This window comes from Gordonia sp. LMA484, from assembly GCF_058129505.1.
The window spans coordinates 5349955-5407625 of the sequence record NZ_CM176700.1; the positions used below are offsets into that span (position 1 = coordinate 5349955).

Below are 57671 nucleotides of genomic sequence, written 5' to 3' on the forward strand. Positions count from 1 at the left end.
ATTGGACACCTGCAGTTTCTGCAGGATGGCCGTGACGTGGAACTTGACGGTGCTCTCGCTGACACCCAGCTCGGTGGCGATGGTCTTGTTCCGCCGCCCGAGCGCGAGATGGCCGAGCACCTCGAGTTCCCGCGGGTTGAGCGTCGACAGAACGTCCTCGTCGGGGCGCTCGCCGGGTGTCTCGAGTGGGATACGGGCCGTCACCCGGCTGCCCCAGGCGGGGAGGGTCTCCACCTCGAGCCGGCCGCCGAGTGTCTGCAGCCGACCGGTCAGCTGCCGGGACAGCGCCTCCCCGTCGAGGTCGCCCGCACCCTGGTCACGGACGTCGACGACGAGATCGTTCCCGACGCACTCCCATGCGATCCGCAGTCGCGCGACACCGCGCTGGGAACCGAAGGCCACCGCGACCACCCGGACGATCGCTCGCGCCGCGTGGGCGATCTCGCCGGGCAGGGTGCGTCCGCTGCCCGACGGTCGGACGTACTCGACGTCGACGTGGAGCTGATCCGCGGCCGGCTCGAGCTCCAGCTGTAACCGCCCGAATGCGGCGGTGAGCTCCTCGGTGGCCAATTTGCGGTCGCTGTCGCCCACCGCCCGCAGCGCGATGAGCGCCGACGACGCGGTCTCGGCGGCAGCGGCCCGTGCCGTGCGATCGTCGAGGTCGCGGGACCGCAGCGTGCCCAGGATCGAGACGAGGGCATCCTCGTGGGTCTGGGTGAGCTGCGCGATCGTCCGTGCCCGCTCGCTGGATGCCGCGCGCGATTCGGCGAGGTAGTCCGGGCTCGCCTGCGCGACCTGCTGTCGGATCGATGTCGCCACGATCGCGAACCAGGCGCGGAGCAGATCACCGGACGGCTCCGCGGGCGCGGTCCGCGACGGCTTGGGGATGACCACGAGCAGCGTGTCGGACTCGTCGCGCACCGCGTGGACGGGACGCAGCACCCCACCGACGACCGCGGTGGTGGGCTCGAGTCGGCCGGGCAGAACCGATTCCTTGATCGCATCGAGCTCGTCGATGGTGACCCGGTCGACGATCTCCGGATCGCCGGCGACCTTGCGCGGGCGTCCGGTGCATTCGCGGGTGAAGATGATCAACGCCTGATGCGGCCGGTCGGCAGCGAGGAAGCGGGAGAAGCGGAGCGCAATCTCGGGGAGCGGGCCGTCGATCACGTCGCGCAGCTGCTGCCACCTGCCGACGAGGGAGTCGCCCCCACCGCCGTCGCGGGGCTCGGCTGCGACCTGCGTTGATCTCTGCACGCCCACCGTCCAAGCCTATCCACCCTGCTCACGGCCCGGTGTGGGTGGCCTCAGCCGAGCGCGTCGAGCAGTTGGGCCTTGGTCATCGTGGAGTAGCCCTTGATGCCCTTGCTCTTGGCCTCGGTCCGCAGTTGCGCCACGGTCGGGCCTCCGGAAGCCGCCGATTTCGCGGGCTTCTTCTGTGCCGGGGCACGCGTGCGAGTCGCCCGTTCCGGTGCGTCCGGCACCTTCGTCGGGGTCACCGCGGGTGCCTCGACGGCGGGTGACGCGGGCGTCTCCTCGACGATTGCGGTGTCGGGTTTGTCGGGCGCGGCGCCGGCCTTCTCGTCGGCGGCCGTCTTGCCTCCCGACCTGGCCTGGCCGATCAGTCTCAGCACTTCGTCGCGCAGCGCGGCCGCGTCCTTCTCCGCCTTCTTGATCCGCTTCTTCGCTTCCTTGTCGACACGGTCGAGTTCGCCGCGGAGACGCTCGATCTCCTTCTCGAGCCGACCGATCATCTTCTTCTTCTTGCTCATCGATGCTCCTGCGCTGTCCGGGGATCCTGGTCACGCTGCCTCAACCTCACACTATCGACCAGGACCGGATCTCGGTGCTGTTCGAGCGGCGTATCGTCGAAAGCGGTGACTGAACCGAGACATTGGGACAACCAACGAGGAGGACACCGATGCCAGAACGCGATCCGGGCCCGTCGGTCAAGGACGACGAACTGTACGAGAAGCTCCGTGACGAGGGCAATTCAAAAGAGAAGTCGGCGCGCATCGCGAATGCCGCGGCCAACGAATCCCGATCCTCCGTCGGCGCGAAGGGCGGTCACTCGCCATCGTATGAGGACTGGACCGTCGACGAATTGCGTGACCGTGCAAAGGAACTCGACATCACCGGCTACTCCGACATGCGTAAGGACGAGCTGATCGAGACCCTGCGCAACCACTGAGCGACGCTCTGCCGCGCACCGGGCCACGTCCGGTCAGCGCGGCAGCAGTCCTGCCCGCCGCGCAGCGATGACCGCCTCGAGCCGGGTGGCGGCGCCGAGCTTTCCCATGGCGTCCTTCATGTAGCCCTTGGCCGTCTGCACCCCGATGCCGAGTTCCTCCGCGATGCGCCTATTGCTGTGGCCGAGCGCGGCCAGCGCGAGGACGTCGGACTCACGTCGTGTGAGGGTGACGGTCGGGTCGGCTTCGGTGGCGCTGTCGAGGAGCGCGTCGGTGATGCGGGCGATCTCCTCGGCCACCAACTGATCGTCGAGGCTGCGGCCCAGCGTTCGCAGCCGTCCGTAGGCCTCGGTGAGTCGATCACGAAGTTCCGCGACATCCGCCGGGTCCGACACCGAATCCGTGGCGACCCGGCTCACGACGATCTGCTGTTCGAGCGCACGTGCCTCGGCGGCCAGGACGTCGAAGGTGCGGTTGCCGATCGGGTCGGTGCTGTGCAGGGCGCCGTAGAGCACCGCCACCGGCTGCCGGTCGACGATCACGGGGACCGCGGCCATCGCCCGGAGACCCTCGGTCGCGATGATCGTGTTGTATCGGTGGGTGATCCTCGGGGTGCGGAGATAGTCGTCGACCGCCACGGGTCGCTGGACGCTGATGACCTTGCCACCGAGTCCGTGCCCGATGTCGACGGACACCCCGGCGAGCGCTCCCCGGGTGGGGCCGACGAAATGTTCGAGGCGCACGGACTGACCTTGTCGATTCGACTCTCCGGACACCATGCCGGCGAACGCGAGCGAGACACCGCTGGCCCGGCGCACCCGGTGCAGCGCGTCTATCACCAACGACGCCTCGCTCATGTCACCTCCGGATGATTCACGCTGTCCCCCTCTTCGGGGGGTGTACCCGCGTCGTCAGGACGCGCAGAATGTGACCCACATTACCGCCTCGGCGTGGTCCGGCCCGGGCCGCGCGTTCCGCCGACAGCACTGAAGGTCCCTCACGATGACGCAGACCGCTCCCACCCCTGCCGACCACACCCCCGCCGACCACACCCCCGCCGACCACACCCCCGCCGACGACACCCCCGTCACCGAGACGCTCGCCGAGTGGCTCGCGATCTACGGCGACGACCAGGCGAACGCCGCCAAGCTCTTGGTGGACCGGCACGATCCGGCTGCGGTCGCCTTCACCACGATCGACGTCGACGGCGACGATCTGGTGACCGTCGACCTGACCTACGGGGAGTTGGCCGACGCCTCGAAGCGGTTCGCGTCCGCGTTGGCCGAGATGGGTGTCGGTAGCGGCGACACGGTCGGCGTGCTGATGGGCAAGCGCGCCGAACTGGTCGTGTCGCTGCTCGCGATCGCGCGACTCGGTGCGGTGTACATCCCGTTGTTCACCGCGTTCGCGACACCCGCCATCGAGATGCGCGTGACCGCCGGGAAGGCGCGGGTGGTGATCACCGAGCCGAGTCAGGCCGCCAAACTGGAGGGCATCGACGACATCACGACCGTCGTGGCCGGTGAGCAGTTCGATGCGCTGGTCGCCGACCACGAGCCCCTCGTCGAGTCGTCGAGCGTCGGGGGCGACGGCGCGCTCATCCTGCTGTTCACGAGTGGGACCACCGGCGCCCCGAAAGGCGTGCCGGTGCCGGTGCGGGCACTGGCCGCCTTCCACTGCTACATGCATTACGGCCTCGACGTCTCCGCCGACGACGTCTTCTGGAATGCGGCCGATCCGGGCTGGGCGTACGGCCTGTACTACGGCATCCTCGGCCCGCTGGCGATCGGACGTCGAAACCTGTTGCTGCACTCCGGTTTCTCGCCCGAGCTGACCGCGCGGATCATGCGCGAGCTCGGGGTCACGAACTTCGCCGCCGCACCGACGGTCTACCGGTCGTTGTCCAAGGACCCGTCGTTCACCGGACTGTCTCTGCGCCGGGCGTCGTCGGCGGGCGAGCCGCTCACACCCGATGTCATCGAGTGGGCGCGCGCCACTCTCGGCACCGAGGTCCGCGACCACTACGGCCAGACCGAGCACGGCATGTTCATCAACAACCACTGGCATCCCGATGTGGCCGAGCCCCTGGTCCCCGGATCGATGGGCAAGCCGATGCCCGGTTTCGCGACCGGGATCGTCGACGGTCAGATCGCCATCGACGTCGCGAAGAGCCCGCTGATGTTCTTCGACGGCTACCTCGACGCCCCGGACAAGACCGCGGCGCGGTTCACCGAGGATCGTGCCTGGTACCTGACCGGCGACACCGGGCGCATGGACTCCGACGGCCGCTTCTACTTCTCGGCCCGCGACGACGACGTGATCATCATGGCCGGCTATCGCATCGGGCCGTTCGACGTGGAGAGCGTACTGATCACCCATCCGTCCGTGGTCGATGTGGCGGTTGTCGGCCGGCCCGACCAGCTGCGCGGCGAGGTGCTCGAGGCGTTCGTGGTGCTCGCCGACGGCGTCGACGGCACCGACGACCTCGAGCGTGAGCTTCAGCAGCTGGTCAAGACCGGCTTTGCCGCCCACGCCTATCCGCGAACTGTGCACTTCGTCGACGCACTGCCCAAGACCCCGAGCGGCAAGATCCAGCGGTTCATCCTGCGCAAACAGGACTGACGCCCCTCGCCGCTCGGGCAGGAGGTGACGGGCTCGAGCGTCACAACCGGGTCCTTGGGGAGCGAGTCGCGCAATACCAATGCCACCACCACACCGGTCCTTGAGGCGCCGCCCTGAGGAGCGAGCCTGCGAGCGTCACGAACGGAACGAGCGATGCGTCACCTCCCGCTCCCTGAGGAGCCTCGCGAGGCGTCGCCCTGAGGAGCGAGCCTGCGAGCGTCACGAAGGGCACGAGCGATGCGTCACGAAGGGCCGACCCTTCGTGACGGCCCTTCGCTAGCGCTCCGGGCCTCCTCAGGGATCGGGAGGAGGGTAAGAGCCCTGCGCCGTCACGAAGCCCTTCGTGACGGCCCTTCGCTAGCGCTCCGGGCCTCCTCAGGGATCGGGAAGAAGCGCGGCCAACCCTGTCGCGAGGCGCCGACGCGCGGCCACCTCGTTGCCAATGCATGGCTACGTCGTCGCCGGCGCGGCAGCCGCTTCGTACACGGCGGAGACGGGCAGGATCTCGACGCGATCGGGTCCCTTCAACAGCGCGGGGTCCTCGTCCGGCAGCGGGTCGGTCGCCATGATCGCCTTGGTGGCCTCGAGCAGCGCCTCCTCGCTGTCGGCCATCGAGACCACGACCTCGGTGCCGTCGGCGCCGCGGCACACGTAGGCCGAGCGCACGCCCGGTACCGCCATCGCCGCAGGCGCGATCCGATGCTGCTCGGCGAACTCTGAAGCGGCGACCTGTTCGGGTGTACGCGGGCCGTCGAAGTAGGTCAGTTGGATGTACATGATGTCGCTCCTCGGTGGTCCGGCGCACCGCTCCGGCGGGGTCAGGTGATGGTGCGCGTCAAGTCTGTGTCCGAACGGGGCCGCGACGAATCAGTGCCAGCACGTAGTCGAGTACGCATTCGGCGGTCCATACTCGCTACGTGGAGGCACCGTTCGTCGGTCGTGCGCACGAGGTGGCGCAGCTGCGTGGTGCCGTCCTCGCCGCCGGACAGGGGCGCGGGCGCATCGCGGTGATCTCCGGACCCGCCGGGATCGGGAAGACCCGGCTGACCGATGTGGTCACCGACATCGTGTCCGACCTCGCGATCCCGATCGCCCGGGGACGCGCGGTCGACGACGACGGGATGCCGGCGCTGTGGCCCTGGCGGCGGGTGGCCCGCGACGTCGACGGGTTGCGTGCCGTTCTGGACGGGCAGACCGATCGGGCGTCGACCGGCGCTTCTCGGTTCGAGTTCCTCGAGACGGCCGCTGATGTGGTGCGCGTCGAGGCAGCACCCCGCGGGCTGGTCATCGTCCTGGAGGATCTGCACTGGGCAGACCGCACCTCGCTGCTGCTGTTGCGCCATCTCGTCGCCGATCTGACGGGCACCCGACTACTCGTGCTCGTAACTGTCCGGGATCCCGCCGGAGCCGCCGGGGATCGAGCGGCCGAGGTGCTGTCGGAGCTGCAACGGGCGCCGAGCGCGCTGTCGATTCCGCTGGCCGGGCTCGCTCGGGCCGAGGTGCGTCGATGGCTGAGCGAGGCGATCGGATCCGCCGACATCTCCGACCGACTCGTCGCCCATGTCCACGACGGGACCGATGGCAACCCCCTGCTCGTGCGCCTGATCATCGAGTCGATCCGGACCGGCGGTACATCGTCGTTGCCGGACTTCTCGTCCCGGTCCCAGGTCAGGCAGCTGACGCGCGGAATCCTGCGCCCGCTCGAACCGTCGACACGTGAAGTGCTCTCCGCCGCAGCAGTACTCGGCGAGCACCTCGACCCGACCGTGATCACTCGGATGCTGGATCGCCCTGCGCACGCGTGCGCCACCGCGATCGACGAAGCCGCTGCTGCCGGGATAATCCTCTCCACCCCCGGCCATCTCGCGTTCACGCATGCACTCGTGCGCGACGCGATCCACGGCGACATCGGTGAGATGGAACGTCGGACGCTCCACGCGGCTGCCGCACGCGCGCTCGCCGAGCGCGATGACACCGACGAGATAGCCGGGTTAATCGCCACGCACTGGCAGCGCGCCGGAATCCCCACGCACGCCGGCGACTGCGCCCGGTGGGCCGAACGTGCCGCCGACACCGCATGGAAGTCACACGCCTACGACGAAGCCGCGGATTTCCGCTCCATTGCACTGGACGTCACACCTGACGACCGCGATGGCCGCCGACGACGCCTGATGCTCGACACCGCGCGAGCCGAGTTCGCCGCCGGTCGCATCGCAATCAGCCTCGACTACAGCTGCGGCGCAGCAGATCTCGCAGAGATCGCCGGCGATCACAGCACGTTGGCGGAGTCGGCCCTGGTCGTCAGCGGAATCGGTTCCGCCGAGGTCATGAGTGTGGTCGACGATCTGTGCCGCCGGGCCCTGGACATCGTGCCCGACGCCGACACCGCCCGGCGAGCCCGACTGTTGGCTCAGCGCGCCATGGCTGCGGCCGAACGTGAGGACAACCAGACACAGGCACGGTTGTCCGAATCGGCACTGGAGATCGCTGAGCATAGCGCCGATCCCGATGCACTGCTGGACGCCATCGCGGCCCGGCACCTGGCATTGGCGTCATGCGGGCGTGAACGTGAGCGAGAAGAACTCGCACGCAGGGCAATCGGCCTCGCCGACCGATCCACCCAGCCACTGGCGACCATGTGGGGGCACGTCTGGATGGCCGACGCCGGTTTCGGCACGGGGAACATCGGGTTGGTCGAACGCTCGCTGGCCGAGCTGGATCGGACCGCAGCACGACACCACCTCCGGCTGGCCCAGTGGCATGCGCTTAGGGTCAGGGCCGTGCTGGATCTCCTCCGCGGGGACATCGCCACGGCGCTCGTACACAACGAGGCGTCGGCGGCGCTCGGCGTCGTGATGGACGACTCGTCGCTACGGGGGATCTCCGACGCGTTCACCTCGCAGGTGTACATCCTCCGCGGGCAGGTCGACGATCTCGCGACCACCCGCCGGATGATCCACGCAGCCCAACAGATCCAGCTCGCGCGGGTGTTCCTGCCCGTGATGCTGGCGATCGCCGGTGAACACGACGAGGCCACTGCCGCGTTCGAGGAGTTCCGCCACGTCCCGGACACCGACGCCCGTGGACCTCGCTGGGTGCCGCTGCTGGTTCAGATCGGTTACGGTGCTGTGTTGTTGGACGACGCCGTGACCGCCGCCAAGGTGTTCGACCATCTCGCATACCTGCGCGACAATTACGGTCCGGGCGGGGGTGTGGCCAGTCCCGGGGCGTTTGCCCGGGTGCTCGCGGATCTGGCCCGGGTCGCCGGCCGACGCGACGAGGCCATCGCGCTGTATCGGCAGGCGATCACCATGAACACGCGAATCGGGTCACGCCCCTACGTCGCGTTGAGTCGACTGGGTCTGGCAACCGCGCTGGCCGAGGGTGGCAACCGCGGTGACCTCGACCAGGCGGTCGAGCTCGCACGCAGCGCCGCGGATGAATGCCGGCGGCTCGACCTCCCCGGGCATCTGCGTGCCGCGACGGATCTGCTGTGCACGCTGGGTGCAGGCCCTTCGAGCAACGGATCATCGCCGAACCCGTTGTCCAAGCGAGAGAACGAGGTTGCCGCCCTCGTCGCCGACGGGTTGTCGAACCGCGACATCGCCGACCGGCTGTTCCTGTCGGAGCGGACCGTCGAAGCCCACGTGCGCAGCATGCTCACCAAACTCGGGTTCTCCAACCGCACCGAGGTCGCCGCGTGGGTGGTGCGAAGGAAGAACAGAGAACGTTGAGAAAGCGGACCGAAGCTGTCCGCAATTGGCAATAGCGTCGTCATCACCAGCACGAACAACGAGAGGGACGATCATGGCCGGCACCTACACCCCCGTCGCACTGCCCTTCACCGTCAGTGGAGAGAAGGAGGACCTGCTCATCCTGCTCGCCGATCAGCGAGCGCTGTTCAAGGTGACGCTGCAAGGAATCACCGAAGAGCAGGCGCGGCAGCGCACGACGGTGAGTGAACTGACCCTCGGGGGACTCCTCAAGCATCTCGCCGTCGGTGAACAGGGCACGCTCAGCGAACTCATCGAGCGAGACGAGACGGCCGAGTTCGACATGGCCCAGGCGGCGCACGCCTACGATCTGACCGACGACGAGACCGTGGCGGACTGGCTGGCCGAGTACGACCGGGCGGCGGCGGCGCTCGACGAGTACGTCGCGAACGTCGGCAGCCTCGACGAACTGATCCCTCAGATGACCGCGCCCTGGCAGCCGGAGCGGGAGTGGTGGTCGATCCGGAAGATGTTGTTGCACAAGCTTCGTGAGACCGCCCATCATTCCGGTCACGCCGACATCATCCGTGAGGCGCTGGACGGACAGACCACCATGGCGGCGATCTACGACGGCCCCGACCCGGCCGAGTGGAACTGACGGAACGCTGTCGGACGCGCTCAGCTCGTCGAGACCTCCGCGTGGCCGCGCGGGGCGACGTCGACCGGGTCGAGCGCCGACACCTCGATCGGCACCCCGGTCATGTTGGCCATCCCGGCCAGGCGTTCCAGGTCCGCCGGATTCGATGAGATCAGCTCGTTGACGTTGACGCCGCCGCTGCCCAGCTCGTTGGCCGCGGCGGCGTTGGCGCGGGTCCAGCCGCCGGTTCCGTTGTGTCCCCAGCCATGCGGGATGGCGACGACGCCGCGCTTGATGTCGTCGGTGAGGGAGACGGGCAGCTCGATCGCGCCGTGCGCGGACCGCACGGCCACCAGGTCGCCCTCGCCGATGCCTCGGTCGCGCGCGTCGTCGGGGTGCATGCGCGCCGCGTGCAGCCGACCCCCGCGCAGCAGCATCGGCGCGTTGTGCTGCCAGCTGTTCTCCGAGCGGATCTCCCGCATGCCGATGAGTCGCAACGGTAGTCGCGCATCACCGGGAGTCGCGAGTCGGTCGATCTCGGCGAGCAGCTCGGGCTCGTCGAGGTGAACCCGGCGGTCGCGATAGGTGACCGTGTTGCGCAGGCGGCCAGGTTCCAGCCCGTCCGCGACGACGACGCCGTGCGGCTGGTCGTTCACGAGGCGTCGATAGGTGAGACCGCCGCGACGCAGACCGAATCGGTCGCCTCCGGCGCCCATCCGGATCACCAGGTCCGACAGCCGCTGCGGGTTCCACAGCCTGCCGAGACCGGCGGACACGCGGTTCATCAGGTGCAGACCACCCACCAGCACAGAACGTCGCGACAGGGCCGCGATCAGTTCGTTGACGACCGTCCATTCCTCGCGGGCCTCGCCGCGTGGTGTGATCACCGGATCGGTCGCCTGTTTGAACGGTGTGGTGAACAGTGCCTGGAACGGCAGCAGGAAGTCGCCGCGTTCGTACATGGTGGTGGCCGGGAGGATGTAGTCGGCGTGGGCGTTGGTCTCATTGCGATAGATGTCCAGGGAGACCAGGAGATCGAGGTCGTCGAGTGCAGCGCTGAGCTCCGGACCGTTGGGTACCGACAGCACGGGGTTGCCGGCACCGACGAACAACGCGCGGAGTTGTCCGCGACCAGCAGTGGTGATCTCCTTCGCCATCACCGACGCCGGCGCGGTACCCAGCACCTGGGGGAGGTTGCCGATGCGACTCCGCCGGGCACCCCACGCGAATCGCGACACCCGCTGCAGCGCGGCGACGCCGAGGCGTTGACCCGGGATGCCCAGATCGCCGAACATCGATCCGCCGACGACGTCGAGGTTGCCGGCGACCAGGTTGACCATGTCCAGCAGCGCGGTGGTGAGTGTCCCCGTCCGCCCGAGCGAGGTACCGACGCGGCCATACACGGCGGCCCGTTCGGTGTGGACCAGCGAGCGGGCCAGGTCGCGGGCGACGTCGGCCGGTACATCGGTGATCTCTGCCGTCGACTCCGGTGCATACCCGGCGACGATGCGCGCCAGGCTGTCCACGCCGCGGGCCCGGCGATTGAGCCGGTCCACATCGACGAGCCCTTCGTCGAACATCACATGCAGCAGCGACAGCAGAAAGAACGCGTCGGTGTCCGGGACGATCGGCAGCCATTCGTGCTCGCGCGCGGTCTCGGTGCGACGCGGATCGACCACGAGGACACGACCGCCACGGGCGGTGATCTCGTTCAGTCCCTCCCGAATCCGCGGTGAGCTCATCACGCTGCCATGGGAGACAACCGGATTGGCGCCGATGATGACCAGCAGCTGCACGCGGTTGATGTCCGGGATCGGCGCCGCGACCGGATTGCCGTAGAGGAAATGACTGGCCACGAAGCGGTTGTTGACGTCCTGCGACCCGGCCGAGTACACGTGCGGCGTGCCGAGAAGGCTCATGAACACGCCTGCCCAGAGGGTGTGCCCGGTCGAGAAGGTGGCGGGGTTGCCGATATACCAGCCGATGCCCGAACTGCCGTGACGTCGATGCACGTCGACCAGTCGCTCGCCGATGTCGCTGAGAGCCTCCTCCCACGACACCTCGTCGAACTCGCCGTCTCCTCGCTTGCGCAGCGGGCGCAGCACACGATCGGGATCGTTCACGATCTCGGTGAACGCGATGCCCTTGGGGCAGGCGAAGCCCTGCGACAACGGATGCTGCTTGTCCGGGCGGAGTCCGACGAGCCGGTCGTCCTCGACGGTCGCGATCATCCCGCAGAGCGGCTCGCAGATCCGGCAGTAGGTGACTTTCTCTTCACGCATGAGATCTTCCCTGGGCTGTGGGTGTCGCGGTGCGGGTGATCGCGGTGCGATCTGACAACAAGTGTTGCATGATGTCGGTCCGGTCACGCCCGAATGCTGTCGACCGCCGTGACGATGTTCTGAAAGGTGATCTGCGCCTGCGACCGCGCGTCGTCGAGCGTGGTGGCACCGCGTTCGACCAGGCCCACGACGCCGATGACCAGCATCGTGACCTGCGCGGCCGCGAACACGGGGTCGAGGCGGTCGTCGATCTCCCCCTGCGCCTGTCCCCGACGGATCGCCCGGACGACCGGGGCCGAGGCCCTGGCCTCGAGTTCGAACAGGGTCGGGTCGGTGCGTCGATACATCAGGATGAACCGATAGCGCTCCCCGATGGTGATGGCGTCGTCGAGGTAGGACCTCAGCGCCGGCACCACCGGCCCCTCGGTCGGCAGCCGGAGGGCCAACGCGGCCGAGTCCGCCAACGCTTCGGCGTGCAGGGCGGTCAACAGTTGCTCACGATTCGTGAAATGCCGGTACAGAGTGGCCCGATTGACCCCGGCCGCCTCGGCGATCTGCTGCATCGACGCGTTGGGCGACTGCCCGAGGAGCGTGATCGCACCCTCGATGATCGCGGTGCGATTCCGTTCCACGTCTGCGCGTGCTTGCGTGGCGAGCGTCACAGGCATAGCGTACATGCAACATCGATGTCGCACTTTTGCCGGCACCGATGGTGCTGTCGCTGTCTTGCGGCGGTCGGGGCCGCATGACAGCGCCGCAGGACAGCGGGGATCGGCGCACGCCCGGGTGCGCACCGGGCGTGCGCCGATTCCCCGTACAGGTGGGGTTCGACGAACTACGGTGACGGCAGCGGTTCACCGCGTGCAACAGAGATCGGCGATCACGAGGATCGTTGCGCACGTGGGTGATCGAGAGGTCTCGACGAGGAGGTTCCGATGGATGAGAACACGGCAGGCACAGCTCACGGCAGCGCCGCGGACGCGGACGGCTCAGAGGCGTTCCACGACGTCATCATCCTCGGCGCAGGGCTGTCCGGCATCGACGCCGCTTACCGACTGCGCCAGGAGAATCCGTCTCTGCGGTACGTGATACTGGAACGCCGGGAGCGGATCGGCGGGACCTGGGACCTGTTCCGCTATCCCGGCATCCGGTCCGACAGTGACATCTTCACCCTCAGTTTCCCGTTCGAGCCGTGGCATCGGCCGGAGGCCCTGGCCCAGGGAGGGGACATCCGGAACTATCTGGCCGAGACCGCCGAGAAGTACGGCATCGACGAACACATCCGGTTCGGACATCACGTGCGAAGCGCGGACTGGGACTCGGGGACCGACAGCTGGACGGTCACCGCGACCGCCGACGGGACCGAGCAGACCTACCGGGGCCGGTTCGTCTATTTCGCCACCGGGTACTACGACTACGACGAGCCGTACACGCCGCACTTCGCCGGCATCGACGACTTCACCGGCACCGTCGTGCATCCCCAGAAATGGCCGGAAGATCTCGACTTCACCGGCAAACGCATCGTGGTCATCGGCAGCGGCGCGACCGCGGTCAGTCTCATCCCGTCGCTAACCGAACGGGCCGCCCACGTCACGATGCTGCAGCGGTCGCCGTCCTACATCGTCTCGATGAAACAGAAGCAGCGACTCAACCCACTGATCCGGAAGGTGCTGCCCGCCAAGGCCGCTCATCAGGTCATCCGGACGCGGTACGCAGCCCAGACAGCCGCTCTGGTCCATGCGGTGCACCGGTTCCCGACGATGGGACGGAAGTTCGTGACCGCCGGGGTGCGCAAAGAGCTGCCCGACGACTACCCGATCGATGTGCACTTCAATCCGCACTACAACCCATGGGATCAGCGGATGTGCATGGTCCCCGACGCCGACCTGTTCCAGGCGATCACCGACGGGTCGGTCGAGATGGTGACCGACCACATCGATCACATCGACGCCACCGGTGTCGCGGTGAAATCCGGCCGGCATCTCGACGCCGACGTGATCGTCACCGCGACCGGACTGCAGCTCCTGGCCTTCGGCGGCATCACCATCCGCGTCGACGATGCCGAGGTCAAGCCGCATGATCGGTTCGTCTTCAAGAACCATCTGCTCGAAGATGTCCCGAACCTGGCCTGGTCGGTCGGCTACACCAACGCGTCGTGGACGCTACGCGCCGACATGACTGCCCGCGCCGTCGCGAAGCTGGTCAAATACATGCGCTCACACGGCTATACACACGCCTACCCGCATCTGGGCGAGGTGTCGATGGCGGCGCAGCCGGTGTGGGATCTGAAGGCCGGGTATGTGGAACGCAGCCCCGAGGCCCTGCCGAAGTCCGGGACGCACGGCAAGTGGAAGGTCCGCCACAACTACTACCGCGACGCCATCGACCACTACACCGACAACATCGAGGATTCGATGGTGTTCGGCCGGGCGCCGGCCGCCGTGACTGCGTCCTGACCCGACCAGTAGATGGAGACCCAGGCCGTCCCCACCCCACCCGGTCTCCGAGGAACCTCGCGAGGAACGAACAGAACGTCCCCACCCGGTCCCTGAGGAGCCTCGCGAGGCGCCGCCCTGAGGAGCGAGCCTGCGAGCGTCACGAAGGGAACGAGCGAAGCGTCCCCACCCGGCCCCTGAGGAGCCTCGCGAGGCGCCGCCCTGAGGAGCGAGCCTGCGAGCGTCACGAAGGGAACGAGCGATGCGTCACGAAGGGCCCGCCCAACGATCGCCCCCAAGCAGCCTCACCAGAAACGAACAAAACGTCCCCACCCGGCCCCTGAGGAGCCTCGCGAGGCGCCGCCCTGAGGAGCGAGCCTGCGAGCGTCACGAAGGGAACGAGCGATGCGTCACGAAGGGCCCGCCCGACGTTCGCACCTGAGGTCCGCCCGATCGGCGTATCGTCAGCCCACGGAGGTCTGCGATGGTCGACTGGGATGGTGAACGATACGCCGACGTCAGCGGGTTGCAGCGCATGGTCGCCGAGGCGTCGATCCGAGACATCGACCTCGCCGGTGACGAGCGTCTGCTCGACGTCGGATGTGGCGATGGTTTCATCACCGTGCTGCTGGCCGAGCGACTGCCGCGCGGCACGGTGGTCGGGGTCGACGCGTCGCGGCGGATGATCGATGCGGCGCTCGCCCGCGTGCCCTCGGACATGTTGCGTGTGCAGTTCCACGTCGATGACGCACTGTCGCTCCCGTTCGATCGCGATTTCGACATCGCGGTGTCCTTCAATGCCCTGCATTGGGTGATCGATCAGACCGCAGCGCTGGCACAGATTGCCCACAGTCTCGACGACGGTGGCCGCGCGGTGATCCAGGTGGTGTGCGCGACCGACCGACCGAGCATCGAGGACCTCGCGATGGAGGTCGCGGCGAGCCCGGCGTGGCGGGCGTGCTTCAGGGATTTCGACCCGCCGTACATCCACGTCGACCCGGATCGGTTCCGCGCATCCGCCGAACAGGCGGGATTCACCGTGACGGACATCCGCATCGATGACCTGCAGTGGCAGTTCGACTCAACCGAAGACTTCACGCAGTGGTTCGCCGTCGGGGCGACGGCGTGGACGGCGCGCATCCCCGGCGAGCGGGTGGACGATTTCGCCGCAGAGGTCGTCGTTCGGTATCAGGAGTCGATCGATGCGTCGGCCCTGTTCCGGTTCGGTCAACTGCGGGCCGCACTTACTCTCGCTCCCCGTTGACGGGACACGGTGGGTGTACATGCGTACACTCAAAACCGTGGCAGCATCAGCCGACGCCGACGAACTCGGCGCTCTGACGCATCTCGCCCTCGCCGAGCTGCGGGACGCGATCCATGGCCTGAGCAGCATGCACCGCTCCGTCTCCACCGGCATCTTCGGGGCATTGCGGCCGATTCTCGGCCCGACGATCGAGTCACCGCGCATGGTGCACGACGCCGTGAGCGAGGGCACCTACCAATCTCTCGGAGCCCTGCTGGACACCGCGGAATCGATCGCGGACCGCTTGCCGCCGTCGGACCGCGCACTCTCACAGACACCCCGTGGTGCCGCGCTGCTCGGGATTCTCAACGGATTGATCGGCGACGAACTCGCCGCCGACCGATCGCCACTCGCCACCGACATGTCGATCCGGGTGAACGGTGCACCCATCTCGATCGGTACCCGATCTCTGGAGCGTGCCTTTCCCGCCGCGACCGGTCATCTCGTCGTCTTTCTGCACGGGCTGATGGAGTCCGAGCGCGCATGGGCGATCGGCGGCAGACCGACGTATGGGGACCGGCTGTCCACCGACATCGCCGCCACCGAGGTGCAGATCCGCTACAACACCGGCCGCCACATCAGCGACAACGGTCGCGATCTCGCCGACCTGCTGACCGATCTGGTGCTGCTCTGGCCGACCCCGGTCACCCGCATGACCTTGGTCGGTCATTCCATGGGCGGTCTCGTCATCCGCAGCGGCTGCCACTTCGCCACCCAGCACGGCGACTACTGGCCCGCGCTCGTGACCGAGACCGCCTACCTCGGTACACCGCACCTCGGGGCGCCCCTCGAGCGCGGGGTGCACGCCCTGTCGTCGGTGCTGCGGTCATCGTCGGCGACCCGTCCGATCAGCAATCTGCTCCGCCGGCGTAGCGCGGGGGTGCGCGATCTCTTCCACGGCAATCTCACGCCGGAGGACTGGGCCGACCGGGAACCCGACGCGTGGCCACAACCGCCCGGCGCCGACGTTCCCCTGCTCCCCACTGCCCGCCACCTGTTCGTCACGGCGACCCTCACCCGCAATCCGAACAATCCGATCGGCCGGCTGATCGGCGACGGCCTCGTCCTGACACCGAGTGGGCAGGGCGCACCGACTCGCACCCGTCTCGGGCTACGGTTCTCCGATGGCCTCGACCTCGGCGGGGCTCATCACTTCACGTTGTTGAACAACGAGGAGATCTATCGATGGCTGCTGGCGAATCTCACACCGCGACAGGCATTGCCACCGGGCCGATCCGCCTGAGCGAGGAGCTCGACTCAACGAGGCCCGCAACGCTTCTCGCGCAACCCCGCCCCGGCTCCCCCGGTCCCTGAGGAGCGATCGTGCGAGAGCTCCCGGCCCTGAGGAGCGAGCTTGCGAGAGCCCCCCGGTCCCTGAGGAGCGAGCTTGCGAGAGCCCCCGGTCCCTGAGGAGCGAGCTTGCGAGCGCCCCCGGTCCCTGAGGAGCGAGCTTGCGAGCGTCACGAAGGGCCGCCCTTCGTGACGCATCCTCGCAAGCTCGGAGGCTCCTCAGGGAGCGGATGGTGGCCCTCGCAAGCTCGGAGGCTCCTCAGGGAGCGGATGGTGGCGCTCGCAAGCTCGGCGGCTCACCGGGGGAACAGGTGGTCGCGCCGGCAAGCTCGCAGGCTCCTCAGGGAGCGGATGGTGCCGGCAAGCTCGGCGGCTCGCCGGGGGAACAGGTGGTCGCGCCGGCAAGCTCGCAGGCTCCCCGGGGGAACAGGTGGTCGCGCCGGCAAGCTCGCAGGCCCCCCGAGCCCGGGGTGGTTGGACACGCCTTACTCGGCATCGATCCTGATCACCCGGCTGTGCCATCCGGTCGCGCCGTCGGGGATCGGCGCCACCCGCACCTCGGGCTGGGGGCGACCTGCCGCGTCGGTGGCACGGCAGTACAGCGTGTGCTGTCCCGGTGTCGCATCCCAGTTCCAGATCCATTGTCGCCAGGTGTCGATCGAGTACTGCGGCGCGAGTTGCGCTTGCTGCCAAGGCCCGTCGTCAACGCGTACCTCGACCTTGCTGATACCGCGGTGCTGGGCCCACGCCGTGCCGGCGACCACCACACGACCCGGCGCCTGCCGCGAGAGTGGGGCGGGGCGATCGATGCGCGACGCCGTCTTGATGGGCGCGCGAACACCCCAGCCACGCTGCGTCCAGTACGCCTGAGCGCGGTCGAATCGCGTTATCTCCCAGTCGGTCACCCACTTGCAAGCGGACACGAACCCGTAGAGCCCCGGGATGACCTGACGGACCGGGTAACCGTGCTCGAGCGGCAACGGCTCACCATTCATCCCGACGGCGAGCATTGCGTCGCGTCCGTCGGTGATCGCGGCGAGCGGCGTGCCCGACGTCCAGCCGTCAACACTCGTGGACAACAGCATGTCCGCGTCGTTGTGCACACCGACGCGGGCCAGGATGTCGGCCATCGGGAAGCCGATCCAGCGAGCGTTTCCGGCGAGGTCACCCCCGACCTCGTTGGACACGCAGGTCAGCGTGATGATGCGTTCGATGGCCGCCATATCCTGCAGGTCGTCCCAGCTCAGCGTGATCTCCCGGTCGACCATCCCGTGGATGCGCAGTCGCCAGTCCCGGCTGCTCAGCCGCGGAACCTGCAACGCGGTGTCGATGCGATAGAACGTCGCGGTGTCGGTGACGAAGGATGTGGCCCCGTCGATGTTGATGTCGGCGCCGGCCGGGATCGGTGACGCTGCCGACGCCGGCGTGGGAAGCACCACGTCACGTCGCTCGGCGAGAACATCGCCCGAGCGCGACAGTCGTCGAGCGATCAGCCCGGAGGCCGCCGAGGCGGCTGCGAGTAGTCCGGTGGCCGCGATGAACTGTCGCCGGTTCCATCCGGTGGCCGCACCTGCGGTCTGCGGCCTCGCGTTTCGGCACAGCACGATCAGGACGGCGCCCGCAACGACACCGGCCAGCAGCGGGGGCAGTACGAATGAGGGCTCTGCGGTGGGCCGGGTGAGCTCGGCGAGAATGCCGACGCCCGCGAAGAGTACGACGAACGCGACGCCCCACGGTGGTCGCCGGGTCTGGACAATGCCGGCGAGGGCGGCCAGCACCAGCAGGACCGCGCCCACGCCGGCCATCAGGGCAGTCTTGTCAGCAGTGCCGAACGTGTCGATGGCCCACTCCCGTGCCCACGCGGGCGCGTGGTCGACGAGAAATGCCGCGACTGCTTGATACGGCGACGCGAAGGGCGAGATCGGCAGTGCGACAAGCTCACCGACGGCCATCCCGGCCAACACGGCGACCAGGCCGGATGCCAGTGCGCGCAGGTTCGTCTCGAGTGCACGCATGGTCGGTCTCCTCCCACACCGGCCGGGGTTGACATCGGTGATCTCGACAAGGGTTCGGTGCGTGGAAGCCTGCGGATTGGTCGAAGTTTCGGCACCCGACGAAACCACAGGTCAGAGGACTCGGACAATCGGGACCAATCCGGGGCCACCCGCACACCGAATGCCTCAGTGACCCGCCACGCGGTGGGTGTCAACCACAGATTGGATCGATCATGGCTCTCAAGCGAATTCATCGTGTCTTGACCGTGGCGTCAGGTGTCGCCCTGACTGTCGGGCTCGTGGCCGGCTGCTCCTCGGATGACAGCTCCGACTCGACCTCATCGGCCACGAGTATGGCGCCGATGAGCAGTATGGCCTCCGAAAGCGGTTCTGCCACTGCGTCCGGTCTGGTCGGACCAGGATGTGCGGCCTACGCGGAGGCGAATCCGACCGGACCCGCATCGGTCGACGGCATGGCGACTGCGCCGGTGGCCACTGCCGCCGCGGCGAACCCGATGCTCAAGACGTTGACCCAAGCAATCTCGGGCCAGCTCAATCCTGATGTGAATCTGGTGGATACGCTCAACAATGGCGAGTACACCGTGTTCGCGCCCACCGACGACGCATTCGCGAAGCTTCCCGCCGAGACCGTGGACACCCTCAAGACCGATTCCAAGATGCTCACCGATATCCTTACCTACCACGTGGTTTCAGGGCAGGTCGCTCCTGATGCCATCGAAGGCGAGCACAAGACTCTCGAGGGTCAGAGCGTCACCGTGACCGGCTCGGGCGACGATTGGAAGGTCAACGAGGCCGGAGTCGTCTGCGGTGGCGTGAAGACCGCCAACGCGACCGTCTACCTGATCGACGGTGTGCTGACCCCGCCCGCCGCCTGATCGCGACGCACGCGCGGCAATGAGTTGCACGCGAACGTCGGATGGGACCGGAGCACAGACTCCGGTCCCATTCGGTGGGGCTTCCCCTTCGTGACGCTTCGCTCGTTCCTCGCGATGCTCCTCAGGGAGCGGGTGGTCACGCTTCGCTCGTTCCTCGCGATGCTCCTCAGGGAGCGGGTGGTCACGCTTCGCTCGTTCCTCAGAGCGGGTGGTGACTTCTCTCGTTCCTCGCGACGCTCCCCAGCGCTCAGGGAGCGGGTGGCGACGCGCTCGTTCCTCGCGAAGCTCCTCAGGCTCAGTGAGCGAGGTGGTTAACGCATCGCGTCCTCGCGCTGATCCACAGGGAACCGGGCGGTCACGCTTCCCTCGTTCCTCGCGAGAATCCACAGGGAGCGAAGTGGTCACGCACCACAGGGACCGACTGGCAACGCATCGCTCGCTCCTCGACCGGCGGTCGCCTACGCACATCCCCACGAGGGTTGCGCCTACACAGTCGTTTCCGTCAGTCGCCGCCGACGGTCGGTAGCCTCCACCCGAAACTCGATGCGTCGGCGGGACGCCTAAAGAGCCGTGCCGGACGACCACCACCGACACGGGTGACGGGAGAGCCGTCCCCGTCGGTCTCCACCAGCAGCAGTGGCTCGACGCGGCGGTTGAACGAATCGCGCATCAGTTTCCGTCCGAGCACCGCCTCGTGGGTCTCCCGGAGGTCTGTCAGAGTGAACGGCGGACGAACCAGCCCGTCCGGGTCCGGCCGGTCCTCGTACCGGGCCCTCAATCCGTCGACCGCGGCTGTGAGCATGTCGTCGTGGTCGTAGAGCAGATGCTCGCCCGTCTCCAGTTTCCCGTCCACGGTGACCGGGGTGAGTTCGCCGCGCACGTCCGCCAACGCCTCGACGGGTTGAGCCACCGCATGGGCTATCGAGATAGTCCACCCTCGCGGATCGCGATCGGGTTTGCTGAACACCGCGAGCAGCTGTGGCCGAACCTCCGCCGACAATCCAAGCTTGAGTGCCAGCACCTCGTCCACCGTCTGTTCCACGGTGTTGCCCTCGCGGATGAACCTGCCCGGTAGTGCCGGAGCCCCGCTGTCATCACGCTGGACGACGACTCGCAACGAGCCGTTCTCCACCGTCAGCACAGCGATGTCGACGGCCACATGGGGATGCGGATAGTCGGCGAGCTTGCGCCGGGAGGACCTGGCCACACCGACACAGTAGCCCTGCTCAGGGTCTGGGCAGGGTGCGATGCAAGGGGTTCGAGGAGACCGGCGTGGCCCGCCGGGCTCTACCTGGAACGTTCGACACGACCTGTGGTGTGTCCGCGGTCGCCCGGGTCGCGTCGTGCAAGTGCATCGCGCTGGTCGCACCCACGCCCAGCGCCGGCGCGCCGATCACGCGCCGCGCATCGTGGCCGCAGTCCGGGCAGGTGGCGTCGTCCGGGATGGCGGCCATCGGGTGCTGCTCGGTGAAGTCCGCACAGTCCTCGTCGCACCGGTACACGTAGGTCGGCATGACGACACCTTAATGTCCGACGGGCTCATCCGCCGTCGGCGTGCACCGGCGGTGGATGGTCAGTTCTTGATCGCCCGCATCGGGCCCGGCGTCCAGAGGCCGCCGTGGACGTCGTCGCTGGTCACCAGCTCTGCGTCGACCTGAGGCTTGAGCGGGGTGAGTCGTTGCAGACTGCCCCAGTCCTTCGCCCAGTCGTTGCGGAGGTAGGACGGCAGCACGATCGGACGGAGTTCGTTCTCCACGATGCCGAGCGGGCCGCCGTAGTCGCCGGCCATCCACCGACGCGAATTGACCCGCTCGCCTTCGGCGTCCGGGGTGATCCGCCACTGCGGGGTCTCGAACACCCCGTCGACCACCGAGGCGGGCCGCTGGCAGGGGAATGCGAAGGCCACCTCCCAGTCGAGCAGCACCGGATCATCGCTACCCACCAACGAGTTCAACGTCACCAGCGGTGTCACCCGCGGCGGCGTCACGGCCAGCCACTGCGCCGGATCACCCGACGTATCGTCGGCGACGATGCGCACCACCGATGCCCGGGGCGGGGCCTGGTCGAGGGGGAATCTCAGGTTGCGCCATTCCGGATCGTTGCCGATGTCGAGCGGCATCATCGACGCCACGGTGGTGACCTGGCCATCCGGTTCGACGCGACCGAACTGGAGTCGCAACTTCTGTCCCGGATGGGTGACGGCCAGCTCGTCGATGTACTCGATGCTCCCGGCCACCGACATCGTCACCAGCGGTGCGTCATCGGTCCGCGGCGGCAGCTGATACCAGTCCGAGGTCAGATGGCCACGGCCGGTGGGTGTTCCGTAAGTACCGAGCACCGGGACGCGGTTCTGGTCGAGACCGAACGGCAGCCGCACCGAGGAACCGTTGACCCCGCGCGTGGTGGTTGTGCCACCACCCGTGTCGGCCGAGCCCGCCGAGCCGCTCGGTTCGGATTGCGCGGTCGACGGATCCGTCTGGGTTCGGTCGATCTCGTTGTTCTGCTCGTCCGGATTGGACTCGCTCTCCAGATGTGTGGAGACACCGTTCGGATCGAAACCGGTCATACCCGTGCCGGCGATGGCGGCGCCCGGCGACGGATTGCGCTGTCCGGCGACGTCGGCGGCGGTGAGTACGCCCACGTTCGGGTCGGCCTCCACCATCACCGCGTCGGCCAGCGCACAGGGCTGCCCGCGCATCGCGTCGATGTTCGAGCCCGTCCACGACCACGAATCACGTTGCGTCTGATACGCCTTCGCGAAGGACACAAAGGTGAACAGCAAGACGACGGCGGAGATGATCGCCAACGAGTAGGTCGGCATCCGTTGGATCACGCTGCGGGTCTGCACCGTTGTCGGCGCTTCGCCGCGTTCGGCGAGTCGGTCGTCACGGTAGTACTGCCACGCCCCCAGCAGGGTCAGTGCCACGGCGACGAGCACGATCGGGATGTAGAGCTCGATCCCGGCGACGTTCGGAGTGTCGTCGGCCCAGGGGATTCCGTAGCTGCCCACGTACCACCATTGGTTGCGACCGGCGAACGCGACCGCGAGGGCATAGGCTGCCGCAGCGGCGACGAAGGTCCGATTGCAGCGCCGCTGCATCACGGTCGGCCGCAGGAACACGGTGGCCGCGGCGGCCAATACGCCGGTGAGACAGGCGAATGCGCCGAGCTGGTGAGTGGCCTTGGTCGGCACGAACGCCAGCACGGCCACCGCACCCCCCGCGACGGTGAGCAGCCGCCACAGCGGCGCCGACGCGACACCCGGGACGCGTCGCTTGCTCAGCAGGGTGAGCACGATGATGAGGGCCGCGAGGAAGGTGACGAAGATGCCGATGCGCCGGGCGATCGAACCGTCCGGGGTGGGGTTGAGCAGGATGTAGTAGCGCATGCCCTCGGTCCACCATTTGTTGGTGGGTCCGACGATGCCCTGCACCTTGATGCCTTCGAGAATGGTCGCGAGCGGCTGGTCGGCGAAGATCTCGAACAGGATCGCCAGGCCGGCCGCGAGTATCGGCATGAGCAACGGCAGCAGACCGTCCCGTCGACGCCGCCTGCGCAGCCGCCGCAGCAGAGGTCGCACGGCGGCCAGGAGCGGGAGGACCGCGATGGCGCCGGCCGGGTGGATCGTCAGGGTCAGCGTCGCCGACAGGATCGCCAGGGTCAACGGGAAGAACCGTCCGGTGGCCACCGTCCGTTCCACCAGAATCCACGTGAGCAGGATGCCCACGCTGAGTGCGGGTTCCACCCGCAGACCGTTGTTGAACGGCAACCAGACGGCGAGGAAACCCAGCCCGGCCGCCCACATCGCGGCGCGGGAGGTCCGAACCGCCTGGCCGAGACGCGGGATGGCGAACCGACTGATCAGGAACCAGCCGGCAAGTGCGAACAGCAGCGGCAGCAGGCGCAGCCACGGGGTCGCGGTGCTGACCTGCATCCAGAGGGCCAGATAACGGTAGTGCCAGCCGAACGGGTCCTGGGGCGCACCGAAGTACCGGTAGTAATTGTCCAGATAACCTGCGTCGGGGGCGACACGTCCGACGGTGACCTGGTAGCCGTCGTCGGCGGTGTTACCACCCACGAACAGCCACACGACCAGCACGGCGGTGATCACCAGATCGAGCGGGGTCGGCCGCCACCATCGCGCCGGCAGACCCACTCCGAGGCGGCGGCCGTCGCGGGAGTCGAGAACGGCCAGAGCGATCATCGACGCCACGGTCAGCAGCACACCGATGATGAGCGCCGCCCCCTTCAGCAGGGTCGGGCTGGAACTGAAACGCGTGTCGACGGTCGACCGGAACGACAGGCCCGCCGTGGACGCGCTCGACGGCAGGTCGGTGTAGACGCCGATGATCTGCGGGCGCGCATTGGGGTCGTCGAGTGAGAACCGCTGGGGATCACCCCCGCTCGGGACGAAACCGTCCACCGCTCCGCGGGTTCCGGTGGTGTCGGACTGAATTGCGATCCGGCAGTCCGGGTTCTGCTGCGCCTCGGCGCGCGGGACGTTGAGCAGGACGGCGTTGCGTTGGGTGACGAGCAGGCGGTCCGAGGTGGCCCGCACGAACAGTCCGACGGTGCTCGCCTCGGCACCGTTCTCGGGCACCGTGGACAACAACACACCACCGCCGGACGGCAGGTCGGCGGCCAGGGCGCACGGTACCGAGACGTCCATGGACACCGGCACATACGAGACGTTCGGCGCGGCGACGTTCTCGATGGTGTTCGCCTGTGGCCATTGCAGTTCGGTCTTCGTGTAGGTCACCGGCAAAAACGGTGACGCGAGGGCCAGCAGCACCCCGAGCGCGCCGGCCACCACGGCCACGATCTTCGCGATCCGGATCGTCCGGTCACTCGGTGTGGCCCGCCTCGTGGGCGTTTCTTTGTCCGGGTCAGTCATTCTGCGGCACCACCCTGATCGCTCCGGGCCGGGTCCAGCCCCACGTCGTCGAGGTTCCGGTCGTCACGTGCGCGGGCCTGGCGTCCGGCGCGATCGGCGACAGCCGTTGCAGACCACCCCAATCCCGGTACCAGTCGTTGTCGAGGTAGGTCGCCATCGTCGATGCGCGGGTCAGCGCCTCGGCGGTGGTGAGGATTCCACCGTTGATCGAGGCCTGCCAGGTCTTCGACTTCGAGTTGGTGGTCGTCTGGTCGGGCACGATGCGCCACTGTGGTATTTCGCTCACGCCGGCGTGGGTGCTCATGGGATGTTGGCACGGGAACTGGCTGCCGACCGAGAGATCCAGCAGCACCGGCGTCGTCGAGCCCACCACGTCCTGCAGGCTGCGCAGGACGGGCGCGCGGGGCGGCGTGAACGCCAGCCACTGGTCGGGACTCACGTTGTTGTCCACCGCGACGATCCGCATCGCGGTGGCGCCCTGCGGTACCGCCGACATCGGAATCCGCAGATTGCGCCACGGACGGTTGGGCCGTTCGGGTCCGGGATCGATCGGCACGTACGGGGCACCGACCTCGCGGAACTCGCCGGAATCGCCGTCGGTCCGCCCGAACTGCACCCGCAGCGAGCGGCCGGCCCTCGCCAATCCGTCCTCGTCGACCGAGAACACCGGCCCCGCAGCGGTGATCACCAGCAGCGGCGACGACGACCGGTCCGGCAGCCGGTACCACATCGACGTGAGTTCGGCGGTGCCGTTGTCGTGACCGTAGGTTCCCAGCACCGGGGTGTCCTCGGGTCGCAGACCGAAGGGCAGTGCGGCCCGGCTCCCGTTGACACCGACCGGTCCCAGCCCACCCGTGGTCCCGGGGGGTCCGCCCGTCACGACGAACGGGCGGGACAGGTCGCCGGAGGTGTTGATCGTGCCCGCGCCGAGCGAGGTGGGGTCCGGCGTCAGGTCACCCGCGACCCCATCGGGGCCGAACCCGGTGGACTCACCCGCGAGGGCACGCGAGATGTCGTCGGTGCCGATCGGTTGCAGTGCACCGCGATTCGGGTCTTCCTCGACGAGGACGTCGTCGGCCATGCCGCAGGTGTCGCCGGCGAGCGCGTGCATGTTCGCACTGAACGTGGTGTACGTGTCCGATCGTGCCACGGCAGCCTTCGCGAACAGTGCCAGCTCCACGACCACCACCAGCAACGCGATCACCAGCATGGGCGACGACGCAATCGCGGTCTGGGTGCGGGACACCGGAGTCCGGTCGTCGCGCACCACCCCGTTGTCGGCGTCGGCGTCGATGCGCAGGTGGAACCACAGGGCCACGGCGAGCGCAAGAACGGTGAGCACCAGGAAGATCGACGACAGGGGCGTCCCGGCGAGGCTGGGCGCCTTGTCGAACCACGAGATGCCGAAGTCGTAGGCCCAGCCCCACGCGTTCTCGCCGGCGGCCGCCAGGGCGCACGCGAACATCAGCACCGCGATGTACATCCAGAGGTTGCGTGGGGACCGGCGCGCCGACTGCGCGACGGCCACGGTCGCCACCGCGGCCATCGCGGCGCCCACACCGGCATAGATGCCGAACTGCACCGTCCACTTCGTCGGCGTGAACGACAGCAACAGCACGGTGAGCAGGATCGCGCCGATCACCCGCCACACCGGCCCCGGGTCGACCCCGCGAATATGCTTGCGCCGCAGCATCACCGCCAACGTGACGAACACCGCGGCCAGCAACAGCAGCAACGGGACCCGGCGCACCAGTGAGCCGTCCTGCGTGGTCAGGGACAGGTAGTAGTAGCGCAGCAGTTCCTGATACCAGTCCAGCGTCGGCCCCACCGTGTACCGGACGCGGATCGCCTCGGCCACCCCGGCCAGTGTCTGATCACGGAAGACGACGATCACCACGAACGCGACGGCGGCGCCGACGGGCGCGATCAACGGAAGGACTCCGTTCTCGCCCCGGCGTTTCCGGACGGTCCGCAGCATCGGCCGCGAACCTGCGAGCAACAGCGCCACCGCGATCAGGCCGTGCGGTGCGACGGCGAGGGTGAGTCCGGCCGCGAGGGCAGCACCTGCCGCCGGCAGCATGCGCCGCGTGGCGACCGCCTGTTCGACGCCCCACCAGGTGAGCAGCGATCCGAGCACGACGATGCCCTCGCTGCGCAATCCGCTGGCCAGCGGCATCCAGAAGGCGACGAACACGGCGGCGGCGGTGAGCATGGCCCACTGGGATCGGCGCACCGCGCCACCGAGCCGCGGCAAGAGCACGCGGCTGAGGATGAACCAGCTGACGAGCCCGGCGATCAGGGCGGGCAGCCGCATCCAGACGCCCGCCGTGGAGATCGACTCCCAGTGGGCCAGGAAGCTGTAGTACCAGTCGAACGGCGCCTCGGGGATGCCGAAGAACCGGTAGTAGTTCGCGAGGTATCCGGCATCCGACGCGTTGCGTCCCATGGCCAGGATGTAGCCGTCGTCGGACGTACCCGCACCGAGGAAGTGCCAGATCACCAGCGCGGCGGTCACCGCGACGTCGGCGACCCGTGGTGCGAACAGGCGTCGCAGTCTCACCCGGCCGACCCGTCGGTGGTAGCCGTTGGCGACGTCGACGCCGGCGATGGCGACGAACGTGACGATGACGGCGAGGACGCCGACGATCATCACGAGCAGTTTGATGAGCGACGGGCTGGTGTCGAACCGGTTGTCGACGTCGACGTGGACGGCCAGACCGTCCGACCCGGCCGCCCGCTGCACGGCGCCCGGATCGAGGTCGGTGAAGATGCCCGAGACCTGAGGCCGCTGGTACGGGTCCGCGGTCCCCGCACGACCCGCTCCGATGAAACGGGCCGAGATCGCCGAGAACGATGCGCGCACCACCAGCCGGTCGCACGATGCCAGGTCGGCGCGGGGGAGGTGCACGAGCTCCTTACCTCGCAATGTGACCGTGGCCCCGTCCGGACCGGCGGTCACGGACAGTGCCTTGTTCGTCGCATCGGCGCCGGATGTCGGCATCGTCGACAGCACGACCGTCGGCGAGCCGGATCGGGCGGCCCGGGCCAGGGTGGGGCAGCCGACGGTGACGTCGAGACCCGCGGGGGTTGCCGCGACCAGGGGTGCGGTCACCGACGCGCCGGCCGCGGCCGACACGTCGCGGCTCGGCCAATCGATGGTCGCGGTCCGCGTGGTGACCGGCAGCAGCGGTGTCAGCACGGCGGCGACGATGGCGACGAGTCCGGCGGCAGCGGCAATCACCGCCCAGGTGCGGGCGGTCAGCTGTCGGGGAGTAGGAGTCATCAGACGGTGACCCTAATAGAAGGTGGGAGGTGGGCCGCGTCGCAGCCCGGTTTCGGCCGGTGTGGCGCGCGACTAGGTACTCTCAGGTAAGTCGCTTAGCATCAGACATCGTGCCTGTGACAGCCCCGCCAGCTGCGCCTGACGCAGCGAAGCCGACCGCAAGGGTGTCCGAAGGCACCGCCCGGACGATCGCCGTGGTCGCCGGGATCGTGGGGGCCGTCCTGTGCGTGATCACCCCTTTCCTGCCGGTCGACTCGACCGATGCGTCCTTCGACTGGCCGCAGGGACAGACGCTGTCCGGCGATTCGTCGTCGGTCGTCGCGCCGCTGATCGCCCAGACACCGGAATCGCTCGACGCCCACATTCCCTGCAGCGTGCTGGGCGCGCTGCCCGCCGACGGCGCCCAGATCCTCACGACCATGCCGACCGATGCGCCCAAGAGCAGGTCGTCGGCGCTGTATGTCACCGCCACCCGTGACACGGTGTCGGTCTCGTTCCGCAACTCGGTGGCGGCCAGCGCCTCCCGTGATCAGCTGTCGGGGTGCCGCGAGCTGCACATCTTCTCGGCACCCTCGGGTCCGGGCGCACAGTTCGTCGGGCTGGGGCAGCGCACCGTCCTGCCGCCGGACAAGCGGCCGCAGGTCGACGGCATCTTCTCGGAGCTCACCGCTGCGCAGGTCACCGCGGCGGCGAGCCAGGGCTTACGGATGCATGTCCAGATCGACAACCGCTACGTCAGCTCGCCGACGGTCCTGAAACTCATCGTGATGCTGCTCGCGGTGATCGCCGTGCTCGTCGCTCTCGTCGCGCTCTGGCTGTTGGACCGCCTGCACGACTATCACCGGCGGATCGGGCCGCGGACCGGGTCCGGCCGGCGCATCCTGATTCCCCGTCCCACCGACATCGCGGTCACCGGGGTCCTGCTGATCTGGACACTGCTCGGCGCTGGCACCGCCGACGACGGCTACATCCTGAACATGGGCCGCACCGCCGACTCGTCGGGCTATCTCGCCGACTACTACCGCTGGTACGGCATCCCCGAGGCGCCGTTCGACTGGTACTACAGCTTCCTGGCCCACTGGTCGTCGATCTCCCCGTCTCTGCTCTGGATGCACATCCCGCCGCTGGTGGCCGGGCTGGCGTCGTGGTTCGTGTTGAGCCGGGTGCTGCTGCCACGACTGGGCGCCGGTGTCCGCCGCAATGCCTGGGCCATGTGGGCCGCGGCGCTGGTGTTCCTCGCGTTCTGGCTCCCGTTCAACAGCGGCCTGCGCAGTGAGACGATGATCGTCCTGGGCTCGATGCTCACCTGGTGGGCGGCCGAGCGGGCCATCGCGACCCGGCGTCTGCTGCCCGCGGCGCTGGCCGCCATCGCAGCAGGCTTCACGCTCGCATTGGCCCCGCAGGGCGTCATCGCCGTCGCCATCCTGCTGGTGTCGGCGCGACCGTTGCTGCGCATCCTGCTGGCTCGTCGACGCGAGTCGGGCATCCTGGCGCTGCTGGCGCCGATGACCGCGGCCGGCCTGCTCGTGCTCGTCGTCGTGTTCCGCGACCAGACGCTGGCCACCGTGCTCGAGGCGATGAAGATCCGCTATCAGGTCGGCCCGGTGATCAGCTGGCATCAGGAGTACCTGCGCTACTACTTCATCTCGGTGACCACCGACGACGGTGCGCTCACCCGCCGCGTCCCGGTGTTGCTGCTGCTCGCCGGTTTGATCGTGACGGTCGCGGTGATGCTGCGGCGGACCCGGTTGCGTGGCGTCGATCCCGGGCCGACCTGGCGGCTGATCGGGTCGATCGGTGTGACCATGCTGTTGCTGGCCTTCACGCCCACCAAGTGGACGATCCAGTTCGGCATCTTCGCCGGACTGGCCGCAGCCGTCGCCGCCACGGCCACGCTGGCGGTGGCACAGTCGGCGGCGTTGTCCGCACGCAACCTCACCGTGTTCATCTCCGGGCTGTTCTTCGCTCTCGCGGCGGCCATGGCCGGGTACAACGCCTGGCCGTTCGGCTACGAGTACGGCATCTCCTGGTTCGACCGCGCACCGGTGCTCGCCGGGCACCCGGTGTCGACGTTGTTCCTCATCCTCGCGGTGATCACGGCCGCCATCGCCGTCTGGCAGCACCTCCGACTGGACTACGTCGAGAACAAGGGACTCTCCCATGTGACCGGCGAACCGGGCGAGAGCCGGGCCGACCGTCGCCGGCTGTTCCTGGCGTCGTCACCGATCGCCGTCGTCGCGGGTCTGATGGTGGTGGCCGAACTGCTCGTGTTCGCCAAGGCCGCGGTGACCCGGTACCCGGCGACGACGGTGTTCGCCGAGAACGTCAACACGCTGCGTGGCAACAGCTGCGGCATGGCCGATCGGGTACTGGTGGAACCGGACCCGAATGAGGGCATGTTGGCCCCGGCGAGCGGGGAGTCGGTGTCGGCGGCCCTCGACGGCGCCGGCAGCGGCACCGATCCGGTCGGGTTCACCCCGAACGGCATCCCCGACGACCTGTCGCCCGATCCCGGCAATCAGCGGCCCGGACAGATGAACGTGTCGGCGAGCTTCTCCAAGCCGTTCGCCATCACCGGTGGCCTCGGCGCGGGCACCACGGGGGGCCAGGGGCCGCGCACCGTCAACGGCTCCACCGCCGCCCTGCCCTATGGGCTCGATCCCTCGACCACCCCGGTGCTCGGCAGCTACGGATATCCGGGTGAGGCGCGCCTGACCACCGGCTGGTACCGGCTGCCCGCGGTCCGTGCCGGATCCCCGTTGCTGGTGTTCAGCGCGGCCGGCGCCATCTCGACGATCGACACGTTCGGCGTCCGCAACTTCGGGCAGAAACTCGTGGTGCAGTTCGGTCGGCCCGCCGCGGACGGTTCGTTCAGCCAGCTCGGACCGGATGTGCTGCCGATCGATCCCGGACCGGTCATCACCAATCGCCCGTGGCGGAATCTGCGCGTCCCGATGAGTTCTGCCCCGCCGAGGGCGACGGTCATGCGGCTGTCGTTGCAGGACAACAATCTCGGCAAGGATCAGTTCATCGGCATCACCCCGCCGCGGGCGCCTCGACTGCAGACCCTGCAGGAGGTCGTCGGATCGCAGTCGCCGACGGTGATCGACTTCATCGTCGCGGCGCACTTCCCGTGTCAGCGGCCCCTGCACATCACCAACGGTGTCGCGGAGGTGCCGCAGTGGCGCATCATGCCCGACTACCCGCTGACCAACTCGCAGTCGAAGACGTGGCAGGCCGGCGCGGACGGCGGCCTGCTGTCCATCTCCGAATCGACGACGTCGGCGCAGGCGGTGCCGACCTATCTCAAGGACGACTGGACGCGGGAATGGGGTGCGCTGGAACGGTTGACACCTCTGGAGCCGGATGCGGCCGCGGTGCGGGTGAAGACAGCGCAGACGACACAATGGGGCTGGTCACGCACCGGCTCGATCAGGGTGGAGCCACAATCCAATGACGACTGACACACCGACCGACGTGCCGGACGGCGCTGCGCCCGTGGAGAGTCCGCCACCGCACCGGAGTTACCGAGCGGCGAAGATCGTCGCGGTCGTCGCGGGTCTGCTCGGTTTTCTGATGGCGATCCTCACGCCGCTGTTGCCGGTGAATCAGTCGACCGCCGAGCTGAACTGGCCGCAGGGCGATGGCGTCTCCGATGTCGCCGCACCCTTGGTGTCCTATGTGCCGATCAACATGGACGTGTCGGTGCCGTGTTCGCTGGCGCGCGAGCTGCCCGCCGACGGCGGCATGCTGCTGTCGACGATCCCGGAGGGCGGCCAGGACGCGGCGGCCCGCGCGCTCATGATCCGGGCGACCGGTGACGCCCTGACGGTTTCCGACCGCGACGTGGTGATCCTGAACTCGCCGCGCGGCCCGGCCCAGTCGAATCCGGACTGCCGCATCGTGTTCCACGCGGACGGCGAGGGCGTGACCGCCCGCTTCGTCGACCAGCCGGGCGATGGCCTGCACTCCTTCCGGGCACCGGATCAGGAGATGCGGCCGCAGATCGTCGGCATCTACACCGACCTGCCGGAGTCCGCGCCGCGCGACGGACTCTCCCTGCACGCCACGATCGACACCAGGTATGTCAGCTCACCGACGCCGCTGAAACTGGCCGTGATCATCATCGGCATCATCATGACGATCCTCTCGCTCGTCGCCCTCGGTGTGCTCGATCATCGGGACGGCCGACGGCACAAGCGTTTTCTGCCGACCGGATGGTGGACCATCCGCGGACCCGACGTCGCGGTCTTCCTGATCCTCGCGTTCTGGTGGATCGGCGGGGCCAACACCTCCGACGACGGATACAACTTCACCGTCGGCCGGATCACCGGCGACGCGGGCTACGCGGACAACTATTTCCGCTACTTCGGCGTGCCGCAGGACCCGTTCGGCTGGCACTTCCAGGTCATCGCCGCGATGACCCACGTGAGCCTCGCCGCGCCCTGGATGCGTCTGCCCGCCTTCCTGCTCGGCCTGCTCGGCTGGTGGCTGATCAGCCGTGAGGTGATCCCCCGCCTCGGCCGCGCCGTCCGCCACAGCACCCCCGCCGTATGGTCGGCGGCGTTCGTCTTCCTCGCGATCTGGTTGCCCTACAACAACGGACTTCGCCCCGAGCCCGCCGAAGCGGTGGGCGCCCTGCTCACGTGGTGTTGCGTGGAGCGCGCCATCGCCACCCGACGGATGCTGCCGTACGCGATCGCAGTCGTGGCTGCGGCGTTCACCCTCGCGCTCGCCCCGGGCGGTCTGATGGCCGTGGCCGCGCTCCTGGCCGGAGTGCGTCCGGTGGTCAAGACCCTGGTGTCACGCCGCAAGCGGGACGGGCTGTTGCCCATGCTCGCGCCGGTACTGGCCGCCGGAACCGCTGTGCTCTACCAGATCTTCCTCGACCAGCCGCTCATGGCGCTGATCACCGGAAACAAGGTGGCCAGCGACGTCGGTCCCACCCTGGAGTGGTGGCAGGAGCCGGTGCGCTACTACTACCTGATGCTGCCGACCGCCGACGGCACGCTGGCGCGCCGGTACGGCGTGCTGATCATGATTCTGTGCCTGGTGGTGGTGCTGCTTCGCCTGCTGCGTCGCGAGCACCCCAACGGTGTTGCGCGGGCGCCGATCTGGCGGCTGATCGCGGTGACCCTCGGCACGATGTTCTTCATCGCGTTCACCCCGACCAAGTGGACGCACCATTTCGGCGTGTACGCGGGTATCGCGGGCGGTCTCGCCGCGGCGGCCGGAGCCATGATGGCCCCGGCGATCCTGCGCTCGCGGCGCAACCGGACCTTCTTCGCCGCAGCGGTTCTCGCGATCACCGCGATCTCGTTCACCGGCACCAACGGATGGTGGTTCGTCGGCAGTTTCGGCATCCCGTGGTGGGACCGCCCACCGTCGATCGCCGGGATCAAGGTGGGCTGGGTCATCCTCGCGGTCGCGGTGATCACCGCACTCGTGGGTCTGTGGTTCCATTTCCGCGACGACTACGTCGACGAACAGACCCGCACGACCGGCGGTTCCGGACCGTTGTCGAGGCTGAAGTTCTCGCCGCTGCCGGTCATCTCCGCGCTCGTGGTGATCTTCATGGTGGCCTCGTTCGCCAAGGGCGCCTACGAGCAACGCGACAGTTGGTCGTGGCTCAAGTCGAATGCGCGCGCCCTGACCGGCAACGAATGCGCTCTGGCCGACGACGTGCTGGTGGAGGCGGACCCGAACACCGGGCTGCTGACACCGGCCGCGGTGAACGGCAAACCCGCACCGACCATTTCCGCCGCGCTGGCCGGTTCGACCGATCCCGTCGGCTTCACCCCCAACGGGGTGCCGAACCGACTGTCCATCGATTCCACCGAAGAACAGGACACCGCCACCACCTCCGCGCAGAACACCGCGCAGTCCGGTGCCGGTGCGGACGCGTCCACCGAGACCAGCGAATCGGCACAGGGCGGCACCGAGGGCGGACAGGGCGCGCGTGGCGTCAACGGCTCCACCGTGGGCCTGCCGTTCGGGCTGAATCCCGCGGACACCCCCGTGCTCGGCAGCTATGGCTCCCCGACCGGGACCGGATCGCTCACCACCGACTGGTATCAGCTGCCGGCACGCAACGCCGACGCACCGTTGCTGACGATCGCCGTCGCCGGCTCGGTGCAGGCGGTCGACGGACTCGGCGTGGAGCACTCCGGGCAACAGGTCACCGTGCAGTTCGGCCGCACCGGGCCCGACGGTCGCGTCACGCCGGTCGGCATGATGTCGCCGATCGACATCGGTGAGGTGCCGATCTGGCGCAACCTGCGCTACCCGCTGGCCGACGCCCCGCCGAAGGCCGATGTGGTGCGCGTGCAGGTCCGCGACACCGCGGGCGCTCCGTCGGAGTGGGTGGCCATCACCCCGCCGCGGGTCAGCGAACTCCGCACGCTCAATGACGTCGTCGGCACCACCGATCCGGTCTTCATCGACTGGCTGCCCGGCATGGTGTTCCCGTGCCAGCAGCCCATGAAGGTCGTCAACGGTGTGCTGCAGGTGCCGAAGTGGCGCATCATGCCCGACGCCGAGGCCACGCGGAAGAACAGTCAGACGTGGATGTCGGGCAAGGCCGGTGGGCCGTTGGGCATCACCGAGGCGATGCTCAAGCCGACCCTGTTGCCGACCTACCTGCGTAACAACTGGGGTCGCGACTGGGGTGGGCTGCAACGCTTCACCGAGATCAATCCGGCACCGCCGGCACAACTCGACCTCGGCACCGCCCGTCGCTCCGGCCTCTACGATCCCGCCCCGATGCGGTCGAGCGGGTACTGAACCGGCCCCGCAGCCTGGAAACCACCCAGCAGCGAGTGCTCGACGGCGATTCGCCGCCGGAACGTCGCTGCAGGGCGGTTTTCGGAGACGATTCGCGCCGCCCACGATTTCGGCGCTGCGCTGTGGGTTGGCACGGTAGCCTGACGTCAGACGCCTCAGCGTGGAGGAGTGTTGCGATGACGATCGGCGAACGCGATGACGTGAGGATCTCCGGTGCGCAGAGTCCCTACCAGCACCCCCATGTCGCCGACGTCCGCCGCGCGCGGCATCGTCGACGCATCCGCCGCACCGGCGATCTCGTGACCGGGCTCGGGCCCACGATCGCCGGTGCGAACGTGATCATGCAGCTCGCCAACCCCAAGGTCGGCCACGGTGTGGTGGAGAGCCGGGTCGATTCCGGAAGCGCCGTGAAGCATCCGATCAAGCGCAGCCGCACCACCGGCACCTTCCTCGCGGTAGCGTTGCTCGGCGACGCCGACGACCGCGCCTTCGTGCACGACGAGCTCAAGCGCATCCACGATCTCGTGTACTCCACACGGCAGAGTCCGGTCTCCTACAGCGCCAACGACTCCCGTCTCCAACTGTGGGTGGCCGTATGCCTGATGAAGTACTTCATCGACCAGTACGAGCTGCTGTACGGTCCGTTGAGCCCGGCCGAACGTGACCGCATCGTCGACGATGCCCGATGGCTGGGAACGACGTTGAACGTCCGGGCCGATCAGTGGCCGGCCGGCTATCGCGATCTCGAATGCTACTGGCACGAGCAGGTGGGTTCGATGACGATCGACCCACCGGTTCGTGAACTCCTTCAACAGCTCTCGGATCTGTCGTTCCTGGAGTATCGGTTGGGGGCGGCAGGGGCGGTCGCGCACAAGGTCTTCGGGCGGCCGATGAACTACCTCATCAAGGCCGGCCTGCCACCGGAGTTCCGCACGATGATGCACTGGCGGTGGAGTGCCGCCGACGACTCACGCTACGAGCGCACGTTGCGGCTGGCCCGGGTGGTCGATCCCGCAGTCGGCCGGGCGATGCGCGGGTTGCTGTTGACCTACCTGCTCGATATGCGGCTCCGTCGCCGGTTGGGTCTGCGGGTGTTCTGACCGGCCGGCCTGCGGCTGCTCCGTGACCATCCGGCCGACTACCTGCCCCACACGGCGTCCGAGCCGCTGTGCCCGACGAGGACGACCATCACGATCGCCAGCACGGCGACGACCACGGTCAACGCGCCGACCACGATCCGGGAGATCCGCAGTGCGCCTTCACCCAGCGACACCCGGGACAGCACCCACGGGCTGAACAACAGCCACCACAGCGCCACCAGTCCGAAGAGCGGACCCACCAGCAGGATCAGCTTGTCCCCCAACTCGGCATGGTGCTCGATCGCGGGCGACGAAGCGCCCATCGAACTCTCCAGTGACTCACCGGCCGACGTCGTGATCGGGACCGCGATCAACGTGAGCAGCGCGAGGATCATGGGCGCGATCCCCAGATGAGCACGGGCACGCGGCCACACGACCGCGACGATGGCCATCAGCGCGGTGACCGGGACCGCCACGACGACGAAATGCACGAAGAGGGGATGAGCCGGTATCCCGTTGATTGTGTCCACGCGCGCACCGTAGGCGGTCGCACCTTAAACGTTGCTGAAATCGGGCATCCGGTACGCCAATGTTTACCTACGGGTCCCCGGTCGCCGGTACCGAGCCGACGCGCTGTCTCCCCGCCAGGACCGCGAGGAGGGGTTCTGGTTCGTCGGGTACGCCGAACCCGTGCCAGGCGACGATCTGATCTGGCCGGACGACAATCGCGGTGGCACCCATCTTCCGGCCCAGTGCGGGCCGATCGATGCGTGCGATCCGTAGGGGAAGATTCATCGTCGCAGCGGCGGTCGCGATCCGATCCACGGGTTCGTCATCGAGGACCACCAGCGTGTACTCGACGCCCACCTCGTCCAGTGTCGAGCGCCCCGGAGCGAGCCACGCGTGTGGCAACCGCCGACCGACGCTCACCCGCGTGGCCCAATCGCGGTCGCCGAGCGAGGGGAAACGGTCCGGGTCCGGCGCGAGCACCGGCGAGAATCCCAGACGATGTCCCAGGACGAGGTCGAGACTGAAGTACTCGCGACGCTTGGTCGCCTCGATCCGCCGCGCCGACCCGGCACGCGCTACATCTCCGTGATGTCCGGGTGCATCGAGGTCCGCGCCGAGCAGATCCGTCGAGAGCACCGACATGTTCTGCGCCGCCTCGTCGATGACCTGTCGCTGCAGCTCGCGCCGCTCCGTTTCATAGGAGGTGAGCAGCTCCGGTCCGCCCCAGCCCTCGAGCACCGCCGCGATCTTCCAGCCGATGTCGACGGCATCACCGATCCCCGTGTTCAGCCCGTGACCGCCGAACGGTGGGTTCAGATGCGCGGCGTCGCCGACGAGGAACACCCGTCCGACCCGACACCGATCGACGATCTCCATCCGGGCGGTCCAGGGGTCGATACTGACGACCTCCACCTCTCGCGCCTCGCCCAGCGCCCCGTGCACGAGTGCGGTGGGATTCAGATCCGGGTGCGTGCCGTCCACTCCGAATGCGATCAACCACCAGGTCCCGTCGCGATCGACAGGGCCGAGCAGCCCGGGGACCCGATCGTTGATCAGCCACGTCTGCACCGCGGGCGGAGTCGTCAGACGATCCATGAGTCCGCGATCGCGGAAGACGATGCCGACGTTCGGCGAGAGGGCATGGGTTCCGACGTAGTCGACCCCGATCGCCGCACGAACCGAACTGCGGGCACCGTCGGCGCCGAGTAGGTAGTCGGCCTCGATGTCGTGGAGATCTCCGCTCGTATCCTGTATCCGGACCGCTACCGAGGCGTCGTCCTGGGTGACCGCGACGACCCGCGACCCGACGAGAAGCGTGCACGCAGGCATCTCGGACACGACCTCACGGAACAGTTCTTCCATCGCGTACTGCGGCATCTGCTGGCCGAGCACCGGCGACACATCGTCGGGATCAGACAGGCCGAGCACACCGCTGAACCGGGTGATCTCGGTGCCCAACAGCGTGGTCGCGAAAGCGACATCCTGGGACCACGCCGTGGGCAACGGGGCGCGCGCACGAAGCTCATCCTCGAGACCCCAACGTCGAATGTGCTCCAGCGTCCTCATGTTGAGCGTCTTGGCCCTTGGTCGCAGGCGCGTGGGCGCACCGCGCGGCTCCACCACCACGCAGTCGATCCCGCGCAAACCGAGTTCGATCGCTGCGCTCAACCCGGTGGGACCGGCTCCGGCGATGACGACCTGCGTCCGCGACGACATGGTCACGCCATGGCCGCCTGCGCGCGGCACGACAACGCGAAAGCCAACTGCCGCAGATGGATCTCGGTGGAACGGAGGTGATGATCGATCGAGTGACCGACGCCTTCGGCACGTTCCACCGTCGCACGTCCGGCGAATGCATCCGCGAAGGCGGCCAGGGCTTCCGGGGAGCTGTCCCACAGTGCGTCGTACTCGGCCAGCACGTTGTGTACCGGAACCGATGTCGCAGACGCGACCAGGGACAGCCGGTCCCGCGCCCAACTCGGTGCGTTTGCCAACTCCACGAATGGGGTTGGCGCGTAGGACTTCCGAGCACTCTCCCGCGCGTCGGGCGAGTAGGTTCCGACCGGTCCGAACATCACCGCCTCGCGCTGGTCGACAGGTAGTTCGACGATGCCCGTGAGGCCGAGCGCGCCGAGCTGCTCCGACGCCCCGCCGGCCGGAATACGGGCACCCATGCCGGTCGCCGACACCCCGAGCAGCGGCCAGGTCGGACGACGTGCCGCGATCTCGAGGGCGACCATCCCACCGATCGAATGGGCGACCAAGACCACCGAACCGAACCCGAGTTCGGCAACCGCCTTTCCGATTGCGGTGTCCAGCAGTTCCGCCTGATAGGCAAATGTGTTGGCGTCCTCGGCCAGTACGCTGCTGGCGCCGTAGCCGGGTCGGTCGACCGCCAGGACGGTGAAACCGTTGCGAGCGGCGACGTCGTTGAACGAGCCGGCGGGCGAACCGGCGACGTCGTAATAGGCGCTGGTATAGGTGCCGCCGTGCAAGGTGACGAGCAAGGGAGCGCCTTCGGCGGCCGCGTCTGGACGCAGCAAGGTCATCGCGATCGTGGCGCCGTCGGCGTCTATGGCCAGTTGGTTCACCGGGACTCCTTCAGTTGTATGTCCTGGGTCACAGCGTAGGAGCGATATGTGATAACAGCAAGAGGCAAATTCGTCGGTGGATTCGGCCCCCGCCGAACTCCCGAGCTCAGCGGCTCGCGGCGGAGGCCGTCTGTCCGTGATAGGCGTCGAGCGCCCGCCGGGCCGTCTGCTCATTGCGCGCCAGATGATCGAAGACCGCCTGCGCGGCGAGATCGGGCACACGCTTGCGGAATGCGGCGATCAACTCCTCGTGCGCCTCCTCTCGCCGCTCATGCTCGTGCGGATCGACGTCGAGGAGACCGAAACCGATACGGATGTATCGCTCGGCGGCTCGCCACAGCGTGGTCAACATTCGCGTATCCCACTGTGTAGCAGCAGGTTCCAGAAGATCGAGATGAAACTGAAGATGGCTGTCGTAAATCGCGTCCATCCCGAGCGCCTCGTCGCCGAACTCGGCCGCGTGGCCTTCGAGACGGTCGAGTTCCTCGACCGTCAGCAGCAGGCACGAGCGGCGGGCGAGTTCGGGTTCCAGCAGCCTGCGCAGCCGATAGATGGCATGCAGGTCATCAAGATCGAGTGGGGCGACCCGGGTACTGCGACCAGGCCGGATGATCACGAGACCTTCGCTCTCCAGGCTCCGCAGCGCCTCGCGCACCGGGATGAAGCTGACGTCGAGCAGACCGGCGATCTCCCGCAGCGAGAACTCCCGGCCGGGAGCAAGTGAGCCGTTCAGGATGGTGCGGCGGAGTTCATCGGTGACCTGGGCGACCACCGACCGCGACTCGATGGGTCGGATGCTGGCGTCGGCTGCCAATTCGAACTCCTTGCTGGTGTGCGGGGCCCGGGAGGCACTGTTATATCGCATAGCCTACCGCACCGTTCGTGGCCTGCTTTCGCTGGCAAAACGTCGCGCTTCCGGTAATTCGAAGGTGGTTGCTGTTATAACATATTGCTGCTAGCGTGTGTTCCACGCCACACTCGGACAGCGCGAGATTCTGTGTCGATCGGCCGCACCCGCGCACCTGCCGGCGGTCGACCGGTGATCGGCACATCCCAGGAGGAACAGATGAAGATCATCAACAGCAACGGCCGTCTCGGGCTCATGCACAAGGACGGCTACCTCGACGTCGAGCGCGCCAGCGACGGTTTGTTCGGCTGCGACATCGCGCAGATCTATCCGCGTTGGGACGAGTTCGTCGACTGGGCCGGCTCTGTCGGCGACGGCGGTGTCGCCGCCATCGACACCACCACCCTCGGCGCTCCGTCCCCACGTCCGCGCCAGGTGTTCGCGATCGGCCTCAACTACCGTGATCACGCGGAAGAGGCCGACATGGAGATCCCCACGGAGTCGATGGTCGTGTTCACCAAGTTCCCGTCGTCGATCGCCGGGCCACACGACGACATCGTCCACCCCGGCGGATCGGTGGATTTCGAGACCGAACTCGTCGTGGTGATGGGCCGCACGGCATTCCACGTCTCGCAGGAAGACGCGTGGTCCTATGTGGCGGGGCTGACGATGGGACAAGACGTGTCCGAACGCGGCCTGCAATGGCAGCCACCGTCACCGCAATTCGGCCTCGGAAAATCCTACCCGGGCTTCTCCCCCATGGGTCCGTGCCTTGTCACTCCGGACGAGTTCGACGATCGTGACGACATCGAGCTCGGCTGCACGATCAATGGCGAGCAGATGCAAAAGGGCCGCACCGGCAACATGATCTTCCCGGTGGCACGCGTCATCGAATACCTCTCCTCGGTACTGCCGCTGTATCCCGGGGACGTGATCTTCACCGGCACACCGGCCGGCGTCGGCTTCATCCGTGACCCCCAGCGTCTGCTGTCGGTGGGCGACGAACTGGTCACCTTCGGTGCCGGCATCGGTGAGATGCACAACCGATTCGTCGCACCCACGCCATGACACGGACCGCCCCGACCCGGACCGCCTGACCCGAATCAGACTGTCCCAGAAAGCCCCACTCTCCCACGACAACATCATGACCACCATCAGGAACGGAGCGTGATCCCATGTCCGCCAAGCCGAAGTTCGCCCACGTGGTATTCCAGACGGGCCAGCCCAACGAGATGCGCGACTGGTATTGCACCGTGCTCGACGGCCACGTCGTCTATCAGGACGACGCGTTGTGCTTCATCACATTCGACGACGAGCACCACCGGGTCGCGCTGCTCAGCCCTCCCATGGAGATGACCCGGAAGTCCCCGACCACCGCGTGCGCCCATCACACCGCGTACACGTTCGAGAACATCGACGACCTCCTCGAACGCTATGTTCTGCTGCGCGACAAGGGCGTACGACCTGCGGTCTGCATTGCCCACGGGGTCACCACGTCGATGTACTACCAGGACCCCGACGCCAACTTCGTGGAGATGCAGATCGACAACTTCGCCGAACCCGACGACGCCACCGCCTACATGAAAGGCCCCGAGTACGCCGCCGACTCGGTGGGACCCGCATTCGACCCCGACGCGCTTCTCGCCGCCCGTCGCGACGGTGCATCCGTGGACGAATTGACGAACCGGGCATGGGCGTTGAAGGCCGACCTGCCCAACCCGATGTCCGTACTCGTCCCCGCCTGACCAACGGCCCACCCCCTGTCGACCACACCACAAGGACCTCGCCATGACCACCATTGAATCCACCATGCCCGGCGACACCCGCGAGCACGCCGAGGGCGTCGTCGACCGAGTCCGCGCCCTCGCCCCCCTCATCGCCAAGAACTCTGCCGAGGGCGAGAGCGCGAGACGTGTTGTCGAGGAGACGATCACCGCGCTGACCGACGCCGGCGCATTCCGCATCGCCCAACCGACGCGGTACGGTGGCTACGCCACGTCGATGCGCACCATGCTCGACGTGTCGTCGACCGTCGCCGAGGCCGACGGCGGAACCGCCTGGGTTGTCACACTGTGCAACGTATGTGCCTGGATGACAGGGCTTTTCCCGCGTCGCGCACAGGACGACGTCTGGGCCGACAATCCAGATGCGCGGGTCTCGGGAGTGCTGTCACCGACTGCGGAGGTGGTGAAGGCCGAAGGAGGTTTCCGGGTCACCGGACGCTGGTATTACAACTCGGGATCGTGGCACGCCGATTGGGCCGTTCTCGGTATCCCCATCACCGACGACAACGGCGATGTGGTCGATCAGGGACTTGCGCTGGTCCCCCGCACGGATCTCGACCTCGAAGAGACCTGGTTCGTCGCCGGGATGAGATCCTCGGGATCGAACTGCCTGATCGCGACCGACGCCTTCGTCCCGGATCACCGTATCGTGCGGGTTCCCGGGGCCATCGAGGGCGACTACCTCGCCGATCATCCGGACGAGTCGCTCTACCGTTCGTCGTTCATCCCGATCCTCGCCCTGGTCCTGGCCGGTCCGCAGCTGGGCATGGGACGTCGGGCCCTCGAGATCGTCCGGGAGAAGGCGCCGAAGAAGGCGATCTCATACACCTTCTACACCGCACAGAGCGACTCGGTCGCGTTCCAGATGCAGCTCGCCGAGGCGGCGATGATGATCGACACCGCCCACCTGCATGCCTATCGCGCCGCCGACGACATCGACCGTGCCGCCGAGCGCGGCGAGTACCTCGACGTCCTCGCCCGCACCCGGGTGCGGGCCGACACCGGCTGGGTGCTCGATCACGTCACCCGGGCGATCGACCTCCTGTTGTCGGCCCACGGTGCCGGTTCGTTCGCCGAAGTCAACCCTCTGCAACGGATCTGGCGCGACTCGGCGGTCGCCGCGCGACACGCCGTGACCCTGCCCGCGGTCAATTACGAGATCTATGGCAAGGCGCTACTGGGCCGCGATGAACAGATCACCCCGCTGATCTGAGGACGCGCATGTCCGACAACACTGGTGACAACTGCAAGATCTGCGCGATGGGCGAGGCCACCGTCGACGACACGGTCTTTCGCGATGACCTGTGGTCGGCCGGTGTCGGCCCCGGCATGGATGTTCCCGGATGGATCGTCCTGCGCACCCGGCGGCACACCGAACTGATCACCGGACTCGACGACGCGGAGGCCGCGACCCTCGGTGTTCGCACCCGGGATCTGGCGGCGGCCCTGACCGAGGTGACAGGCGCCCCGCTCGTTTATCAGATGGCGTTCGGCGAGAACCATCCGCACTACCACCTCTTGATCACCGCTCGCTCCGACGACCTGCCCGCGGAACGACGTGGCGGCAAGATCCTCGATCTCCTCGCCGACGGTGCGGTCGACGTCGAGGTCGCCCGTGCTCTGATCCCCGACATTCGACGCGCCTATCAGCGGATCAGCCGATCCGTCACCGAGATCGCCACCGTCCGGTAGACCGACACGAGAAAGGTGTGAGTGGATGGCTGTCGTCATCGCCTTCGATGTCAACGAGACCTTGCTCGACCTGCGCGCCCTCGATCCCGCGTTCGAGGAGCTGATGGGCTCGGCGGCGTTGCGTGGTCAGTGGTTCGCCCAGATGCTCCAGCTCTCCTTCGTCGGCGGTCTCACGGATCGCTACGTCGATTTCCGGCAGGCGCAGGAGGCAGCCCTGCGGATGCTCACCGAGCGGATCAGGGTTCCGGTGTCCGACACCGATGTCGTCGCCATGGTGGATCGCATGAACAATCTGCCGCCACATCCCGAAGTGCCTGCTGCACTTGCGAAACTGCGGGCGACGGGCGTCACGATGGTCGCGCTCGTCAATTCGCTTCTGGAGGTCGGCGTGGCACAGTTGCGCAACGCGGGCATCGGCGACCTGTTCGACGCGGTCGTCTCCGCCGACGAGGTGCGTGCACTGAAACCGGCGCCGCAGCCGTACCGGCTCGTTGCCGACAGGTTCGGTGTCCCGATCAGCGAGGTTCGGTTGGTTGCAGCCCATTCGTGGGATGTCGCGGGTGCTCTTGCCGCAGGCGCCCGAGCCGCGTTCGTCGCCCGGCCCGGCATGGTCGTGAGCCCGATCGGCCCGCAACCCGACATCATCGGCGCCGACATCGCTGAGGTGGTGGACGCGATCGTGGATATCGATCGGTGACCAGCCATCACTCTGACTCTCCCCCGATCCCGCACCGGCACAAAGGAGTAGATCTGTGACACCCAACCCACCCACGACCCGAACAACTGACGGTGGCAAGCTGGCGATCGCGAATGTGCGGGTTTTCGACGGTCACCGGCTCCTGGAACCGGGAACCGTCGTCATTGACGGAGCCACCATCGGTGACGACCCGGCGGGTGCGGAGATCTTCGACGCCGATGGGGCCGTGCTCCTTCCCGGGCTCATCGATGCCCACGTCCATATCGGTGCGCCGGAGCAACTGCACACCCTGGCCGCATGGGGAGTGACGACCGTCTTGGACATGGCCTGCTGGCCGGCGGAGCGGGTCGCCGGCTTGCGGCAGGTCCGCGGCGCCGCCGACTTCCGTACGGCCGGACTGCCCGCCATCGGTGCGGGTGGACCGCACGCCTGCATCCCGGGCATGCCCGATGACGCGGTCGTGCATACGCCGGCCGACGCCGAGCGGCATGTGGCGGCGTGTGTCAGCGAGGGGGTCGATTACATCAAGGGCGTGGCCGAGGCCCCCGGGGCAGGCGGTCCGGACACGCCGACGCTGCAAGCCCTTGTCGTCGCAGCCCGCCGGCACGGTCTGAAGACCGTGATCCACGCCGCGAACAGAGGCGCTTTTGCCATGGCCGTCGAATCGGGCGCCGAGTTCATCACCCACGTACCCGCCGACGGGGTCATCGACGCCGACACGGCCTCGGCCATGCGGGCCAACGGGCAGACCGCGATTCCCACGCTCACCATGATGGAAGGCATCCTCGCGAAGGTGGCGCCGGGAGCTCCGATCAGTCATCTGATCGCCAGCCTGCGCGAACTGAACAGCGCCGGTGTCGAGATCCTCGCCGGGACCGACGCCAACACCGCACCCGGCCCGCCCGCACAGGTCGAACACGGCGAGAGTCTGCATCACGAGCTCGAACTCATGGCGCAGGCCGGACTCGAACCCGTCGACATCCTGCGGTCGGCCACGATCGGTCCCGCGCGCGCGTTCGGGCTGTCCGACCGCGGCGACATCGAACCGGGCAGGCGAGCTGATCTCGTTCTGGTCGAGGGCGATCCGACCTCGGACGTCACTGCGACCCGCGCCATCCGTACGGTCTGGTGCGCCGGTGTCCGCCACGACCAGGTAGCCGCTCGATGAAGATCATCACTCTCGAAGAGCATTTCGTGGACACCGCCCTCGCCGCGGCGAGCGGCCCGACCATGCGCGCCCTGGGCCCCGACTTCGCCGCCGCCTACTCCCATGACAGCGGGTTCAATTCGTCGCCCGCGCTCGACACCCTGCTGAATCTGGGCGAGGAACGCATCGCGGACATGGACGCCAACGGCATCACGATGCAGGTGCTGTCGTGCCTGTGGGCTCAGCAGGCTCCGGCCGACGTGGCACCCGATCTGGTACGCAACGCCAACAACACGGCGGCCGCCGCGGTCGCCGACCACCCGGACAGATTCACCGCGTTCGCCGCATTGCCCACAGCCGCCCCGCCGGCCGCCGCCCGCGAATTGGACCGCTGTGTCTCCGAACTCGGCTTCGTCGGCACGCTGATCAACGGACGCACCGAGGACGAGTTCCTGGCGGCGCCACGATTCGATCCGGTCCTGGCCGCGGCCAATCGACTTCGGGTGCCGATCTATCTGCATCCCTCACTGCCGCCGGTCGCGACAACCGAATCCAACTACCGCGGCCTCGATCCGCTGGTGGCCGCCCGGCTCCAGGCGTCGGCCTGGGGCTGGCATGTCGAGACCGCCGTGCATTTCCTGCACATGGCGCTCACAGGTGTGTTCGATCGCTATCCCGATCTCCAGATCATCCTCGGACATTGGGGAGAGATGATCCCGTTCTACCTCGATCGCCTGGAAGACATGCTCCCGCAGCAGATCACCAAACTCGACCGGCCATTCGCCGACTACGTCAAGCAGAACGTCCACATCACGCCCAGCGGCATGTTCAGCCAGGCGCAGCTTCAGTACTGTGTCGAGACACTGGGGGTGGACCGGATCCTCTATGCCGTCGACTATCCGTTCCTCGGCAACGAGGGTGCGGTCGCGTTTCTCGACGAGGCGAACCTGAGTGGCGAGGACAAGCACCGGATCGCTCACGGCAACACCGAAAAACTGCTCGGCCTGTAGCGGGACGCGCGATGTTGCCGGCATCGCCCGCCAACCACCCGCACCCGCACCCGTCCCCGTCAGAACGGATCCCACGATGTCCGCTGCAGAAACCGTTGTCGCACTGGAGTACAGCCGAGTCGCGGCCATGCTGTCCGGTGACGTTGCGACGCTGGCCCGGCTCTACGCGGATTCCTGCGTCTACATCCACTCGACCGGAGAGGTCGACACCGGTCGGTCGTACCTCGAAAAGCTCGGCGGTGGCGTCTTCGGCTACGAATCGATCGACATCGACCAGATGATGGTCGACATTCAGGAACCGCTGGCGCTGGCCACATTCCGGATGACTGCCGACCTGCGCGTCGGCAGTCTCCGGCGGCATGCGGTGAGTCGTTGCACCACCGTCTGGAGGATCGACGGATCGGACGGGCGCCTCCTGCAATTCCAGGCCACACCGCTTGCGCTCGCACAACGCGTCTGATTCAGGTCAGCCGATTCAACAGATCGGTGATGAAGTACTTCATCGACCAGTACGAGCTGCTGTACGGTCCGTTGAGCCCGGCCGAACGAGACCGCATCGTCGACGATGCCCGATGGCTGGGAACGACGTTGAACGTCCGGGCCGAGCAGTGGCCGGCCGACTATCGCGAACTCGAATGCTACTGGCACGAGCAGGTGGGTTCGATGACGATCGACCCACCGGTTCGTGAACTCCTTCAACAGCTCTCGGATCTGTCGTTCCTGGAGTATCGGTTGGGGGCGGCAGGGGCGGTCGCGCACAAGGTCTTCGGGCGGCCGATGAACTACCTCATCAAGACCGGCCGGCCTGCGGCTGCTCCGTGACCATCCGGCCGACTAACTGCCCCACACGGCGTCCGAGCCGCTGTGCCCGACGAGGACGACCATCACGATCGCCAGCACGGCGACGACCACGGTCAACGCGCCGACCACGATCCGGGAGATCCGCAGTGCGCCTTCACCCAGCGACACCCGGGACAGCACCCACGGGCTGAACAACAGCCACCACAGCGCCACCAGTCCGAAGAGCGGACCCACCACCAGGATCAGCTTGTCCCCCAACTCGGCATGGTGCTCGATCGCGGGCGACGAAGCGCCCATCGAACTCTCCAGTGACTCACCGGCCGACGTCGTGATCGGGACCGCGATCAACGTGAGCAGCGCGAGGATCATGGGCGCGATCCCCAGATGAGCACGGGCACGTGGCCACACGACCGCGACGATGGCCATCAGCGCGGTGACCGGTACCGCCACGACGACGAAATGCACGAACAGGGGATGAGTCGGTATCCCGTTGATTGTGTCCACGCGCGCACCGTATGCGGTCGCACCTTAAACGCTGCTGAAATCGGGCATCCGGTACGCCAATGTTTACCTACGAGCGGCAACCACCGACCGCCTCGATGAGTCACAGCACCAGCGACCGGCAGATAGACGGACCTGACGGCGCCTGCCGACGTTCGCGGTCACGCCCCTGGCGAAGGTCGATCGTTTTGTGCGGCGATGCCTCTCACCCTCCGCCGGACCCGATCACCTCGATCCGGCACTGCGGCCCATGGGCGCGCGCCAGACGTGCATCCATCGTGATCAGCGTGGCATCCATTGCCTCCGCGAGCGTGACATAGAACGAACGCGTCCCAGCCACGCACTGAGTCACGAAGGTCCCACACTCTGTTCAGCATCCATCGGTGCGAATGTCGCTCGCCCGGCCAGTCGCGGAGATCGTCGACCGCGAGAGCTGCGGCAGTGCGGTCCAGACGCCCGCGAAGATACTGTGCGCGAATCACTCCGAGTACCTCGACGTCGATGACCTCTGGCGCCGCGTGGTCAGGATCGTCGGAGAGTCGAGCGCCGATCTCAGCCGCCATCGCCGTGTCGGCAACCACCTCGAAGAGACACGACGCGTCAACGATCAGCATCCGGCCATTGCCCTCGCCACTCGTCCAGCGCTTGCAGAGCCTCAGCTGTCGAGATCTGTGACTGCCGACGCCCGGTGCGTCGCAACCACTGCGCGACCGACGGGCGGGATGCCAACCGGGTGGCTTCGCGTCTGAGCAGTTCCGGAACGCTGATCCCCTCGTCCGCGGCCCGACGCGCCAACGCCGCATACACGGCGTCGTCGATGTCCCGGATCTGCACCGTCTTAGGCATGCATGAATGTTATCATGCGAATCTGCATGATCGCTGGTCAGAATGCTTTTCCGCCAGCGGAGAGTCGCCCACCCGGCCCCTGGACCTCAGGGATCGGGAGGCTACCGCCGATTCAACAGATCGGTGATGCGATAGTCGACGAGCTTGCGCATCACCAGCGCCGTGGTGGTCCGGGTGACGCCGGGAATATCCAGGATCCTTCCGGCGACGCGGTACAGATCGTCGGCATCTCGGGCCACCACGTGCACGAGCAGGTCACTCACCCCACTCAGACCGTGTACCTCGACGACCTCGGCAACCTCGCTCAGCGCGTCCGCGATCGGCGTCAGTTGACTCTGGGTGACATTGGTGAGGATGAACGCGGTCAGCGGATACCCGAGCGCCGCCGGATCGATACGGCGTTCGAACGACCGCAGCGCGCCGCGCTCTTCGAGTTTCGTCAGCCGCGCCTGCACAGTGTTGCGCGACAGGCCGGTCGCCTCGGCGATCGCCACGACGGTGGCCCGCGGGTCGTCGGTCAGTGCCACGAGGATGCGGCCGTCGATGCTGTCGACGACAGGGGAACGATCCGGGGTGAGCATAGTGCCAACCATCCCATACGACACCCCTCCACAGATGAGCACATTGCGCAATCTTGCGCGCGAGCATTGCGTGAATAGTGTGCCGGTGGTCGACTGAGAGTCGAGTTCTGCACACAGAAGCTCGCCAGCGTTGCCGGGGCCAACCCGCCCCGGCAACCGCCCGGACCGGATCACATTCCGGTCCGCAGTTCGCACGACGATCGCCGCTCACGTCCTGTGGGTCGGGGCCAGGAGCCCAGGCAGTGCACCGAGACCACGAGCAAGGACGCATTCTCCGATGAACGCACCACAGACCGCCAAGGTCATCCCCTTACACGCGGGCGAGCCCACATCCGAGGCGCTCCTCGACATCGAGGAGCGGGTGCTGTGGCTCTCGACCGCGATCATCCATCACGCCAACCGCGTTCGCCCCAACCCGACCGGATTGAAGGTCGGGGGCCATCAGGCGTCGTGTGCGTCGATCGTGTCGATCATGACCTCGCTGTGGTTCGAGCATCTACGCTCCGGCGACCGGGTGTCGGTCAAACCCCACGCATCCCCGGTCCTGCACGCCATCAATTATCTGCTCGGCGAACTCGACGAGCGCTACCTGACGACCCTGCGTGAATTCGGCGGACTGCAGTCCTACCCCAGTCGGACCAAAGATCCGGATCCGGCGGACTACTCCACCGGCTCGGTCGGCATCGGTGCCACCGCCCCGATCTGGGGCGCCATCGCCCGGCGTTACGTGGATGCCACGATCTCCTCCACCGGCAAGGGCCGGCAGTACTCGTTGGTCGGTGACGCCGAGCTCGACGAGGGTGCCGTGTGGGAGGCGATCCTGGACCCGACGGTGCGCGACCTCGGCGAGATCGTCTGGATTGTCGACCTCAATCGACAGTCCCTGGATCGGGTGGTGCCGAACATCGCGGCCGGCCGGTTGGAGGGCATGTTCGGCGCCGCGGGCTGGCAGGTGATCACCGTCAAATTCGGTGCCCTGCTCGAGGCGCTGTTCACCCGACCGGGCGGATCCGCACTGCGCGAACGCATCCTGCAGATGCCCAATCCGGAGTACCAGCGTCTACTTCGCTGCACCGCAACAGAATTGCGGGAGCGCATCCCGGGCGACGGCGAATCCGCACCGGAGATCGCGGCACTCGTCGGCGACCTCGACGACGCCACCCTGACCCGGGCGATCCGCAACCTCGGCGGACACGACCTCGAAGCGTTGCGCCAGGCGTACGCACAGATCGACGACACCCGCCCGACGGTCATCATCGCTTATACGATCAAGGGCCACGGGCTGCCCACGCAGGGACACCCGCAGAACCATTCATCGCTGCTGACCGTCGAGCAGTTCGGTGAGCTCGCAACGGGAATGGGCATGGACGCCGATCGTCCGTGGACGCGGTTCTCCCCCGACAGCGATGCCGGACGCCTGTGTGCCGACGCGGCCAGGCGGCTCACGCGTGAGCCCATCGAACCCCATTCACCACCGGCGGTTCCCGAGGATCTGGGTCGGACACCGGCCGGCACGTCGACCACCCAGGCAGCCCTGGGCCGCGCGCTACTCGCGCTCACCCGGGACGCACCCGAAGCCGCCCGGCGCGTTGTCACCGTCAGCCCCGACGTCAGCTCCACCACCAACCTGGCCGGTTGGCTCAACAAGGTGGAGGTCTGGTCACCGGCCGAACGTCGCAACTGGTTCGACGACGACGCCGAGACGATCATGCACTGGCGGGAGAAGCCGACCGGTCAGCACATGGAACTGGGCATCGCCGAGACCAATCTCGTCGGCCTGATGGGCGAGCTCGGTGCCACCTGGAGCCGTTGGGGGCAGCCACTGTTCCCGATCGGCGTGATGTACGACCCGTTCGTGGAACGCGCCCTCGAGCCGTGGTCCTACGGCATCTACGCCGGCGGCCAGTCGATCCTGGTCGGCACACCGTCCGGTGTCACCCTGGCCGCCGAGGGCGGGGCGCATCAGTCCATCACCACCCCGTCGATCGGTCTCGAGCAACCCGGTTGTGTGAGTTATGAACCCGCATTCGTCATCGACACCGAATGGACCCTGCTCGCGGCGATGCGCCTGCTCGGACGCCCCGACGGGAGCTCGTCGTACCTGCGGCTGTCCACACGGCCGGTCGATCAGACGCTCGCCGCGGTGCCCGAGGACCCCGCGGCACGCGAACGCCGGCGCCGTCAGGTGGTGGCCGGGGCGTATCCGCTGCGCCGCGTCCCCCACCCGGTGGTCACGCTGGTGGGCATGGGAGCCCTGATGACCGAGACCCTCGCGGCCGCAGACCGTCTGGCCGCCCAGGACATACCCGCCGATGTGGTCTGCGTCACGAGTGCGGGCCTGCTGTTCGAGGCGCTGCAGGCACGCCGCGGATTGGCCGACGCGCCGTCGTGGATTCTCGATCAGGCGTTCCCCGCCGACCGTGCGACACCGATGGTCACCGTCCTCGACGGTCACCCGCACACGCTGGCATTCCTGACCGGAATCCACGGAGTCACCGGAGCGGCGTTGGGCGTCAGCCATTTCGGCCAGGTCGGCTCTCTCGACGACGTGTACCGGCATCACGGCATCGACACCGACAGCATCGTGCGTGCCGCCCTGGATCTGGCCGGCTGAGAGCAGGGGTCGAACCGTTGCCGAACCGCCACACCGGTAAGGCAGTTGCCGAACCGCCAGACCGGTAAGGCAACGGTTCCCTTGCTTGCGAGAACGTTCCCGCCACAGTTGAGTTGACCCATGAGCGTCGATCACGAGCACCGGCACAGCGGCGAGCCCCACACCGGTTCGCTGGCCAACCGGCTCAATTGGTTGCGCGCCGGCGTGCTCGGCGCCAACGACGGAATCGTCTCCACCGCGGGCATTGTCGTGGGCGTGGCGGCCGCAACAGTCGATCGCGGACCGATCTTCACCGCGGGCATCGCCGGCCTGGCGGCCGGCGCGGTGTCGATGGCCTTGGGGGAGTACGTCTCCGTCAGCACACAACGCGACACCGAGCAGTCCCTGCTCGCCAAGGAGCGTCGCGAACTGCGCGAGCAACCGGACGCGGAGTTCGACGAACTCGTCGGCATCTACGAGGCCAAGGGCCTGCGCCACGACACCGCCTGCCGCGTCGCGAGTGAGCTGACCGAACACGACGCGTTCGAGGCCCACGCCGAGGCGGAACTGGGGATCGATCCCCACGAACTCACCAACCCGTGGCAGGCGGCGCTGTCGTCGGCGGTGTCGTTCACGCTGGGTGCCCTGCTGCCGCTGATCGCCATCCTGGCTCCCCCGTCGTCGTGGCGGATTCCGGTCACCTTCGTCGCGGTTCTCGTGGCGCTCGCCCTCACCGGCGCCACGGGTGCCGCGCTCGGCGGGTCACGACCGTGGCGACCGATGTTGCGGGTGGTGATCGGCGGCGCGCTGGCGATGGTGGTGACGTTTGCCATCGGACGGCTCGTCGGCCACACGGTCGCCTGAACCGGCCCGCGACAACCACGCCGTTACCGTTTCGTGATGGATGGTCTCGGTTGGATTGCCATGCGCGGCGCGGACCGGCGTACCGGGTCCCACCGCCCCTAGCGTCGGAGGCATGACCACATTCACCGCACCCGGATTGTCCGCCGAATCGGCGACCACGGTCGCCACGTGTCTGCAGGAACGCCTCAGCGCGCTCAACGACCTGCACTTGACGCTCAAACACATCCACTGGAATGTCGTGGGCGCCAACTTCATCGGTGTGCACGAGATGATCGATCCCCAGGTCGAGCTGGTCCGCGGCTACGCCGACACGGTGGCCGAACGCATCGCGACCCTGGGATCATCACCCCGCGGCACCGCCAAGGCGATCGAGGCCGATCGCTCGTGGAGCGACTACTCCATCGGGCGCGACACCGCCCAGGCCCACCTCGGTGCCCTCGACCTCGTCTACGCCGGGTTCATCACCTCGCACCGCGACGCCATCGAGAAGGTCGGTGAGCTCGACGCGATCACCGAGGACATCCTCATCGGGCAGACGGCGGAACTCGAGAAGTTCCAGTGGTTCGTGCGCGCCCACCTGGAGAGCTACTCCGGCGAACTCGCGAACGCCGGCCAGACCAGTGAGGCCGGGGCGGCCGCCGCCGCTCGCGACGCCGACTGAGACCACCGACGATGACCATCCCTCCCGCCGTCGGCGCACCGGACCGGCAACCCAGCACATCGCCGGTCCGGGCGGAGGTCGACGACGTGCCAGACCACGTCGATCTGTCGGGACTCTTCCTGGCCGGCGCCCTCACGGTGTGGTCCCTGCTGGTCGCTGTGCCACTCCTGGGGGTCTGGCTCGCCCTGGGATTGGTCCTGACCTTTGTTATCCTGGCCGCAGGCAGCATGTTCGCCTTGACCAGGATGTGAAGTAGTCGCATCCTCCCAGCTCGATCCGGAGCTTTCTGCAGTTCCGACGGGAGGCGCCCGATGACCGTTGTGACGGCATGACACCCGAATCCGGGCAGACCTCGACCGAGGACGGGTTCACCCTGTTCGAGGATCTGGAGCTCCACATGCAGTTCGCGCCGGTGTGCCGGTTGAGCGATGGAGCGCTGGCCGCGGTCGAACTACAGCTGCGTGGCCCCACCGGGACCCGGCTGGGCACCGCGGACGCGTTGCGCCGCGCCGCGCGGCTGATGGAGCAGCATCACGTCCTCGACAATCGCCGTCAGCAGCTGGCGCGGTCGCCGCGCGCGCAGTCGGTGGCCAAGATCCTGCCCCTGCTGGTCGGTCTGGACCTCGATCTGCTCGACCAACTCGGCAACGACACCGTGGACGCACTCGAGCGGCACGTCATGGTGGTGCTGCCCAGTGCGGTCACCCGCAGTCCGCAACGCACGCTCGCGCGGGTGGCGAAGGCCCGGGCGGCCGGGAAGATCATCTGCGTCGACGGACTCACCAGCACCGATCACGCTGCGACCCTCCTCACGCTGATCGAACCGGACATCATCGTGACCTCCGCCGATCTGCTCGATCGGACCGCCAACCAGGATTCCGCGCGACTGGCGCACACGCTGGCCGCGCACACCGAGCGCAGTCAGGCGGTGGTCATCGCCGAGGGCGTCGACGACGAGTCCCGACGGATCACCGCCTTGACGATGGGCGCGTCGTTCGGGATCGGCGGTCTGTATCCCGCCGTCGAGAACCCGACCTCGCTACCGACGGCCACCATCGTGCCGATGCCGGACATGCCGGTGTGGTCCACTCCGCCACCGGATCAGCAGACGCCGTACGCCATCGCGTCGGTGTCGTTGGCACCGCGCCTCGGCGACAAGCGTCTGCTCATCGAGATGAGCAAGGCGCTCGAACATCAGGCGGCCATCGGTGGCGCCTCCATCGTGCTGGGGACCTTCCAGCACGCGCGGCACTTCACCGCGCGGACGGCCGACCGCTGGCGGGTGATGTCGGAGAGCACCGGACTCGCAGGCGTGTACGGAGTCGGGCTGGCCGACGTCCGCGACGGCAACGTGCACCGGGCACCTCTGCGCCCCGACGACGACCTCGTCAACGAGTGGAACGTCGCGGTGCTGGGGCCGCATTTCGCGGCGCTGCTGTCGGCGCGCGATCTGCACACCGGCGCAGACGATCTCGACCGCACCTTCGACTTCGTGCAGAGCTATGACCGGCTGACCGTCACGCAGGCGGTGCACTCGATCCTGATGCGGTTCGACTGAGCGAACTGCCCGCTCGCACGAGCATCAGTCAAAGGCGGCCGCCGAGAGCGGCCCGCTCGACTCAGATCGGCATCAGGAAATGCTTGCGCGGGGTACGCAGGACCTGCTTGTCCCGCAACTGCGCCAACGCCTTTCGGAGCTGCAGGCGGGTCTCGGCCGGCTCGATCACCGCGTCGATGTAGCCACGCTCGGCAGCCAGGTACGGCGTCGCCATGTTGGTGTTGTAGAAATCGATGAAGTCACGGCGGACCTTGTCGGCGTCGTAGGCCGACATCCCCTCGGTCTGGCGGCGGGTCAACACCGCGGCCGCCGACTCCGCACCCATCACCGCGATCTTCGCGGTGGGCCAGGCGAAGTTGATGTCGGCGCCGAGCTGCTTGCAGCCCATCACCGCATACGCCCCGCCGTAGGCCTTGCGCAGCACCACGGTCACCTTCGGCACGTCTGCCTCGACGTAGGCGAACAGGAACCGGCCCGACCGACGGATCGTCCCCTTCTGCTCCTCGGCGAGACCCGGGAGGATGCCAGGCGTGTCCACCAGGAAGACCAGCGGAATCCCGAAGGCATTGCAAGTGCGGACGAAACGCGTTGCCTTCTCGGACGAATCGGTGTCGAGCACGCCCGACATCACGTTCGGCTGATTGGCGACCACACCGACCGAGCGGCCGTCGACCCGCGCGTAGCCGGTGAGGATGTTCGGCGCGAACAGCTCGGCCACCTCGTGGAAGTCGCCGTCGTCGAACAACTTGATGATGATGTCGTGCATGTCGTAGCCGGCGTTGTCGTTGTCCGGCATGAAGTGGTTGAGCGACAGATCCGACTCGGTGATCTCGGGCTCGAGGCCGGGATTGACCACCGGCGGCTTTTCATACGCGCTCGACGGCATGTACTGCAGGTACTCCCGCACCCAGGTGAACGCCGACTTCTCGTCCGGAGCGACGTGGTGGATGTTGCCCCACCGGGCCTGATTGTGGGCGCTACCGAGATCCTCGGCGGAGATCTCCTCACCGTTGACCTGCTTGAGCACGTCCGGACCGGTCACGAACATGTAGCTCTTGTCCTCGACGGCCACCAGGATGTCGGTGTTGGCCGGCGTGTACACCGCACCGCCCGCACACTTCCCGAGGATCACCGAGACCTGCGGAGCCAAGCCGGAGAGGAGATCGTTACGGCGCCCCATCTCGGCGTACCAGGCGAGCGAGGTCACCGCGTCCTGGATGCGGGCACCGGCCGAGTCGTTGATGCCGACCATCGGGCAACCGATCTTGCCGGCCCACTCCATCAGTGCGGACACCTTGCGGCCGAACATCTCTCCGACGGTTCCGCCGAACACCGTCTGATCGTGTGAGAACGCGGCGACCGGGCGGCCGTACACGAGTCCGTGCCCGGTGACCACACCGTCGCCGTAACCCGAGTTGGCCGCGCCGGGCATCTTCGCCAGCGCACCGATCTCGACGAACGTGCCGGGATCGAACAGCATCGTCAGGCGTTCACGCGGCGAACAGATGCCCTTGACCTCACGCTTGGCGATCGCCTTCTCGCCGCCGGGTTCCTTCGCGGACTCCAGCTTCTCGCGCAGATCCGCCAATTTGTCCGCAGTCGTGCCCGATTGGGCAATCATCTCAGTCACGCCTCGCTCGCTTTCGATACTTCTACTGCTGAGTCCGCGCCCGGACATCGCCGAGCCGCCGGGTGAGGTCGGCACCGATCTTGCCGATGTACGGTTCGTCGACGATCGAGAGATGGTCACCGCCGATGTGGATGATCTCGAGATCCTCCACGACCTCACCCCATCGGCCGTCCTCGTCGATCTTGGCCCACTGCGGCTCCAACTCGATTGCGCCGTCGTGCATCTTGTCAGCGCGGTAGAGGATCACCTTGCCGTCATAGGCCGTCGGTTCGATGTTGGTGAGGGCACGGTTGTCGAGGAACGACGTGCGCTGATGCTCGATGATGCCGCCGGGGATCTTGGTGCCCGACATCGACATCATCTCCATGATGATCTGGAACTGGCCTTCGTCGTCGGCCTCCACCAGCCGATCCATCGGGATCGGGACGTCGTCGTCGAGATCGTAGGTCTTGACGGCGAAATCGCGCCAGCGCTCCAACCGCGCACGCTTGGTGTCCGGTGTCTCGACGACCGGCTCGGACGGGCGCACCACGTCGATCAACCCGACGAAGCTGACCTCCTCGCCCGCCTCGCGCAGCACCTGCGCGCAGCCGTAGGCCAGCGCGCCGCCGAGCGACCACCCGATCAGGACATACGGCCCGTGCGGCTGGATCTCACGCAGGCGCGGCATGTACTGCCGCACACGCTCTTCGATGGTGCCCTCGACCCGGTCGAAGCCGATGACCGGCTGGTCTTCCGGAAGGCGTTTCAGAAGGGCCTCGTACGCCGCGGTGTTACCGCCGGCCGGATGGAACAGCAGGGCCGGGATCGGATCGCCCGCGGCGGGGTCATAGCTCTTCTTGCCGTCGACCAGGCGCAGATAGCGGATGAACCCGTCGGTGTCGGCACCGGCGTCGAGGAACTCGCGGACGTAGTTCGACATCTCCTCGATGGACTCCGAATCGAGGATGTCCTCGAAGTCGATGTCGCCGCCGGTGCGCTCGTTCAGCCGATCGGTGAGCTGTTGGGCCACGTCCTCTTCCAGGACGGGCAGCTTGTTGAACACGCCGCCCGCGGACTTCTTGGTGACGACCGCGTACACACCGAAGGTCAGCCGTTCGGCCGCGTCGCGCGGCGGGACGCCGGAGCCCGTCGCGTCGGCGACGGCCTGCTGCGAGCTCAGATCGGTGTCGGCAGCGGGGGTCTCGATACGCTCCTCGCTGCCGCTCGTCTCTACTCGACCAGCGGAAATGGACGCATCCTCGCTGCCGCTCGTCTCTACTCGACCAGCGGAAATGGACGCTTCCTCGCTGCCGCTCGTCTCAACCCGACCAGCGGAAATGGACGCTTCCCCGCTGCCGCTCGTCTCAACCCGACCAGCGGAAACGGACGCTTCCTCGACGTCCCCCGCTCCCTGAGGAGCGAGCTCGCGAGCGTCACGAAGGGCCTCCTGCGCCGGCTTCGAGTTCTCCGCGTCGATCAGCGCGTTGAGCGCGGCGGTGTCGAGATCGCCCTGCCCCTCGGCGCCCTGGGCGAGTTGGGCCACCTCGTCACGATGCTCGACCGCGTAGGTGACGAACTTGACCACGTCGGCGAGGTTCGCCTGGCGCATCGCCTGCAGTTGCAACTGCGGGATGTCGAACTCGAACTCGACCCGGTTCTTGATCCGGACCGCCATCAGCGAGTCGAGTCCCAGCTCGATCAGGGGGATCTCGCGCGGCAGGTCCTCCGGGTCGTATCCCATCGACTCACCGACGATGGTGGCGAGCCGATCCTCCACCGACTCACCGGACTCCGGGTCCCACGTGTTGCCGATGTCGTCGACGACCTCGTCCTCGGTGACGACCTTGTCGTCGGCGAAGACGGCCGCCGGGGAGACCTGATCGGCCGCTGCCGTCGGAGCCGGCGATTCGACGGGAACCGCGCCGCCGACCACCACTGCTTCCACGAGCAACCGGAAGTTCTTGTCCTGCTTGACG

At 67.6% G+C, this 57671-nt stretch carries 46 protein-coding genes (2 of these 46 only partly in view); 25 read left to right on the forward strand and 21 right to left on the reverse strand.

Annotated features, from left to right (window positions below; translation table 11 throughout):
* Nucleotides 1–1179 carry the 5' portion of a helix-turn-helix transcriptional regulator gene (locus AC4AMJ_RS23795; RefSeq protein WP_489900708.1) on the reverse strand. The gene continues 51 nt to the left of window position 1, outside the view, so the window shows 1179 of its 1230 coding nt (coding positions 1–1179); its start codon is at nt 1177–1179; its stop codon lies off the left edge, out of view.
* Nucleotides 1180–1307: 128 nt separating this feature from the next.
* Entirely contained in the window at nt 1308–1772 is a 465-nt protein-coding gene (locus AC4AMJ_RS23800; RefSeq protein ID WP_489915117.1) for a Rho termination factor N-terminal domain-containing protein, read from the reverse strand.
* A gap of 149 nt (nt 1773–1921) precedes the next feature.
* Between AC4AMJ_RS23800 and AC4AMJ_RS23805 the strand changes: the two genes are divergently transcribed.
* On the forward strand, nt 1922–2191 hold the full coding sequence (locus AC4AMJ_RS23805) for a DUF7218 family protein (RefSeq protein ID WP_489898697.1): 270 nt from the start codon (nt 1922–1924) through the stop codon (nt 2189–2191).
* A gap of 33 nt (nt 2192–2224) precedes the next feature.
* Here the strand turns inward: AC4AMJ_RS23805 and AC4AMJ_RS23810 are convergent, their stop codons facing one another.
* The gene (locus AC4AMJ_RS23810) at nt 2225–3046 is read right to left on the reverse strand and encodes a helix-turn-helix transcriptional regulator (protein ID WP_489915119.1); all 822 of its coding nucleotides are present in this window, start codon (nt 3044–3046) and stop codon (nt 2225–2227) included.
* Between the two features lie 145 nt (nt 3047–3191).
* Between AC4AMJ_RS23810 and AC4AMJ_RS23815 the strand changes: the two genes are divergently transcribed.
* Nucleotides 3192–4811, forward strand: a complete 1620-nt coding sequence (locus tag AC4AMJ_RS23815; protein ID WP_489915121.1) for an AMP-binding protein — start codon at nt 3192–3194, stop codon at nt 4809–4811.
* Between the two features lie 450 nt (nt 4812–5261).
* Here AC4AMJ_RS23815 and AC4AMJ_RS23820 read toward each other — a convergent pair whose 3' ends face one another.
* Nucleotides 5262–5588, reverse strand: coding sequence for a hypothetical protein (locus tag AC4AMJ_RS23820; protein ID WP_489898694.1), 327 nt, complete (start codon nt 5586–5588; stop codon nt 5262–5264).
* Between the two features lie 140 nt (nt 5589–5728).
* Between AC4AMJ_RS23820 and AC4AMJ_RS23825 the strand changes: the two genes are divergently transcribed.
* Together AC4AMJ_RS23825 and AC4AMJ_RS23830 are read left to right on the forward strand one after the other, a co-directional pair.
* Nucleotides 5729–8545, forward strand: a complete 2817-nt coding sequence (locus AC4AMJ_RS23825; RefSeq protein ID WP_489915123.1) for a helix-turn-helix transcriptional regulator — start codon at nt 5729–5731, stop codon at nt 8543–8545.
* Between the two features lie 73 nt (nt 8546–8618).
* On the forward strand, nt 8619–9182 hold the full coding sequence (locus AC4AMJ_RS23830; RefSeq protein WP_489915125.1) for a DinB family protein: 564 nt from the start codon (nt 8619–8621) through the stop codon (nt 9180–9182).
* A gap of 20 nt (nt 9183–9202) precedes the next feature.
* Here AC4AMJ_RS23830 and AC4AMJ_RS23835 read toward each other — a convergent pair whose 3' ends face one another.
* Both AC4AMJ_RS23835 and AC4AMJ_RS23840 read right to left on the reverse strand, forming a co-directional pair.
* Complete coding sequence (locus tag AC4AMJ_RS23835; protein WP_489915127.1) at nt 9203–11443, reverse strand: molybdopterin-containing oxidoreductase family protein; 2241 nt, start codon at nt 11441–11443, stop codon at nt 9203–9205.
* 83 nt (nt 11444–11526) lie between these two features.
* Nucleotides 11527–12111, reverse strand: a complete 585-nt coding sequence (locus AC4AMJ_RS23840) for a TetR/AcrR family transcriptional regulator (protein WP_489915129.1) — start codon at nt 12109–12111, stop codon at nt 11527–11529.
* A 267-nt stretch (nt 12112–12378) separates the two neighbouring features.
* Between AC4AMJ_RS23840 and AC4AMJ_RS23845 the strand changes: the two genes are divergently transcribed.
* The 3 genes from AC4AMJ_RS23845 (at nt 12379) to AC4AMJ_RS23855 (ending at nt 16424) form a co-directional block, all read left to right on the forward strand.
* Nucleotides 12379–13899 (forward strand): flavin-containing monooxygenase, encoded by a 1521-nt coding sequence (locus AC4AMJ_RS23845; protein WP_489915131.1) that lies wholly within the window; start codon nt 12379–12381, stop codon nt 13897–13899.
* A gap of 463 nt (nt 13900–14362) precedes the next feature.
* Complete coding sequence (locus tag AC4AMJ_RS23850) at nt 14363–15142, forward strand: class I SAM-dependent methyltransferase (protein WP_489915133.1); 780 nt, start codon at nt 14363–14365, stop codon at nt 15140–15142.
* Nucleotides 15143–15161: 19 nt separating this feature from the next.
* A complete protein-coding gene (locus AC4AMJ_RS23855; protein WP_489915135.1) occupies nt 15162–16424 on the forward strand; it encodes a PGAP1-like alpha/beta domain-containing protein in 1263 nt (420 codons plus the stop codon).
* Nucleotides 16425–16956: 532 nt separating this feature from the next.
* Here the strand turns inward: AC4AMJ_RS23855 and AC4AMJ_RS23860 are convergent.
* A complete protein-coding gene (locus tag AC4AMJ_RS23860) occupies nt 16957–18486 on the reverse strand; it encodes a molybdopterin-dependent oxidoreductase (RefSeq protein ID WP_489915137.1) in 1530 nt (509 codons plus the stop codon).
* 212 nt (nt 18487–18698) lie between these two features.
* Between AC4AMJ_RS23860 and AC4AMJ_RS23865 the strand changes: the two genes are divergently transcribed.
* Entirely contained in the window at nt 18699–19361 is a 663-nt protein-coding gene (locus AC4AMJ_RS23865) for a fasciclin domain-containing protein (RefSeq protein ID WP_489898685.1), read from the forward strand.
* A gap of 502 nt (nt 19362–19863) precedes the next feature.
* Here the strand turns inward: AC4AMJ_RS23865 and AC4AMJ_RS23870 are convergent.
* The 4 genes from AC4AMJ_RS23870 to AC4AMJ_RS23885 are packed head-to-tail and all read right to left on the reverse strand — an operon-like array spanning nt 19864 to nt 27538.
* Nucleotides 19864–20568, reverse strand: coding sequence for an NUDIX hydrolase (locus tag AC4AMJ_RS23870; RefSeq protein WP_489915139.1), 705 nt, complete (start codon nt 20566–20568; stop codon nt 19864–19866).
* A 19-nt stretch (nt 20569–20587) separates the two neighbouring features.
* The gene (locus AC4AMJ_RS23875; RefSeq protein WP_489898683.1) at nt 20588–20875 is read right to left on the reverse strand and encodes an FmdB family zinc ribbon protein; all 288 of its coding nucleotides are present in this window, start codon (nt 20873–20875) and stop codon (nt 20588–20590) included.
* A gap of 59 nt (nt 20876–20934) precedes the next feature.
* Entirely contained in the window at nt 20935–24255 is a 3321-nt protein-coding gene (locus AC4AMJ_RS23880; RefSeq protein WP_489915141.1) for an arabinosyltransferase domain-containing protein, read from the reverse strand.
* On the reverse strand, nt 24248–27538 hold the full coding sequence (locus AC4AMJ_RS23885) for an arabinosyltransferase domain-containing protein (RefSeq protein WP_489915143.1): 3291 nt from the start codon (nt 27536–27538) through the stop codon (nt 24248–24250). Before AC4AMJ_RS23885 ends, AC4AMJ_RS23880 begins: the two co-directional genes overlap by 8 nt.
* 110 nt (nt 27539–27648) lie before the next feature.
* Here AC4AMJ_RS23885 and AC4AMJ_RS23890 point away from each other — a divergent pair, with 110 nt between their 5' ends.
* From AC4AMJ_RS23890 to AC4AMJ_RS23900, 3 genes are all read left to right on the forward strand, one after another.
* Nucleotides 27649–31002: an arabinosyltransferase domain-containing protein gene (locus AC4AMJ_RS23890; protein WP_489915145.1), complete on the forward strand. Its 3354-nt coding sequence runs from the start codon at nt 27649–27651 to the stop codon at nt 31000–31002.
* 112 nt (nt 31003–31114) lie between these two features.
* Entirely contained in the window at nt 31115–34321 is a 3207-nt protein-coding gene (locus AC4AMJ_RS23895) for an arabinosyltransferase domain-containing protein (RefSeq protein WP_489918501.1), read from the forward strand.
* A 176-nt stretch (nt 34322–34497) separates the two neighbouring features.
* The gene (locus tag AC4AMJ_RS23900; RefSeq protein WP_489915146.1) at nt 34498–35421 is read left to right on the forward strand and encodes an oxygenase MpaB family protein; all 924 of its coding nucleotides are present in this window, start codon (nt 34498–34500) and stop codon (nt 35419–35421) included.
* 38 nt (nt 35422–35459) lie between these two features.
* Here AC4AMJ_RS23900 and AC4AMJ_RS23905 read toward each other — a convergent pair whose 3' ends face one another.
* The 4 genes from AC4AMJ_RS23905 to AC4AMJ_RS23920 all read right to left on the reverse strand — a co-directional run bounded on the left by AC4AMJ_RS23905 (nt 35460) and on the right by AC4AMJ_RS23920 (nt 39366).
* Nucleotides 35460–35930: a DUF2231 domain-containing protein gene (locus tag AC4AMJ_RS23905; protein ID WP_489915147.1), complete on the reverse strand. Its 471-nt coding sequence runs from the start codon at nt 35928–35930 to the stop codon at nt 35460–35462.
* A gap of 67 nt (nt 35931–35997) precedes the next feature.
* Entirely contained in the window at nt 35998–37626 is a 1629-nt protein-coding gene (locus AC4AMJ_RS23910) for an FAD-dependent monooxygenase (protein ID WP_489918502.1), read from the reverse strand.
* 2 nt (nt 37627–37628) lie between these two features.
* The gene (locus tag AC4AMJ_RS23915; RefSeq protein ID WP_489915148.1) at nt 37629–38501 is read right to left on the reverse strand and encodes an alpha/beta hydrolase; all 873 of its coding nucleotides are present in this window, start codon (nt 38499–38501) and stop codon (nt 37629–37631) included.
* A 106-nt stretch (nt 38502–38607) separates the two neighbouring features.
* Nucleotides 38608–39366: a GntR family transcriptional regulator gene (locus AC4AMJ_RS23920; protein ID WP_489915150.1), complete on the reverse strand. Its 759-nt coding sequence runs from the start codon at nt 39364–39366 to the stop codon at nt 38608–38610.
* Between the two features lie 201 nt (nt 39367–39567).
* On the opposite strand from AC4AMJ_RS23920, the gene AC4AMJ_RS23925 reads away from it, so the two are divergent.
* The 9 genes from AC4AMJ_RS23925 (at nt 39568) to AC4AMJ_RS23965 (ending at nt 46500) form a co-directional block, all read left to right on the forward strand.
* On the forward strand, nt 39568–40416 hold the full coding sequence (locus AC4AMJ_RS23925) for a fumarylacetoacetate hydrolase family protein (RefSeq protein ID WP_489915152.1): 849 nt from the start codon (nt 39568–39570) through the stop codon (nt 40414–40416).
* Nucleotides 40417–40523: 107 nt separating this feature from the next.
* Nucleotides 40524–41093 (forward strand): VOC family protein, encoded by a 570-nt coding sequence (locus AC4AMJ_RS23930; protein WP_489915154.1) that lies wholly within the window; start codon nt 40524–40526, stop codon nt 41091–41093.
* Between the two features lie 43 nt (nt 41094–41136).
* Entirely contained in the window at nt 41137–42345 is a 1209-nt protein-coding gene (locus tag AC4AMJ_RS23935) for an acyl-CoA dehydrogenase family protein (RefSeq protein WP_489915156.1), read from the forward strand.
* 8 nt (nt 42346–42353) lie between these two features.
* Entirely contained in the window at nt 42354–42824 is a 471-nt protein-coding gene (locus tag AC4AMJ_RS23940) for a hypothetical protein (protein WP_489915158.1), read from the forward strand.
* Nucleotides 42825–42849: 25 nt separating this feature from the next.
* The gene (locus AC4AMJ_RS23945) at nt 42850–43521 is read left to right on the forward strand and encodes a haloacid dehalogenase type II (protein WP_489915160.1); all 672 of its coding nucleotides are present in this window, start codon (nt 42850–42852) and stop codon (nt 43519–43521) included.
* Nucleotides 43522–43576: 55 nt separating this feature from the next.
* On the forward strand, nt 43577–44689 hold the full coding sequence (locus AC4AMJ_RS23950) for an amidohydrolase family protein (protein WP_489915162.1): 1113 nt from the start codon (nt 43577–43579) through the stop codon (nt 44687–44689).
* Nucleotides 44686–45678: an amidohydrolase family protein gene (locus AC4AMJ_RS23955; protein ID WP_489915164.1), complete on the forward strand. Its 993-nt coding sequence runs from the start codon at nt 44686–44688 to the stop codon at nt 45676–45678. The genes AC4AMJ_RS23950 and AC4AMJ_RS23955 overlap by 4 nt, the downstream gene beginning before the upstream one ends.
* Nucleotides 45679–45754: 76 nt before the next feature.
* Nucleotides 45755–46138 carry a nuclear transport factor 2 family protein gene (locus AC4AMJ_RS23960; protein WP_489915166.1) on the forward strand — a complete coding sequence of 128 codons (384 nt, stop codon included), beginning with the start codon at nt 45755–45757 and terminating at the stop codon, nt 46136–46138.
* A 29-nt stretch (nt 46139–46167) separates the two neighbouring features.
* The gene (locus AC4AMJ_RS23965) at nt 46168–46500 is read left to right on the forward strand and encodes an oxygenase MpaB family protein (protein WP_489915168.1); all 333 of its coding nucleotides are present in this window, start codon (nt 46168–46170) and stop codon (nt 46498–46500) included.
* 12 nt (nt 46501–46512) lie between these two features.
* On the opposite strand, the gene AC4AMJ_RS23970 is transcribed toward AC4AMJ_RS23965, so the two are convergent.
* The 4 genes from AC4AMJ_RS23970 to AC4AMJ_RS23985 all read right to left on the reverse strand — a co-directional run bounded on the left by AC4AMJ_RS23970 (nt 46513) and on the right by AC4AMJ_RS23985 (nt 48407).
* A complete protein-coding gene (locus AC4AMJ_RS23970) occupies nt 46513–46983 on the reverse strand; it encodes a DUF2231 domain-containing protein (protein WP_489915170.1) in 471 nt (156 codons plus the stop codon).
* Nucleotides 46984–47185: 202 nt separating this feature from the next.
* Nucleotides 47186–47320: a hypothetical protein gene (locus AC4AMJ_RS23975; protein ID WP_489915172.1), complete on the reverse strand. Its 135-nt coding sequence runs from the start codon at nt 47318–47320 to the stop codon at nt 47186–47188.
* A gap of 260 nt (nt 47321–47580) precedes the next feature.
* Complete coding sequence (locus AC4AMJ_RS23980) at nt 47581–47826, reverse strand: FitA-like ribbon-helix-helix domain-containing protein (RefSeq protein ID WP_489898676.1); 246 nt, start codon at nt 47824–47826, stop codon at nt 47581–47583.
* 101 nt (nt 47827–47927) lie between these two features.
* The gene (locus AC4AMJ_RS23985; protein ID WP_489898675.1) at nt 47928–48407 is read right to left on the reverse strand and encodes an Lrp/AsnC family transcriptional regulator; all 480 of its coding nucleotides are present in this window, start codon (nt 48405–48407) and stop codon (nt 47928–47930) included.
* Nucleotides 48408–48684: 277 nt separating this feature from the next.
* Here AC4AMJ_RS23985 and AC4AMJ_RS23990 point away from each other — a divergent pair, with 277 nt between their 5' ends.
* The 5 genes from AC4AMJ_RS23990 (at nt 48685) to AC4AMJ_RS24010 (ending at nt 54083) form a co-directional block, all read left to right on the forward strand.
* Nucleotides 48685–51021, forward strand: coding sequence for a transketolase-like TK C-terminal-containing protein (locus tag AC4AMJ_RS23990; RefSeq protein WP_489915174.1), 2337 nt, complete (start codon nt 48685–48687; stop codon nt 51019–51021).
* Between the two features lie 120 nt (nt 51022–51141).
* Entirely contained in the window at nt 51142–51864 is a 723-nt protein-coding gene (locus tag AC4AMJ_RS23995) for a VIT1/CCC1 transporter family protein (RefSeq protein WP_489898673.1), read from the forward strand.
* 112 nt (nt 51865–51976) lie between these two features.
* Nucleotides 51977–52525, forward strand: coding sequence for a Dps family protein (locus AC4AMJ_RS24000; RefSeq protein ID WP_489898672.1), 549 nt, complete (start codon nt 51977–51979; stop codon nt 52523–52525).
* A gap of 11 nt (nt 52526–52536) precedes the next feature.
* On the forward strand, nt 52537–52776 hold the full coding sequence (locus AC4AMJ_RS24005; protein WP_489898671.1) for a hypothetical protein: 240 nt from the start codon (nt 52537–52539) through the stop codon (nt 52774–52776).
* Between the two features lie 77 nt (nt 52777–52853).
* The gene (locus tag AC4AMJ_RS24010) at nt 52854–54083 is read left to right on the forward strand and encodes a DICT sensory domain-containing protein (protein ID WP_489915176.1); all 1230 of its coding nucleotides are present in this window, start codon (nt 52854–52856) and stop codon (nt 54081–54083) included.
* Between the two features lie 61 nt (nt 54084–54144).
* Here the strand turns inward: AC4AMJ_RS24010 and AC4AMJ_RS24015 are convergent, their stop codons facing one another.
* Nucleotides 54145–55704 carry an acyl-CoA carboxylase subunit beta gene (locus tag AC4AMJ_RS24015; protein WP_489900706.1) on the reverse strand — a complete coding sequence of 520 codons (1560 nt, stop codon included), beginning with the start codon at nt 55702–55704 and terminating at the stop codon, nt 54145–54147.
* A gap of 31 nt (nt 55705–55735) precedes the next feature.
* A protein-coding gene (pks13, locus tag AC4AMJ_RS24020) for a polyketide synthase Pks13 (protein ID WP_489915178.1) crosses the window boundary here: on the reverse strand, nt 55736–57671 show its final stretch. Its footprint extends 3473 nt past the window's final position; only the last 1936 of its 5409 coding nucleotides appear in the window; its start codon lies beyond the right edge, outside the window — the gene reads right to left on this strand; its stop codon occupies nt 55736–55738.

Bases quoted from the DNA above. Each gene is read 5' to 3' on its own strand.
- AC4AMJ_RS23880 (WP_489915141.1), bottom strand. From the start codon at position 24,255: ATGACTGACCCGGACAAAGAAACGCCCACGAGGCGGGCCACACCGAGT.
- AC4AMJ_RS24000 (WP_489898672.1), top strand. From the start codon at position 51,977: ATGACCACATTCACCGCACCCGGATTGTCCGCCGAATCGGCGACCACG.
- AC4AMJ_RS23815 (WP_489915121.1), top strand. From the start codon at position 3,192: ATGACGCAGACCGCTCCCACCCCTGCCGACCACACCCCCGCCGACCAC.
- AC4AMJ_RS24010 (WP_489915176.1), top strand. From the start codon at position 52,854: ATGACACCCGAATCCGGGCAGACCTCGACCGAGGACGGGTTCACCCTG.
- AC4AMJ_RS23855 (WP_489915135.1), top strand. From the start codon at position 15,162: ATGCGTACACTCAAAACCGTGGCAGCATCAGCCGACGCCGACGAACTC.
- AC4AMJ_RS23885 (WP_489915143.1), bottom strand. From the start codon at position 27,538: ATGACTCCTACTCCCCGACAGCTGACCGCCCGCACCTGGGCGGTGATT.
- AC4AMJ_RS23830 (WP_489915125.1), top strand. From the start codon at position 8,619: ATGGCCGGCACCTACACCCCCGTCGCACTGCCCTTCACCGTCAGTGGA.
- AC4AMJ_RS23805 (WP_489898697.1), top strand. From the start codon at position 1,922: ATGCCAGAACGCGATCCGGGCCCGTCGGTCAAGGACGACGAACTGTAC.
- AC4AMJ_RS24005 (WP_489898671.1), top strand. From the start codon at position 52,537: ATGACCATCCCTCCCGCCGTCGGCGCACCGGACCGGCAACCCAGCACA.
- AC4AMJ_RS23835 (WP_489915127.1), bottom strand. From the start codon at position 11,443: ATGCGTGAAGAGAAAGTCACCTACTGCCGGATCTGCGAGCCGCTCTGC.
- AC4AMJ_RS23850 (WP_489915133.1), top strand. From the start codon at position 14,363: ATGGTCGACTGGGATGGTGAACGATACGCCGACGTCAGCGGGTTGCAG.
- AC4AMJ_RS23900 (WP_489915146.1), top strand. From the start codon at position 34,498: ATGACGATCGGCGAACGCGATGACGTGAGGATCTCCGGTGCGCAGAGT.
- AC4AMJ_RS23920 (WP_489915150.1), bottom strand. From the start codon at position 39,366: ATGCGATATAACAGTGCCTCCCGGGCCCCGCACACCAGCAAGGAGTTC.
- AC4AMJ_RS23845 (WP_489915131.1), top strand. From the start codon at position 12,379: ATGGATGAGAACACGGCAGGCACAGCTCACGGCAGCGCCGCGGACGCG.
- AC4AMJ_RS23960 (WP_489915166.1), top strand. From the start codon at position 45,755: ATGTCCGCTGCAGAAACCGTTGTCGCACTGGAGTACAGCCGAGTCGCG.
- AC4AMJ_RS24015 (WP_489900706.1), bottom strand. From the start codon at position 55,704: ATGATTGCCCAATCGGGCACGACTGCGGACAAATTGGCGGATCTGCGC.
- AC4AMJ_RS23820 (WP_489898694.1), bottom strand. From the start codon at position 5,588: ATGTACATCCAACTGACCTACTTCGACGGCCCGCGTACACCCGAACAG.
- AC4AMJ_RS23930 (WP_489915154.1), top strand. From the start codon at position 40,524: ATGTCCGCCAAGCCGAAGTTCGCCCACGTGGTATTCCAGACGGGCCAG.
- AC4AMJ_RS23840 (WP_489915129.1), bottom strand. From the start codon at position 12,111: ATGCCTGTGACGCTCGCCACGCAAGCACGCGCAGACGTGGAACGGAAT.
- AC4AMJ_RS23875 (WP_489898683.1), bottom strand. From the start codon at position 20,875: ATGCCGACCTACGTGTACCGGTGCGACGAGGACTGTGCGGACTTCACC.
- AC4AMJ_RS23910 (WP_489918502.1), bottom strand. From the start codon at position 37,626: ATGTCGTCGCGGACGCAGGTCGTCATCGCCGGAGCCGGTCCCACCGGG.
- AC4AMJ_RS23865 (WP_489898685.1), top strand. From the start codon at position 18,699: ATGGCTCTCAAGCGAATTCATCGTGTCTTGACCGTGGCGTCAGGTGTC.
- AC4AMJ_RS23935 (WP_489915156.1), top strand. From the start codon at position 41,137: ATGACCACCATTGAATCCACCATGCCCGGCGACACCCGCGAGCACGCC.
- AC4AMJ_RS23895 (WP_489918501.1), top strand. From the start codon at position 31,115: ATGGCGATCCTCACGCCGCTGTTGCCGGTGAATCAGTCGACCGCCGAG.
- AC4AMJ_RS23925 (WP_489915152.1), top strand. From the start codon at position 39,568: ATGAAGATCATCAACAGCAACGGCCGTCTCGGGCTCATGCACAAGGAC.
- AC4AMJ_RS23995 (WP_489898673.1), top strand. From the start codon at position 51,142: ATGAGCGTCGATCACGAGCACCGGCACAGCGGCGAGCCCCACACCGGT.
- AC4AMJ_RS23860 (WP_489915137.1), bottom strand. From the start codon at position 18,486: ATGCGTGCACTCGAGACGAACCTGCGCGCACTGGCATCCGGCCTGGTC.
- AC4AMJ_RS23940 (WP_489915158.1), top strand. From the start codon at position 42,354: ATGTCCGACAACACTGGTGACAACTGCAAGATCTGCGCGATGGGCGAG.
- AC4AMJ_RS23980 (WP_489898676.1), bottom strand. From the start codon at position 47,826: ATGCCTAAGACGGTGCAGATCCGGGACATCGACGACGCCGTGTATGCG.
- AC4AMJ_RS23990 (WP_489915174.1), top strand. From the start codon at position 48,685: ATGAACGCACCACAGACCGCCAAGGTCATCCCCTTACACGCGGGCGAG.
- AC4AMJ_RS23810 (WP_489915119.1), bottom strand. From the start codon at position 3,046: ATGAGCGAGGCGTCGTTGGTGATAGACGCGCTGCACCGGGTGCGCCGG.
- AC4AMJ_RS23945 (WP_489915160.1), top strand. From the start codon at position 42,850: ATGGCTGTCGTCATCGCCTTCGATGTCAACGAGACCTTGCTCGACCTG.
- AC4AMJ_RS23965 (WP_489915168.1), top strand. From the start codon at position 46,168: ATGAAGTACTTCATCGACCAGTACGAGCTGCTGTACGGTCCGTTGAGC.
- AC4AMJ_RS23800 (WP_489915117.1), bottom strand. From the start codon at position 1,772: ATGAGCAAGAAGAAGAAGATGATCGGTCGGCTCGAGAAGGAGATCGAG.
- AC4AMJ_RS23985 (WP_489898675.1), bottom strand. From the start codon at position 48,407: ATGCTCACCCCGGATCGTTCCCCTGTCGTCGACAGCATCGACGGCCGC.
- AC4AMJ_RS23955 (WP_489915164.1), top strand. From the start codon at position 44,686: ATGAAGATCATCACTCTCGAAGAGCATTTCGTGGACACCGCCCTCGCC.